Origin of the sequence: Mesorhizobium sp. WSM4312 (assembly GCF_002294875.1) — a bacterium.
Taxonomy (GTDB): domain Bacteria; phylum Pseudomonadota; class Alphaproteobacteria; order Rhizobiales; family Rhizobiaceae; genus Mesorhizobium.
This window is the reverse complement of the sequence record NZ_NSFU01000021.1, coordinates 1-57,671: the sequence shown is the minus strand read 5'-3', so window position 1 is coordinate 57,671 and position 57,671 is coordinate 1. Positions and strand designations below refer to the sequence as shown.

At 60.6% G+C, this 57,671-nt stretch carries 48 protein-coding genes and 4 pseudogenes; 27 read left to right on the top strand and 25 right to left on the bottom strand.

The genetic code is table 11. The annotated features are described in order from the left end of the window. Positions 1-172 precede the first annotated feature (172 nt). Positions 173-478: pseudogene (locus CK228_RS28730) on the top strand (integrase core domain-containing protein); the annotation flags it as partial. A gap of 52 nt (positions 479-530) precedes the next feature. Here the strand turns inward: CK228_RS28730 and CK228_RS28725 are convergent. After that, entirely contained in the window at positions 531-1,361 is an 831-nt protein-coding gene (locus CK228_RS28725) for a PRC-barrel domain-containing protein (RefSeq protein ID WP_245437857.1), read from the bottom strand. 798 nt (positions 1,362-2,159) lie between these two features. Between CK228_RS28725 and CK228_RS28720 the strand changes: the two genes are divergently transcribed. The 6 genes from CK228_RS28720 (at position 2,160) to CK228_RS28695 (ending at position 9,315) form a co-directional block, all read left to right on the top strand. Further along, positions 2,160-3,947: a PAS domain S-box protein gene (locus CK228_RS28720; protein ID WP_095790035.1), complete on the top strand. Its 1,788-nt coding sequence runs from the start codon at positions 2,160-2,162 to the stop codon at positions 3,945-3,947. A gap of 688 nt (positions 3,948-4,635) precedes the next feature. Then, positions 4,636-5,838, top strand: a complete 1,203-nt coding sequence (gene repA / locus CK228_RS28715; protein WP_095774636.1) for a plasmid partitioning protein RepA — start codon at positions 4,636-4,638, stop codon at positions 5,836-5,838. A gap of 77 nt (positions 5,839-5,915) precedes the next feature. Then, the gene (gene repB / locus CK228_RS28710) at positions 5,916-6,881 is read left to right on the top strand and encodes a plasmid partitioning protein RepB (protein ID WP_095774637.1); all 966 of its coding nucleotides are present in this window, start codon (positions 5,916-5,918) and stop codon (positions 6,879-6,881) included. A gap of 153 nt (positions 6,882-7,034) precedes the next feature. Continuing rightward, positions 7,035-8,240, top strand: a complete 1,206-nt coding sequence (gene repC, locus CK228_RS28705) for a plasmid replication protein RepC (RefSeq protein ID WP_095789998.1) — start codon at positions 7,035-7,037, stop codon at positions 8,238-8,240. A gap of 170 nt (positions 8,241-8,410) precedes the next feature. Beyond that, positions 8,411-8,800, top strand: coding sequence for an MbcA/ParS/Xre antitoxin family protein (locus tag CK228_RS28700; RefSeq protein WP_095789997.1), 390 nt, complete (start codon positions 8,411-8,413; stop codon positions 8,798-8,800). After that, positions 8,797-9,315, top strand: coding sequence for an RES family NAD+ phosphorylase (locus CK228_RS28695; RefSeq protein WP_095789996.1), 519 nt, complete (start codon positions 8,797-8,799; stop codon positions 9,313-9,315). The genes CK228_RS28700 and CK228_RS28695 overlap by 4 nt, the downstream gene beginning before the upstream one ends. A 39-nt stretch (positions 9,316-9,354) precedes the next feature. Here the strand turns inward: CK228_RS28695 and CK228_RS28690 are convergent, their stop codons facing one another. Genes CK228_RS28690 through CK228_RS28680 form a run of 3 tightly spaced genes read right to left on the bottom strand, consistent with a single transcriptional unit; the run spans position 9,355 to position 11,137 of the window. Then, positions 9,355-10,500, bottom strand: coding sequence for a tyrosine-type recombinase/integrase (locus CK228_RS28690; RefSeq protein ID WP_095789995.1), 1,146 nt, complete (start codon positions 10,498-10,500; stop codon positions 9,355-9,357). After that, the gene (locus CK228_RS28685) at positions 10,497-10,883 is read right to left on the bottom strand and encodes a type II toxin-antitoxin system VapC family toxin (RefSeq protein ID WP_095789994.1); all 387 of its coding nucleotides are present in this window, start codon (positions 10,881-10,883) and stop codon (positions 10,497-10,499) included. Before CK228_RS28685 ends, CK228_RS28690 begins: the two co-directional genes overlap by 4 nt. Beyond that, positions 10,883-11,137, bottom strand: a complete 255-nt coding sequence (locus tag CK228_RS28680) for a type II toxin-antitoxin system VapB family antitoxin (RefSeq protein WP_095774643.1) — start codon at positions 11,135-11,137, stop codon at positions 10,883-10,885. The genes CK228_RS28685 and CK228_RS28680 overlap by 1 nt, the downstream gene beginning before the upstream one ends. Positions 11,138-11,410: 273 nt before the next feature. Here CK228_RS28680 and CK228_RS28675 point away from each other — a divergent pair, with 273 nt between their 5' ends. Together CK228_RS28675 and CK228_RS28670 are read left to right on the top strand one after the other, a co-directional pair. Further along, complete coding sequence (locus CK228_RS28675) at positions 11,411-12,367, top strand: DUF1403 family protein (RefSeq protein ID WP_095789993.1); 957 nt, start codon at positions 11,411-11,413, stop codon at positions 12,365-12,367. A gap of 2 nt (positions 12,368-12,369) precedes the next feature. Further along, positions 12,370-13,053, top strand: coding sequence for an SMC-Scp complex subunit ScpB (locus tag CK228_RS28670; protein WP_095789992.1), 684 nt, complete (start codon positions 12,370-12,372; stop codon positions 13,051-13,053). A 53-nt stretch (positions 13,054-13,106) separates the two neighbouring features. Here the strand turns inward: CK228_RS28670 and CK228_RS28665 are convergent, their stop codons facing one another. After that, complete coding sequence (locus CK228_RS28665; protein ID WP_095789991.1) at positions 13,107-13,631, bottom strand: RES domain-containing protein; 525 nt, start codon at positions 13,629-13,631, stop codon at positions 13,107-13,109. Further along, the gene (locus CK228_RS28660; RefSeq protein WP_095789990.1) at positions 13,628-14,014 is read right to left on the bottom strand and encodes a hypothetical protein; all 387 of its coding nucleotides are present in this window, start codon (positions 14,012-14,014) and stop codon (positions 13,628-13,630) included. Before CK228_RS28660 ends, CK228_RS28665 begins: the two co-directional genes overlap by 4 nt. A gap of 453 nt (positions 14,015-14,467) precedes the next feature. Between CK228_RS28660 and CK228_RS35485 the strand changes: the two genes are divergently transcribed. Both CK228_RS35485 and CK228_RS28650 read left to right on the top strand, forming a co-directional pair. Further along, on the top strand, positions 14,468-14,707 hold the full coding sequence (locus CK228_RS35485) for a hypothetical protein (protein ID WP_179296074.1): 240 nt from the start codon (positions 14,468-14,470) through the stop codon (positions 14,705-14,707). Continuing rightward, positions 14,605-15,141 (top strand): hypothetical protein, encoded by a 537-nt coding sequence (locus CK228_RS28650; RefSeq protein ID WP_348629240.1) that lies wholly within the window; start codon positions 14,605-14,607, stop codon positions 15,139-15,141. The genes CK228_RS35485 and CK228_RS28650 overlap by 103 nt, the downstream gene beginning before the upstream one ends. A gap of 109 nt (positions 15,142-15,250) precedes the next feature. Here CK228_RS28650 and CK228_RS28645 read toward each other — a convergent pair whose 3' ends face one another. From CK228_RS28645 to CK228_RS28625, 3 genes are all read right to left on the bottom strand, one after another. After that, positions 15,251-15,451: a hypothetical protein gene (locus tag CK228_RS28645; RefSeq protein WP_095789988.1), complete on the bottom strand. Its 201-nt coding sequence runs from the start codon at positions 15,449-15,451 to the stop codon at positions 15,251-15,253. A gap of 764 nt (positions 15,452-16,215) precedes the next feature. After that, on the bottom strand, positions 16,216-16,503 hold the full coding sequence (locus tag CK228_RS28630; protein WP_095789985.1) for a hypothetical protein: 288 nt from the start codon (positions 16,501-16,503) through the stop codon (positions 16,216-16,218). A 1,639-nt stretch (positions 16,504-18,142) separates the two neighbouring features. Continuing rightward, positions 18,143-18,640: an EF-hand domain-containing protein gene (locus CK228_RS28625; protein WP_095789984.1), complete on the bottom strand. Its 498-nt coding sequence runs from the start codon at positions 18,638-18,640 to the stop codon at positions 18,143-18,145. Positions 18,641-19,313: 673 nt separating this feature from the next. Between CK228_RS28625 and CK228_RS28615 the strand changes: the two genes are divergently transcribed. The 5 genes and pseudogenes from CK228_RS28615 (at position 19,314) to CK228_RS36060 (ending at position 26,672) form a co-directional block, all read left to right on the top strand. Continuing rightward, positions 19,314-22,817 (top strand): AAA family ATPase, encoded by a 3,504-nt coding sequence (locus CK228_RS28615; RefSeq protein ID WP_142887696.1) that lies wholly within the window; start codon positions 19,314-19,316, stop codon positions 22,815-22,817. A gap of 537 nt (positions 22,818-23,354) precedes the next feature. Beyond that, entirely contained in the window at positions 23,355-24,587 is a 1,233-nt protein-coding gene (locus CK228_RS28610; RefSeq protein WP_095789982.1) for a serine hydrolase domain-containing protein, read from the top strand. Between the two features lie 44 nt (positions 24,588-24,631). After that, a pseudogene (locus CK228_RS36485) lies at positions 24,632-24,715 on the top strand (IS21-like element helper ATPase IstB); the annotation flags it as partial. A 373-nt stretch (positions 24,716-25,088) separates the two neighbouring features. After that, positions 25,089-25,319: a hypothetical protein gene (locus tag CK228_RS28605; RefSeq protein WP_245437859.1), complete on the top strand. Its 231-nt coding sequence runs from the start codon at positions 25,089-25,091 to the stop codon at positions 25,317-25,319. Positions 25,320-25,775: 456 nt separating this feature from the next. Then, positions 25,776-26,672, top strand: a complete 897-nt coding sequence (locus tag CK228_RS36060) for a transposase (protein ID WP_245438133.1) — start codon at positions 25,776-25,778, stop codon at positions 26,670-26,672. Here the strand turns inward: CK228_RS36060 and CK228_RS28590 are convergent. The 4 genes from CK228_RS28590 to CK228_RS28575 are packed head-to-tail and all read right to left on the bottom strand — an operon-like array spanning position 26,640 to position 30,943. Next, positions 26,640-27,461 carry an ABC transporter permease gene (locus tag CK228_RS28590; RefSeq protein ID WP_095789979.1) on the bottom strand — a complete coding sequence of 274 codons (822 nt, stop codon included), beginning with the start codon at positions 27,459-27,461 and terminating at the stop codon, positions 26,640-26,642. The genes CK228_RS36060 and CK228_RS28590 overlap by 33 nt on opposite strands. A gap of 2 nt (positions 27,462-27,463) precedes the next feature. After that, complete coding sequence (locus CK228_RS28585; protein WP_095789978.1) at positions 27,464-28,744, bottom strand: ABC transporter permease; 1,281 nt, start codon at positions 28,742-28,744, stop codon at positions 27,464-27,466. A gap of 7 nt (positions 28,745-28,751) precedes the next feature. Further along, a complete protein-coding gene (locus CK228_RS28580) occupies positions 28,752-29,804 on the bottom strand; it encodes an ABC transporter substrate-binding protein (RefSeq protein ID WP_095789977.1) in 1,053 nt (350 codons plus the stop codon). Then, positions 29,801-30,943 (bottom strand): ABC transporter ATP-binding protein, encoded by a 1,143-nt coding sequence (locus CK228_RS28575; protein WP_245438136.1) that lies wholly within the window; start codon positions 30,941-30,943, stop codon positions 29,801-29,803. Before CK228_RS28575 ends, CK228_RS28580 begins: the two co-directional genes overlap by 4 nt. A 347-nt stretch (positions 30,944-31,290) precedes the next feature. Here CK228_RS28575 and CK228_RS28570 point away from each other — a divergent pair, with 347 nt between their 5' ends. Together CK228_RS28570 and CK228_RS28565 are read left to right on the top strand one after the other, a co-directional pair. Then, entirely contained in the window at positions 31,291-32,679 is a 1,389-nt protein-coding gene (locus CK228_RS28570; protein WP_095789975.1) for a PLP-dependent aminotransferase family protein, read from the top strand. A gap of 9 nt (positions 32,680-32,688) precedes the next feature. Beyond that, positions 32,689-33,939: an FAD-dependent oxidoreductase gene (locus CK228_RS28565; RefSeq protein WP_095789974.1), complete on the top strand. Its 1,251-nt coding sequence runs from the start codon at positions 32,689-32,691 to the stop codon at positions 33,937-33,939. Between the two features lie 160 nt (positions 33,940-34,099). Here CK228_RS28565 and CK228_RS28560 read toward each other — a convergent pair whose 3' ends face one another. From CK228_RS28560 to CK228_RS28525, 6 genes and pseudogenes are all read right to left on the bottom strand, one after another. Beyond that, on the bottom strand, positions 34,100-36,277 hold the full coding sequence (locus CK228_RS28560; protein ID WP_095789973.1) for a glycogen debranching N-terminal domain-containing protein: 2,178 nt from the start codon (positions 36,275-36,277) through the stop codon (positions 34,100-34,102). Positions 36,278-36,483: 206 nt separating this feature from the next. Continuing rightward, positions 36,484-38,031 carry a Do family serine endopeptidase gene (locus CK228_RS28555; protein ID WP_095789972.1) on the bottom strand — a complete coding sequence of 516 codons (1,548 nt, stop codon included), beginning with the start codon at positions 38,029-38,031 and terminating at the stop codon, positions 36,484-36,486. A gap of 1,283 nt (positions 38,032-39,314) precedes the next feature. Continuing rightward, a complete protein-coding gene (locus CK228_RS28545) occupies positions 39,315-39,680 on the bottom strand; it encodes a low affinity iron permease family protein (protein WP_095789970.1) in 366 nt (121 codons plus the stop codon). Positions 39,681-39,769: 89 nt separating this feature from the next. After that, positions 39,770-40,282, bottom strand: coding sequence for a ferritin-like domain-containing protein (locus CK228_RS28540; RefSeq protein WP_095789969.1), 513 nt, complete (start codon positions 40,280-40,282; stop codon positions 39,770-39,772). A gap of 1,645 nt (positions 40,283-41,927) precedes the next feature. After that, positions 41,928-42,899 carry an SDR family oxidoreductase gene (locus CK228_RS28535; RefSeq protein WP_095789968.1) on the bottom strand — a complete coding sequence of 324 codons (972 nt, stop codon included), beginning with the start codon at positions 42,897-42,899 and terminating at the stop codon, positions 41,928-41,930. A gap of 401 nt (positions 42,900-43,300) precedes the next feature. Continuing rightward, positions 43,301-43,615 (bottom strand): annotated as a pseudogene (locus CK228_RS28525) (integrase core domain-containing protein); the annotation flags it as partial. Positions 43,616-44,079: 464 nt separating this feature from the next. Between CK228_RS28525 and CK228_RS28520 the strand changes: the two are divergent. From CK228_RS28520 to CK228_RS36050, 4 genes and pseudogenes are all read left to right on the top strand, one after another. After that, positions 44,080-46,029, top strand: coding sequence for a PrkA family serine protein kinase (locus CK228_RS28520; RefSeq protein ID WP_095789967.1), 1,950 nt, complete (start codon positions 44,080-44,082; stop codon positions 46,027-46,029). Positions 46,030-46,048: 19 nt separating this feature from the next. Continuing rightward, on the top strand, positions 46,049-47,359 hold the full coding sequence (locus CK228_RS28515; protein ID WP_095789966.1) for a YeaH/YhbH family protein: 1,311 nt from the start codon (positions 46,049-46,051) through the stop codon (positions 47,357-47,359). Positions 47,360-47,371: 12 nt separating this feature from the next. Continuing rightward, positions 47,372-48,916, top strand: a complete 1,545-nt coding sequence (locus CK228_RS28510; RefSeq protein WP_095789965.1) for a SpoVR family protein — start codon at positions 47,372-47,374, stop codon at positions 48,914-48,916. 628 nt (positions 48,917-49,544) lie between these two features. Beyond that, a pseudogene (locus CK228_RS36050) lies at positions 49,545-50,075 on the top strand (IS5/IS1182 family transposase); the annotation flags it as partial. A 303-nt stretch (positions 50,076-50,378) separates the two neighbouring features. On the opposite strand, the gene CK228_RS28495 reads toward CK228_RS36050, so the two are convergent. Both CK228_RS28495 and CK228_RS28490 read right to left on the bottom strand, forming a co-directional pair. Next, positions 50,379-50,696 (bottom strand): hypothetical protein, encoded by a 318-nt coding sequence (locus CK228_RS28495; protein WP_095789964.1) that lies wholly within the window; start codon positions 50,694-50,696, stop codon positions 50,379-50,381. 281 nt (positions 50,697-50,977) lie between these two features. Next, complete coding sequence (locus CK228_RS28490) at positions 50,978-51,451, bottom strand: hypothetical protein (protein ID WP_142887723.1); 474 nt, start codon at positions 51,449-51,451, stop codon at positions 50,978-50,980. A 181-nt stretch (positions 51,452-51,632) separates the two neighbouring features. On the opposite strand from CK228_RS28490, the gene CK228_RS28480 reads away from it, so the two are divergent. The 5 genes from CK228_RS28480 to CK228_RS36040 all read left to right on the top strand — a co-directional run bounded on the left by CK228_RS28480 (position 51,633) and on the right by CK228_RS36040 (position 55,520). Next, on the top strand, positions 51,633-51,833 hold the full coding sequence (locus tag CK228_RS28480; protein ID WP_095789961.1) for a hypothetical protein: 201 nt from the start codon (positions 51,633-51,635) through the stop codon (positions 51,831-51,833). 314 nt (positions 51,834-52,147) lie between these two features. After that, on the top strand, positions 52,148-52,750 hold the full coding sequence (locus tag CK228_RS28475; RefSeq protein WP_095790034.1) for a diguanylate cyclase: 603 nt from the start codon (positions 52,148-52,150) through the stop codon (positions 52,748-52,750). Between the two features lie 508 nt (positions 52,751-53,258). Continuing rightward, positions 53,259-53,456, top strand: coding sequence for a hypothetical protein (locus CK228_RS36045; RefSeq protein WP_095789959.1), 198 nt, complete (start codon positions 53,259-53,261; stop codon positions 53,454-53,456). A 491-nt stretch (positions 53,457-53,947) separates the two neighbouring features. Beyond that, positions 53,948-54,274, top strand: coding sequence for a DUF768 domain-containing protein (locus tag CK228_RS28460; protein ID WP_095789958.1), 327 nt, complete (start codon positions 53,948-53,950; stop codon positions 54,272-54,274). Positions 54,275-54,806: 532 nt separating this feature from the next. Beyond that, positions 54,807-55,520: a divalent metal cation transporter gene (locus CK228_RS36040; RefSeq protein WP_245438132.1), complete on the top strand. Its 714-nt coding sequence runs from the start codon at positions 54,807-54,809 to the stop codon at positions 55,518-55,520. Here CK228_RS36040 and CK228_RS28450 read toward each other — a convergent pair. The 4 genes from CK228_RS28450 to CK228_RS28435 all read right to left on the bottom strand — a co-directional run. Next, positions 55,465-55,833 carry a hypothetical protein gene (locus tag CK228_RS28450; protein WP_095789957.1) on the bottom strand — a complete coding sequence of 123 codons (369 nt, stop codon included), beginning with the start codon at positions 55,831-55,833 and terminating at the stop codon, positions 55,465-55,467. The genes CK228_RS36040 and CK228_RS28450 overlap by 56 nt on opposite strands. Positions 55,834-56,596: 763 nt before the next feature. After that, positions 56,597-57,007 (bottom strand): hypothetical protein, encoded by a 411-nt coding sequence (locus tag CK228_RS28440; protein WP_095789956.1) that lies wholly within the window; start codon positions 57,005-57,007, stop codon positions 56,597-56,599. A 396-nt stretch (positions 57,008-57,403) separates the two neighbouring features. Beyond that, a complete protein-coding gene (locus CK228_RS36400) occupies positions 57,404-57,532 on the bottom strand; it encodes a hypothetical protein (protein ID WP_280951048.1) in 129 nt (42 codons plus the stop codon). Between the two features lie 5 nt (positions 57,533-57,537). Then, positions 57,538-57,671: SDR family oxidoreductase (locus CK228_RS28435; RefSeq protein WP_143750393.1), on the bottom strand; the 134-nt coding region annotated here is incomplete at its 5' end.

The window sequence follows — 57,671 nt, the reverse complement described above, 5'->3', positions numbered from 1 at the left end:
CGGTGGGTGTAGAATCGAAGTGGTCATGGTCGGTCTCTCCGGAATGGGTTGTGAACATTCACATTCTAGAGAAACTCTGACTGGCCATGGCCGCCTCCAGCGGTGCGCGCCTGCAGCGAAAAGCTGCGTGCACGCTGTCTCGGCCGCCGCTCCTTCATTCCGCAGGTGCTACGGCTCCTGCTACAGATCGAAGGCCTTCGCCAAGGCCTGCCGCGATCTCGGCCTCAAGCACGTCAGGACGAGGCCCTATACGCCCAAGACCAACGGCAAGGCCGAGCGCTTCATCCAGACGGCGCTGCGCGAATGGGCCTACGCCGTTGCCCACCCACATCCGATCACCGCGCCGCCGAACTGCCTGTCTGGCTGCACAGATACAATTGGCATCGCCCGCACACGGCAGCCTAAAGTCCAACCACCTATCAGTCGCCTCGCCCTAACCGAGGGACAACCTGTTGAGGCTCCGCGACCCGGTCGCTAAAACCGGGTCGCAGAAAGCGTCCGTCCATTTCAACGGACAGGCCAAGCACCTTCTAGTTCGCGATCATGCGTTGTTTGTCACGCGCGCTGGCGTAGGTGCCTTTTTCATAGGCCGGCTGCGCATTAAACTGCTCTTTTGTAAAGTTTGTATATAGGTACTTATTTCCTGACTTGTCCGTCATGAACTTGAGGTTGTCCATGCCAACGGCGACCTCCTTGGCTCCTATCCCGAGGAACCCACCGACATCGATCAGGACTGCGTCGACTTTCTTGTCCCCCGTCAGCACAACGTCGCCGATCTTTCCAACCTTGGCGTCGTTGGCGCCATAGACGGTCGTGCCGACCAGATCCTCGGCCCGGACCTTTTCGATCGGCACGGCGGTCAGAGCCGTTTTGTCAACAGCCGCGGTGGTGGTTGAGTCGGGGGCCACTGTCGTGGGCGTGGGGGCTGTATTAGAAGCCGTGGTGGGATCATAGGCCTTGGTATCGAAGTTCGGCTGAGCCTGGAGATCTTCCTTGGTGGTCTTGATCACAAGCCAGCGCTTGCCGTCCTTTTCGGCCCACTGGGCCTTGTTGAAGTCGAAAGCGACATTCTTTTCACCGATGCCGAGAAAGCCCCCGACGCCGATAATGAGAGATTGTGCCTTGCCGTCCTTCGCAAGCAGGACATCATTGACCTTGCCGATCGTCTGGGCATTAGCGTCCGTTCCGTTGTAAACGGTAGCGCCGATAATTTTGGAAACAAGGCTACCATTTGGCGCGACCGCAGCAGTTGTCGCAGCATTGTTGTCCGCCGGCGCCGTTGTCACGACGTTCGCGGCAAAGGCTCCCGAGGCAATAAGGGTTGCAAGCGCGGTGGCGGCAGCCAGACTTTTGTAGCTCATGGTGGTTATCCTTTGTGTTGTCGTCGCCCGCCCTGCCCTTTTTGCAGACAGGACGGCAACTTGATGCATCACAACGGAATGCGTTGATCGAGGTTCCCACGGCACCAGCCCGCTGAAGCCAACGGCCCAAAGTCCGCGCATACTTTCCTTGCGGGCGGCCTGGCCGAGAGGTCGAGCTTAATCACCGTGCGTTACCATTGGAAAGAAGGCCGGAAACGGACTGTAGCGCGGTAGCGCATGAGCCGCCCGGGGCGGCCGGGTCGGCAAGTCCGTCAGCACTCGAGCCAGTTGCTGGGCGCATATCGGGAACGTTCCTCGCCAGTTGTCTTTCACGACGTGAAGGTACTGTTGCCGCACGATATCTCGCGTGGTGCTTGGTCTCCGGACTCAGTTCGACCGCGCGAAACACCGGCAATCGCCAAAGATGGGTCCGTTCATCGGCCGACAGCAGGTCGACCACGCCTGGCGTCGTTCTTGCTGGCCCTGCGCAATTCGGCAGCCCAACCGCCGAGTCGCCCGATCCGTTTGTCGCCCATGGGCCTCGCCGACATTGCCGCCGAGGCGGTGGGCGATTGCCTCGGCCAAGCCCGCCGACGACCGGGGTTAACTCGCCGCGCTAAAGGCTCCGTCATGCGTAAATAGTTCAGGCTGTTTCTGGGCCAGTTCGTCAGCGTCCGCACTAGGAGCTCGGACCCCATTACCTCGGCCAACGAACCCTTCACTTCCGATATGTGGGCGGCGACTTGGAACGATTGTTTAGGCGGCGCGTTGTGGCCCGTTTACATCGGGGACCCTCGAATGACTGAACTACCGCAGGCCGACGTTGTCGCCGTCAAGAAACCGGCAATGGTCCTAGGCGGCAACTTCGACTATCAGGACTTTTTCGAAAACGGTGCCATGGCGCTCCATCTGGTGAGCGCGGATGGCCTTATCTTGCATGCCAACAAGGCAGAGCTCGATCTCCTCGGCTATCCAGCAGAGGACTATGTCGGTCACCACATTGATGAGTTTTATCCCGACCGGGACGTGATAACCGACATTTTGAGCAGGCTGTCCCGTGGTGAGAAGATTGCAAGATATCCGGCGCGTTTGCGCGCCCGTGACGGGTCCATCAAGCACGTCGAACTCACGTCGAGCAGCCATTTCCGCGACGGTAAGCTAGTCCACACCAGATGCTTTACTGTCGATGTAACTGACCTTGAGCGAAAGCGGACAGAACTCAGGCAGCAGGACCACGCCTATCACCAGATTCTCGATGGCCTTCCAGTCGCCATCTACACGACTGACCAGTATGGCATCATTACCTATTACAATCGGGCCGCTGCCGATCTGGCAGGGCGGGAGCCTCAGGTCGGCAAGGATAAATGGTGCGTCACGTTCAAGCTGTTCACCACCGACGGCAAGGAACTGCCGCACGACGAATGCCCGATGGCAGTCGCCCTCAAGGAAAACCGGCCGGTCCGCAACCAGCAGGCCATAGCGCAGCGTCCGGACGGGTCTTTTTTCCCATTCATGCCCTACCCCACACCGCTGCGCGATGAGCAGGGCGACCTCGTTGGCGCGGTGAATATGCTGCTCGACCTGACGGACCGCCAGCGTGCCGAAGAAACCAGACAGCACCTGTCGGCGATCGTGGAATCCTCATTTGACGCTATTGTCAGCAAGGATCTCAACACGATCATCAAGAGCTGGAATCGAGGCGCCGAAAAGCTCTTTGGCTACACCGCCAGCGAGGCGATCGGCAGGTCGGTAACCATGCTTATCCCCGATGACCACCCGGACGAGGAACCTCGCATCCTTGAGCGAATCCGTCGTGGGGAGCGCGTCGATACCTATGAAACGATACGTCGACGCAAGGATGGCAGTCTAGTTCCGGTTTCGCTGACGATATCGCCAGTGCGTAACGCAACAGGGCAGATCGTCGGCGCTTCGAAGATTGCGCGGGATATCACATCGGCCAGGGAAAACGAACAGCGTATCCGCATGTTGATGCGCGAGGTCAATCACCGGGTGAAAAACCAGTATTCGGTTATCCTGTCGATGATCCGGGAGACCAACAAACGATCGGAGACGCCCAAGCAGTTTGAGTCCCAGGTGCGCGAGCGCATCATGGCATTGTCGCGCTCCCAGGACCTGCTTGTTTCGGCCGACTGGCAGGGAGCTACCATCAGTGAACTTTTGGCCGCGCAGGCTCAGCCATTTCCACGCGGTGAGATGATCGAGATGTCAGGGCCGTCGTTTGTGCTTGGCCCCAATGCAGTCCAATATCTCGGGATTGCCTTCCACGAACTCGCGACCAACTCTGCGAAGTATGGCGTGCTCTCCGGCGATGACGGCCAAATTTCTGTCACATGGAACATCAGCGGTTCCGGAGCATCGCGGCTCTTCCGCCTGACCTGGGCCGAAACCGATGGGCCGCAAGTCACGACTATCGGACAGGGCGGCTTTGGAACCGTGGTCCTGAAACGGGTTGCACCTGAAGCCGTGGGCGGGCGGGGAAATCTTGAATATGGTTCGCATGGCATCAGATGGAATCTGGAGGCGCCGTTAGCCGGAGTGGGCCGTTCTGCTGCCAATCAGGATTAGAAGCAGAAAGTAGCCTTGCCGTTGCGAGGTCGGCGCATCGCCAAAGCCGATATTTAGCTGGTCAAGCAGAAACCGAGTGTCCGCCGCAATTTCTGTGTTTGGAACGACCCTAGCTCCGCAAGGTGTCGGCCGGGCGCCCAACGGCAATGCGCATCGATGATGCACACCCTCATAGGTCAGGCACTGAAAAAACAGTAGACGTACTCGGCTCCCGTACAAAGCCAGTTGGAATGGCATTCTTGCTGGTCTTTACTGGCCCCCGTCCCTACTCGGAGGTGCACGATCGACGAACGCTTGGCTCTGCAGCGCCCGCCCCTGTCACGGTCGGCCTCTTGCGACAAACGTTGACACGCAAGTCCCCTCCTTCCCGGTTTCAAACCGAGACCACGTCGATGCCTGTCACTGTCCCGCGTCAACATCGCGGTTTTTCCGACACTATCGCGACCGGCGATCTAAAAGTTGGCTTCGCCGGTTCGTTGTCTTGCGGCGCAACTCCTTGTTTTCAATATCGATCCGGGATCTTTTTACTGCGGTAAACTCCGCAGGCCGCCCGTGCGATCGGCTGCGGTCTGGCATGCGTTAACCTTTTGTTAACCCAAAACTTCTTGCCGGTAAGTCCGAATCGGAGCTTAATGGCGCTTGTTGTGGGTATTGCTTACAAAAAGCGCCAATTCAGGTTTCGACGAGAATGAATATCTCCATGCGGCTGCCTCGTTTCGAGTTCGATGACAAAATCCTCGAACAGGGCGCCGAGATTTCCCGGCGGTTGAACCAGCTTCGGATGGAGAAATTTCCGCCCAATGCAACCAAGACGCTGCGCACATTCTCCATGGCGGAGGTCGCTCACTACCTTGGGGTCTCGCAGAACAATCTGAAGCGTCTCCATCTCGAAGGCAAGGGGCCGTTGCCTGACCAAAGTCCTTCCGGCCGTCGCACCTACACGGCTACCCAGATGCTCGAGCTCAGACATTTCCTGGACCAGCACGGCAGGACCGAAGTCAAGAAGTACGTTCCGCACCGCAAGCTTGGCGATAAACTCCAGGTGGTTGCGGTGGTCAATTTCAAAGGCGGCAGCGGCAAGACGACCACGGCTGCCCACCTCGCCCAGCACCTGGCGCTGACCGGTCATCGGGTTCTTGCGATCGATCTTGATCCGCAAGCTTCGCTGTCGGCACTGCACGGCTTCCAGCCCGAACTCGATCGCAACCTCTCGCTCTATGAAGCGATCAGGTATGACGACGAACGTAGATCGATTGCGGATGTGATCATACCGACAAATTTCCCGGGCCTTGATATCATTCCCGCCAATCTCGAGCTGCAGGAATACGAGTACGACACGCCGCTTGCCATGCAGGACAAAACCTCCAATGCCGGCCGCCAGTTCTTCACGCGCATGGCCAAAGCGCTGTCGGAGGTTGACGACCGGTACGATGTCGTCGTTGTCGATTGCCCTCCCCAGCTTGGCTATCTGACTTTGACGGCAATGTCGGCGGCGACATCGGTCCTCATTACGGTCCATCCGCAGATGCTCGACCTGATGTCGATGAGCCAGTTCCTGCTGATGCTTGGCGGCATCTTGAAGACCATCAAGGCCGCCGGCGCCGCGATCGAACTCGACTGGTTTCGCTACCTGATCACGCGCTACGAACCGACCGATATTCCGCAGGCGCAAATGGTGGGCTTCATGCAGTCCATGCTTGCCGGCCAGATCCTGGAAAATCCGATGTTGAAGTCGACGGCGATTTCCGATGCAGGCCTCACCAAGCAAACGCTTTACGAGGTGGAGAAATCGGCTTTCACCCGCTCGACATATGACCGCGCTTTGGAATCGCTCGACGCGGTGAACGCCGAGATCGTCACCCTCGTCCATCGCGCCTGGGGTCGGTCATGACGACGAACTTTACGGCAGTAAAAACCGGCTATTTTGCTCGTGGAATCAGATCGCTAGCCGCGCACGGAGGCGGTTGAATGGCCCGTAAGGATATTTTCGGCAGTGTGATGGGGCCCGTCGCTGCGGTGGCCGATAACAAGGATGTATCGGGGTATGCCGTTCGTGGTGCCTCCCGTTCGATCATGCAATCCTTCGAGGAGCTCTCCAAGAGTTCGGTCGTCGATCTCGATCCTGCCATGGTTGACACCTCTTTCGTCTCGGACCGCCTGGACGAAGACGACCAGGCGTATCAGGAGTTGCTGTCGGCAATTCGCGACAGAGGCCAAGATTCGCCGGTCCTGGTCAGACCGCATCCGGAGGTTTCGGGACGCTTCCAGACTGTATTCGGCCATCGCCGCGTCAAGGTTGCCCGCCAACTGGGAAGGCCGGTCCGCGCCGTCGTCAAGAAGATGGGCGACGAGGACCATGTTATCGCCCAGGGCCAGGAGAATGCCGCCAGGGCCAATCTGTCCTTCATCGAAAGGACCCTGTTTGCCGATCGCATTCTCAAGCGCGGCCACACGTCGGACACGGTGAAGTCCGCTTTGGCACTCGATGACACGACCTTCTCGAAGATGCGCTCCGTGACCGGCAATATTCCCGAGCCAGTCATTGTGGCGGTTGGCGCGGCCAAGGCCGTCGGGCGGGACAGATGGTGGCAACTGGCCAAGCTCATGGAGCATCCGGGGAACGCGGGCAGGGCGGGTGAGTATGTGAAGAGCGCCGATTTCGCGGCGCCAAGCAGTGACGCACGTTTTGCGCTTCTTTTCGACTTCCTGAGCGCGCCGGCGAAACGTTCGCCGGCTGCGACGAAGACACGAGACACGGCCTGGGCGCCGCGGGACAAGTCGGTGCGGGCCAAGATCACCGACACTGGAAAAGTGTTCACGCTTGCCCTGAAAGCGAGGGAAGCCTCGCCATTCGGTGCTTTCATCACCGAACGGCTTGACGAGCTTTTCGAAGCTTTCCGGCAATCGGAAATGTCAAAGAAAACGGGAGACTGAAACCGCAAAAGAAAAAGGCCCCCGAACGTCGCCGTCGCGGAAGCCCTTCTCGTCTGTAGCAAGCTGAGAATCGCACTTCCCCGAATCACTGTCAAGAGTCGTGGCGCCGTTTCGGCGAGCAGGTTTCTTTTGCCTTCGTGAAAGGTGAGGGAAATGGAGAGTGGGTTTGCGACGACGCCCTTTGGGCGGCGGCCGATGACGCTTGCCTTGGTGAAGGCCAACGCCGCGTCACGGCAGATTCCGGAGGGGGCCGCCGTTGAGAAATGGCAGGTCTACCGGTGGCTATGCGAGGGCAAGTCTATCGTTGGCGTTGGTGATCGTGCGCTGGCGGTGCTGAGCGGGCTTTTGACGTTCTATCCTGACGACCAGATCAGCGAGGAAAACGGTTTGATGGTCTTCCCGTCGAATGCACAGCTATCTTTGCGGGCGCACGGCATGGCCGATTCAACGCTAAGAAGGAACCTGGCCGAGCTCGTGAGTTGCGGCCTGATCATACGCCGCGATAGTCCGAACGGCAAAAGATTCGCTCGCAAGGGGCAGGGCGGTGCTGTCCTGGAGGTCTTCGGGTTCTCGTTGGCGCCTTTGCTGACACGGGCCTCGGAGTTTCAGCGCGCCGCCGAGCAGGTCCGCGCCGAATGTCTGGCGCTGAAATTGATGCGGGAGCGGATCACGCTGCATCGCAGGGACATCCAGAAGCTGGTCGAGGCGGCGGTCGAGGAAGGGGTTTCTGGCGACTGGGGCGGCGTCTGGAGGCGGTTTCGGTCCATCGTGGATGCAATTCCGCGCCGGGCAGGGCTGCCACAGCTGGAAGCGATCGTCGGCGAGATGACCGTGCTCCATGATGAAGTGGATAGGATGCTGGAAAGCTTCGCAAATTCCACGAATCCCGGCGGCAATGAGTCCCAAAGTGAGCGGCAGCAATCTGATTCAAACACAGACTCCATTTTTGTATTTGAACCGGCTTTCGAAAAAAGCAGGGCGGCCGTCGAGCCAAGACCGGCACCGGACGAGCGGTTGAAAAGCTATCCGATTGGACTGGTGCTGAAGGCCTGCCCGGAGATTGTGGAGTATGCGGCCAACGGCATCGCCAGCTGGCGCGATTTGATGCTCACCGCGGCCCAGGTGCGCGGCTACCTTGGTGTTTCACCGTCGGCCTATGAGGAGGCTTGCCATGTGATGGGTCAGGAAGTCGCCGCGATTGTGATTGCGTGTATTCTGCAACGGGCACAGCACATCAATTCGGCCGGTGGCTATCTGCGTGTGCTGACGGAAAAGGCTCGGGCAGGGCAGTTCTCGGTCGGACCGATGCTGATGGCCGCGCTCAAGGCCAATGGTCCGGCAACCAGGATGACGGCATGAGTGAGGTACAGGGTTCGGGGCTCAGGGTTGATCGGCGCTGCTCAAGGGCACCTGAGTAGGTGACGGCGTGCAGCCACCTACGGTCGGCGGGCTCCCGGGCTTGAAAGCTGTCCATAAATGCCATACCTTTTGCACAAGAAATATGACTCCTGATATGGTGGATGAACACTATGGGGCATGCACTCAAGACAGCCGAGCAGAATAGGCCGCTCGTCTTGTCCTATATGGATCGGAACGGGAAGATTGCGATCGAGCAGGTCGCGGATGGTTTTGGGATGTCCAAGAGTCAGTTGGCCCAGACCGCCGGTCTTGCGCGTGAGACAGTCTATCGTTCAGAGCGCAGCGCTGCGACAAAGACCCAGGGGCGTCTGCGCGAAATGCTCGAGATCATCAGCCGCGTGACGGATTGGGCGGGCGGCAAGGAACAGGCAATGGCCTGGTATCGGGCTCAGCCGCTTGCGGCATTTGGCGGACGCACCGCCGAAGCGTTGGTGAAGGATGGCAAGGCCGCCGCGGTCCGTGATTATCTCGATCACATGGCCGTTGGCGGTTTTGCGTGAGGTTCGTCAGAACCTGTTACAGGGCGCACGATCCACGCTGGGCATTCAAGCCGACTTCCGGTGATGGAGCGGCGATCAGAGGCGTCCGGTTCAACCCTAAAGGCGTGCCGGCGCTTTATCTCGGGCTGACAATCATGACTGCGGTCAAGGAAGCCAACCAGGGCTTTGCGCACCGGATCGATCCCTGTGTCCTTTGCTCCTATGAGGTCGACTGCGACGACATCGTGGATCTGACAACCGAACAGGCCAGGGGAGAATTCGCCATCGCGCTCGAGGACATGGCCTGCGCCTGGGCGACGGCTCTAGGCGACGCAGAGCGCCCGGCGTCCTGGTCCATCTACGACCGGCTGCGGTCTCGCGATATTGCCGGAATTGTGGTCCCGAGCTTCGCGCCAAGTGCCCAGGACGAGGATCGTAACCTGGTCCTGTGGGAGTGGGGTCCGGACCTCCCGCATAAAGTAACTGTCTTCGATCCGAGCGGCCGGTTGCCGAAGGACCAGTTGTCTTGGTCATAGTAGGCTCATGGAAGGGCAGGGGAGGGGGCTTATACCGGCCTACAATCCGCTTGCCTTGGTGAGGTTGACACGAAAACGGTCACGCCGGCGCTGATAGCGGCGGGTCATCTCGGCGGATGCATGGCCAAGCTGCTTTTGCACGTATCTCTCGTCGACCTCGGCCGAGGAGGCCAGACCGGCGCGCAGCGAATGGCCTGAAAACTTCATTTCTCGCTCGCTTTCGGACAGATCGCCCCGCACGCCTGCGGCCATTGCCGCGCGCTTGACCAACCGCGCCACTTCCTGGGCGTTCAGCCGTTCGGCGCCGACGGCCTTGCCTTGGCCGGTGACGCGCCGAAAAACAGGCCCGTGCGCGATACGCCCCATTTTCAGCCAGGTCTTCAAAGCAACCGCGGGGCAGGTGCTGTCGGCCGACCCAAAGCCGATCTCAACTTCGCGCCAACCAGTCTTGCCACGCAAGGTCACCAGAATGCCGTTGTCCAAAATCTCGATCCAACCGGACGAATCCTCAGTTTGGTCCCTGGCCACGTCGAGGCCGACGATTTCGGAGCGGCGCAGTCCGCCGGCAAACCCGAGTAGCAGCATCGCCCTATCGCGCAGTCCGCGCAGGGTCCCGCGATCCAGTGTCTCCAGCATGGCGATCAGATCCTCCGGCAAAACCGCTTCCTTCTGCCGGGGTGGGGAAGCGTGTGTGTTGCGGATACCGGCCATGACGGTGGTGATATGGCGGTCTTTTCTGTCCAACGGCTGGCCGCGCTGCGCATAGTTCCACGTTAGGGAGGCGAGGCGCCGTTCAATCGTGGACACGGAGTTCGGCTTCTGGTCGCCCGTGACGGCACCCGACGCGCAGGCGGTGATATAAAGCCCGATGACCTGCGGATCAGGCGGAAACACCTCAATGCTTTGGCGGCGGCACCAGCTCGCAAAATGCTTCCAGTCGGTCGCATAGGCGCGCCGGGTGTTGGCCGAGCTTGCTGCCTCGACATAGTTCCGGGCGCGGTCGGCCAGGCGCTCCAGATGCGCCGAAACGCGCGGCTCCGGTCGGACGGCCGGAAGGGAAGGGGAGGGGGTGTCGGCTGCGGGATCCTCCGGCGCGCGGCCCATCTCCATGACGACGTCGACGATGTCGGGCATGTCGTCGTCGCCGAAAGCCGGTGATCCGTGACCGTTATCAGCCATCCTCATGCCGCCTTGATGTCCGTTCGGGAGAAATCATCGCCCTTGAAAAGCAGCGGTTCGCCGGTGAGTTTGGCCAGGGCATAAGAGAAGCAGTCGCCGTAATTGAGCGCCGCTGGATGCCGTCCCTTGCCAAAGCGGCGCCAGGCACGGCGAGCCTGGTCCGCGTGCTCCGCGGTCACGGCCACGATGCCGACCTCGGCTTTGTGAAGCCAAAGGTCAAAATCCGCTCCGCCTGCTTCTCCGAGGCGCGCCTCGATGACCATGGCTGCCTCAAGCACCGTCGCAGCCGAAATCAGGCGAACAGGATCGTCGGCGATTTTCTCATGGAGACCGCTGGCTTCCTGCTCATTGAACGCGATTGCGGCAATCACGGAAGCATCAATGACCATCAGGACGGAATTCCGTTCTCGTCATAGCCCATGATCTCATCGGGCGTTCGCTCGTCGAGAATCGGCAGCGCGTTCAAGCGCTTGCGAATTGCCTCCAGATCTTCCAGCAGCGCTGCCTTGCGCGCATCAGAGCCCGTCCTGCGCAGTCGCTCCTCGAGCGCTCGCTTGGTGGCAATGGTGATGGTCTCACCCGTGCGTTGGGCGAGCTTGCGGGCAAGAAGTTCCGTTTCCCGATCCTTGATGCTGAGGGCCATTTGAGGGTACCTTGGTTCCTAATTGTCTACCTTCAGCCTATATACTCTATCCGATGCGGGAATGCACGACCCCTGCGGCCCTTCTCTCTGGTCAGCAGAGCGGTGCCCAGCACGGTTTTCGGGGCTTTGCTCGACGAAAATGGCCATTTCTCTTATAAAGAACAAAACGAGTGATAATGCAAGATTATCGTTCGTTTTGTCTCCGCGACACGCTGTGCGTTTTGGTGCAAAATTCATGGCACAAAGCGCACGAGCGCTTTACCCTCCACAATCATGATTCGCCTTGATCCCGCGACCGCCAGCTCCTCTGCGCCGCCCTCCGTTCCGGCCTGGGCGATTGCAAGCGCCGGCGCGCCGCGCGACGGCGAGGCCGCCTTCCGGGCTGGCGCCGCGCTGGGTGTCCTCGATACGCTGGCCCGCGCGCAGCCTGCCTGGGCCGGCGCGTGGCGGCAGCGGCTGGCGCTCGATTGCGCCGCCTCCGGCATGCGGCTCGCCGGCCGCGCCGAGGACGCGGCCGCCTTGCGCGACGCCTGGTATCTGCGCCAGGCCGGGGCTGACCCTGGACCCGCCGGCACCATCTTTGGCGCCTGGCGGCAGTTGGCCGGGCAGCCGCCGGTCGCTACGCCTGACCGGCTCGGGAAGATAGTCGACCAGCTTGGCCTCCATTGGGATGTCGAGGCGCTGGCCGCGCTTTGTGAACACATCGACGACCTGGCGCGCTCGCGGCGGCCGGCGCCGTTCGCCGCCGCGGCGATCGCCGTCCGCGTCGTCACCATGCGCCCCGATGCCGAGCTTTTGGCTTGGTGGCTCGCCGACCTGGTGCTGGCGCAATGCCTGCGCTGGCCGCGGCCGCTGCCGCTCCTGATGGCGCAGGCCTTTGGCCCGTCTTTCCGCGCAGAGGCCGTCGGCGCCAAGCGCATCCGACCCGCGGAGAAAGATTTTGAGCCCGCGGTCTGCGTGGCGCTCGTTCAAGCGGCGGCGCAGGCCTGCCGGCTGGCTGACGAGTTGTCGCGCCGCGCCGCAAAACTCCTGGCGGTGACGCCGAAACTGCGTGCCAAGGGTGCCGGCGAGGTGATCTTCCTGCTGCTCAACGAAGACGCCGTCTCCGGATCGCTGACGACGAAGGATCTGTCGCGCTTTGCATCGCGGCGGCTGTTCGAACGGCTGCAGCAACTGGAGGCCGTGCGCGAGCTTTCCGGCCGTCCCACCTTCCGGCTGTTTGGACTCTAGCGATGAGCGAAGCCTCTGCCCGCCACAAGCCGAACGATCAGCCGGCGCTGCTTGACACCGAGCTCGATCACCTGCCGCCAGAACTGCGCTGGCGTGAATGGATGGGCCGGGTGGAGGCGGTGATTTTTTCCGCCAGCGAACCGGTGACGCGAAGTGTCCTAGCGCGCGTGGTGGGGAAGAACTGCAAACTCGAGCTGATCATCGACGACATCCGCGCCGAGCTCGAAGGCCGCCCCTACGAGCTGGTGTCGGTCGCCGGCGGCTGGCAGCACCGGACGAAAAAGGTCTTTGGCGACATCATCCACGCCGCCTTTGGCACGGCCGGGAAGGGGACAAAAGAACTGTCGCAGTCGGAGGCGCTCGTGCTAATGTGCATTGCCTATTTCCAGCCGATCACGCGTGGCGAGCTGTCTTCCTTCTTCGGCAAGGAGGTCTCGCGCGATCTGATCGGCGTGCTACGGCGACAGGAGCTGATCGCCTCGGGGCCGCGCAGCCCGCAGCCGGGGGCGCCCTACACCTATGTGACGACGAAGACTTTTCTGTCGCAGTTCGGGCTCGACACGCTGCGCCAGCTGCCGGATTTCGAGGCGCTCGAGGACGCAGGGCTGCTGTCGAAGGAGAAACTCTTGGTCGGCGGTATTCCAGCCGACTTGCCTAGCGGCGAGGACGATGTCGTTGAGGACTAGGAGGTGTCATCAGCGGGGCTTGCCGCGCTGCGACCACAAAGACAGGCGATCACTCAGGGCCAGGACGACTGGTCGTGCGGTAGCCGGTGATCAGGATCGTGAACCGCGACACGATCGCCGTCGACAAGATTGGCCGGAAAGATCACCAGATTGGTACCGCCGGCGTGACACAGCGACGGGAACAAGATACCGCGCAGCCCGGCCGTGATGACCACGTCCGCGAGCTTCCACGATGGCGGGATTTTCTTGTCGATGCGCGCGATCTGGCGCCATGCACAATCCCATTCCTTCCACGCACTATCCCAGATGTCCGGATCAAATCCTTGCGAAAGGTTGGCGACATCGGAGAGCGTTATCTTGTAGGCGGCAAGGGTGGCCGGCGGAGTGATGCTGGCGCCCTGCTTGTATTCCTCCAACGCCGTCTGAGGTGCGCGGGACAGGTAAAGGGCTTCGACGCCTGGCCGGTTGAAACGACCGCCGTCATTCGCCGCGCCTGCACCGCTGGTGGGCAGGAAAGCCCATTTGGGTGTCAGATAGCGATGGAAGATCTCGTCCGGCCCGACGCGGGTGACCTTCACCCGCGCGCCCCGTTCTCGAGATCCCGGATGAAGGCTAGGACTGCTTCAACTTGGCCGTCCGCGACGAGCTCGGCCGCCGTGCGATGGCCATAATCGGCAATCGGTTCGTTGCGATACCAGTAAATCGCTTTGTCGACGTCGCCGGTGAGTTCCGTCGCGGCCGAGATCACTTTCACCATCTCGCGCATCCGGCCCTGCAGGCGCTCCGATGCGGGATTGCGCAGCGTGTTGCGGTGGACACCAGTCAACTGGGCGAGGTTGGCCACCTTCACGCCGAGCGCCTGCGACAGGCGCTTCGGCGAGATATAAGGTGTGCGCGGCTCCTGCAGGCTGTCGACGAAGCCTGAGACCACTTTCGACGATGCCAGCTGTGCGTGAGTCATGACAAATCTCCGACCATACGCACAATATATGCACATTTGGGCGCATAGCAAGTGAACAGAGGCCTGACGCCTTCCAGCGCACTGCTTGTCCTTCCTCATCCGTAGCGGTTGTTAGCTGGCGGCGGCAATGCACCTTCGAGCCAGTCGTTCGACCTACATTACAAATGGCCCGATTGCGGACATCGGAAATTCACTTCACTGCACCGGCGCCGACCAGAACTGGCCGATCAGATCGGGTTGCAGGGATAGGCGTTTCTGATTTCAGCATTGAAGAATTGTCCGATAGAGGAGGCTTCCAACAGCCGATCGTACATGAACTGGGGGACATTGTAATATTCGAACAAGAGTTGGTGGTAGGCGATGTTCACCCTGGGGACATTCACCTCAGTCGTCCTGACGGCACAGTCGCCACTGCTAGACTGAGCGGCTTCTTAGACTGGGCGGCGCCTCTGGATGGGGCTGATCTTTTTCGAAAAGCGCGGCGGCGTGCAAAACCGCGACGTGATCGAAGGCTTCGCAGCCATGATCGAAGCGTGGGGCATGCCGCAGTCGCTCTATTTCGACAACGGCAAAGAGTTCGGCTTCGACGCCTGCGCGACCTATACCTGGTCGCCTTCGATCTCCTGTACCTCAACGGGTACGATTTGCGCGACATGCCGGTGGAAGACCGCCGCGAAATCCTCCAGGCGCTGATCCCGACCGGTGGCCGCATCCAGTTCAGCGAAGCAATGCCGGGAACGGGCGATGCCGTCTATCATCTTGTCGACCAAGCAGGCTTGGAAGGCATGGTGTCAAAGCGCAAGGGCAGCAGCTATCGCAGTGGTCCGACGATGAACTGGCGCAAGATCAAGTGCTATACCGAAAAGGAAATGGACATCATCGGCGTGCAACGGGAGGCCGGTAAGCCTGCGATGGTGCTGATGGCCGACAACGGCCGATATGCCGGCGGCGCGTTCGTGGCATTCAAAGCAGATAAGCGGCAACGGCTTTGGGATCGGGTGCAAGGCAAGATTGGCGGCCCGACACCGATAGGTCTGAAAAAGGCCAAGGCTGAGTGGCTCAAGCCTGGGCTGGTCGGAAGCGTTCGGTTCCTCAAGGGCGAGGAAAAGCTACGCACGCCACGCTGAAGGATTTCTGGGAGGGCTAGCCCTGATCTGATAGAGTTCCCCGGCGAGCGTGGACGGACGCCCCCACGGATTGCCCGGGCTGCATTGTCAAGTATTAGCGCAAGCTTAATTAGTCTCTTTCGACCGCGAACTTGAAAACTTCTCGCCGCCCCTCATCCGCGACCCGGAACCAATGAGCCTGCACAGTTCTGACGACGAACGGTCCGGTCGTAACTTTGCTTACAGCCTCCAAAGCTGTCGCGCCGTGGGCAATATGCAGGGCTACAACTTCGTCACCCTGCATTTCATCGATGTGGTACTTCGTCGTCATGGGCTCCTCGCGGATGAGCCCTAAACGTCATTGGTCAGCGCAGGTTCCTCGTGGCTCAATCTGGCCTTCCGCATACGCGAGGGCAAAGGATTCCATATCGTAGGTAAGGGTCGTTTCCTTGTCGGCCTCGACCACGCGGACATGCCATTCGCCCCATGCTTCGACCACTTCAACGCAAGGGTGGACCTTGCCGTTTTCGTCTCACTATGAAGGTCGCGACATCGCACACGTCAAGCAGTTAGGGCGTTGCTTGATGCTTGGCGAGTCCCTGCCAGACGGCGATCACCACCGCCTATCCTTTCGGGCGCGATGATGGGGTAACTTGGTGTTGCATGTGGCAGTTTGACGTCGAGGCAGACATTCGCTCAACCGGTTCATGCCCGACAGCCATATGTAGGAAGCACCGATCTGGGAGAGGAGTCTAAGCCGCCTCCTTTCGAGCCTATATATGCTTTCTGGCACAATTCCTAAATGTCCGCATGGCTGAACACGTTATCCTTGCGAACCTCGACCGACACGACTCCAACGTCGCCTTTCCGGGTCTGGCACATGGCCATCGCGTGATCTTTGGCTGCCCTCTCAGCGTCGAAGGTCACTTTGTCAATGATGCCCAGTCTTCCGTACCAGACTACCGTATACCCATTGCTGCCTTCATCCGAGGCAAGCATAGGCGCTCTGCCTTACTCCTTCAAACAGCTCGTAAAGAATGCGCGCGGGTCGGGACTGGAAGGGGCGTTTTCTCGCCGTCCTTCCTTACTCGCAGTTCAGCCGCCCATCATCTTGGCCATCGCGCAGAAGTCGGCATGCGACTTATTGATCGTCGTATCGCCGCAATCCTTCAGAACCGCCTTCTGTTCATCGGGTTTCATGGCCTTCCAGGCGGTCTTGAAGTCTGCCTCAGACCTCAATGTTTTCATCCCCGCATCGGTGAAGAACGGCGACATCTTTGCCGGATCGTCGAGCGCGGAGGTACCTCCGCTGGACGCGGCCAGCGCAGCTCCAGTTACCATCGAGAGCGCCATCGCGCCCATGGCGAGAATTTTGAAGTTCATTTTTATCTCCTCACACTACGTCGATCGTATGCAACGATCATTCCTTCGCAACGTCGTCGGGGAGGTAAAGTTGCCTGCTTGTACCGATAAGCAGGGATTCTATTCCGGCGAATGCATTTTTGGCGCAATGGCGCGGCACCGCCAGTCGAACCGACCTTCACGCACGAACATGGGCTTCCTTCGCCGCTGCCGTAAAGGCGGGCGACGCTAACCGTCTTGCGCTGATGCATCACATCCATAATAGCCTTGACTGCGGACTTGTAACGCGGGCCATTCTTTCGGGGCTAATTTTCGGCCAGCAGCGACGCGGCCTTGGCCGTACGTGTAACGACGAGGTGACGGGCCTGTTTCGGAAGGTGCGATCGTCACTGGGATATCGAAAAATTCGTCGCGCACTGCACTCGACTCCATGTGGCGAGTCGCCCTCGAGACAAGCGTAGAACCAGCTTCCGACGGTTTTGGATTCTTGATCGTCGGTAGGCAAGAGTGCAACTCGTAAGTCCCTCATTTAAGGGAGACCCAGATCGAACATGCTCGAGTGTAATCCAAAATGCCCGTGGGGGTATCGAGCGGGATCATTGTGCATGAAAACACTTCGACTATAACTCCATGAAACTATCCCGCATTTCAGATACGCGATAGTTTCAGGCAGCGGCATTGCCAAGCATCCCCACTTAATTCGTAAGTCACTGATTCTTGGACGAATTCCATCTTCGATTCCCATAATTCCAAGCAGAAGGGAGAACACGCGCTCCAGCAAATGCCCGGACTAACCAGCTAGCCTTGTCACCGCCGGCAGTTCCGAATGGCTCTCGCCGCTGGCACAAGGCGCCCGTCTAGTGGCCGAGGCGGCGGAGGACAATTTCCGGATCGAGCTTGGGACCGGAAGGTAAAAAAATCTCGAAACAATACGCAGCCACGCGCTGATTGAGAGGTTGACATGACGGCTTGAACATTCAGTGCTGCCCAAGCGCGGAAAGAAAGAGGCGCACCGCGGCAAAACCTTGCCGAAAGGCGAGGATTCGCCGCGTTCAGACCCGCAATAGGCAGGCACCTCGACTAGATGCAGCCCGCCAGGCTTTGGCAGGTGCCTTGTGGGCGTTCTTCGGGGTGACTTGAATGAGCAGTCGTCGTCGCGGCCACCGCACGAGCAGCCCGTTTGGGTTTTTCTGCCGCAGCGGGTGTAGGCGCAGCCGCCTTGCGCCCGAGCCCTATTGATCTCCCCAGGGCCGATGCAAGGCGCGCGATGCGTTCACCATCGCGGCCAAGGGCAAATTGCTGAGCCAAGTTGCGATAACCCAGGCAAAAGTCCGGACGGACTGGAGAGACGATCGTTCATTGTGGGCCTCCTGTTCGACGATAGTTGGTCCCACCCATTTCCGGCTTGATCCGGCAGAAAGCGTATCAGACGCTTGAGCAATTACAGATCCACCGCGTCAGGCGATGTCGTGCAGCGAACGTCTCGAGAGTTGGGCGGAACTCCCTCGAACGGGATCCAACCGGCGCCTCCCGACGCTGCTCCAGACCGAGTATCCGCTGTTAGAGCACGCGCGGTTAACCGCGGCGACAGCTCGCCGATCACAGTCGCTTTCGAGGATCTCTGTCCTCCGTGCCGCCGGTCCGGGACACCGGCAATGGATTATTCGGGTGGCTGATCAGACCCTCCATGGAAGAAAGTTTGAATTTCTTCCATGTCGATATTGCCATCGCCGTTATTGTCGACGGCGTTAAATATCCGCCCAACCAAATCTTGAACCTCGTTCTGCGACAGCGCGCCATCGCCGTTGGCGTCCATTATCGCAAACATCATGCGCATCGCTGCGCCATGCATCATCCGGGCTCCCATACCATGGCGGCCCTCCCTCATGCTGCGTCCTTCAGGCGGACCTTCTCGGAAGTCGCGGTGCCATCGGCCGCCGCCGTCCTCTTGCATTCTTTCCTGCATCATTTCACGCATCATCTGACGCATCATTTCGCGCATGGAGCCCTGGGTCTGGGCGTTTCCCGGAGATTGTTCGGCTCCCTGCTGCTGTGCCGGTGCTGCTGGTGTGGGTGTCCCGCCCATCTGCGCCAGCGCAGGCGAGGCCAACAGTGTCATCATCACGGTAGCGGCCATAGTTGCGGTTGCTGGTCTCATTATGTCCTCCTTGGACGATGGACGCCGAACGTGTCGGCATCAAACCAAAACCCGCTGCTCTTCTCATAGTTCCTCTCAGGTCAGCCGATGACTGTTGCGAACAAGAACAAGTATCTGCAGTTAGGCGCGCCGCCGCGAAGCCGGGCGCGGAACGGACCATTTCCTGTGAGCGATTTCGGCTGGCCCGCCATTGGGCGGGAAGCCGCGACACGCTGATGATGCGGAGCCGCCGCTGATATCGAGTAGCGTAGCCGTGCTGTTGCGAATATTGAAGCTGGAGTGCGATCTTTGTTTTTGGCGGAGCGAGGGCTCTCAGGAGAGAGTCACTGTCTTGGGCTATCGGATGACGGGATCAAGCCCGCGCTAGCCAAAAACGTGCGAACCGCCGTGCGAACCTCCTGCATCTGTCCAACCAAAAAATGTCCGCCACTGTTGTAGATGACCAGCTTGGCACCGGGAATATTGCCTGCTGCGAACTCAGCTGCCGGCAGCGTGTTAACCGCTGATCTTACACAATAGGAGACGGTCGTTTTCCGGCCCCATTAACGGCCTTGCCGCGCCTCGATGATCGCGCGCCGTTTAATCAGCCATATGTCAGCATGGATCGCCCGCCGGCAATGGGTCCCGTTTGACGCGGATCCGTTCAGTTTTGCGCGCGGAAGGAACGGCGGCTTTGCTGCCAAAAGCTATCACTGCCCCGGCAACCAATGCCGGGCTCGAAGCCCCCCAAATTCTTCCAGAGGGAACTCCAGCTTCGAAAGAAATCCGTGTCTACAGCATTTCCCTGGCATCTGAGCTAATATTGCGGCTGAGGGACCGAATTCAGCCTTGGGAGAGCTGTGTGGACGTTGCCGCGTGGTTGCGAGGCCTCGGCCTCCAGCAATACGAGCAGGCATTTCGCGACAACGCGATCGACGCGGAAGTCCTGCCGGAGCTGACCGATGCCGACCTCGAGAAGCTCGGCATGCTCCTCGGTCACCGCAAGCGATTCCGCAGGGCGGTAGTGGGGCTTGTGCCGGCGTCAAGCCATCCCGACCCGAGCACCGATGACATCGTGGCTCAGAACCGCCAGGAGCTAAGCACGGAGCGTCGACAGCTGACCGTCATGTTTGTGGATCTCGTCGGCTCGACGGCGCTGGCGACGCGTCTGGATCCCGAGGACCTGCGTGAGATCATCGGAGCGTATCACCGGTGTGTTGCCGATACGGTCGCCCACTTCGGCGGCTTTGTCGCCAAATATATGGGCGACGGAGTTTTGGTGTATTTCGGCTACCCGCAGGCGCACGAGAACGCCGCCGAGCAGGCGGTGCGCGCTGGTCTTGCTCTCGTCGATGCCGTCAGGCGAATTGCAGAGCCCGAGCCGTTGCGGGCTCGCATAGGTATCGGCACCGGGCAGGTCGTCGTTGGCGATCTGATCACCGCCGGCGAAGGGCAAGAGCGCGGCGTCGTGGGCGAGACGCCGAACCTCGCCGCCCGCCTGCAAGCTCTTGCCGAACGCGACGCGGTCGTGATCGGGCCGCAAACGCGGCAGCTGGTCGGCGATCTTTTCGAATATCGCGATCTTGGCGCCCTCGAGGTGAAAGGCTTTCCGGAGCCGATTCATCCCTATCAAGTGGTTCGTGAGAGCGCTGTCGAAAGCCGGTTCGAGGCAATGCATGGGACGACGCCGACGCCGCTGGTCGGGCGTGAGGAGGAGGTCGACCTGCTGCAGCGCCACTGGCAGCGCGCGAAAAGTGGTGAAGGTCGTGTGGTGCTGCTCTCAGGGGAGCCGGGCATCGGAAAGTCGCGCCTCACCCTCACCTTGCAGGAGCGGATCCAGAATGAGCCACACACCCGCTTGCGCTATTTCTGTTCGCCGCACCGTCAAGACAGCGCGCTCCACCCGACCATTGCGCAGCTAGAACGCGCCGCCGGGTTGGAGCGCGACGACCCGCCTGAGAGAAAGCTGGATAAGCTTGGCGCCCTGCTTGCCCCGGCCTCGTCGGAGGACGGTGCGCTGCTGGCTGAGCTGCTGTCGTTGCCGACCGACGGCCGTTTCCCGCCTCTCCAACTGGCGCCGCAGCGTAAGAAAGAGAAAACCTTCGATGCGCTGCTCAGGCAGCTCGAAGATCTGGCGCGACAAGGTCCGGTGCTGATGCTCTTCGAGGATGTGCACTGGATCGACCCCAGCTCGCGCGAGCTGCTCGACCTAGTCATCGATCGGGTGCCGCGCCTGCCGGTTCTGCTTCTCCTCACCTACCGCCCCGAGTTTCAACCACCGTGGATCGGGCAGTCGCACGTCACGGTTATGGTCCTCAATCGGCTCGATCGTCGTGAAGGTGCCGCGCTGGTCCAGCGGGTCGTCGGCACCGAAGAGCTGCCGAGGGACGTGATCGCGGAGATCATCGAGCGCACGGATGGGGTGCCACTGTTCGTCGAGGAGCTGACCAAGGCGGTGTTGGAGAGCGGCAACGCCAGGACAGCGCTCTCACGAGCTGCCGCGATGACATTGAACGTTCCCGCCACGCTGCATGCCTCGTTGATGGCGCGCCTCGATCGCCTCGGCTCAGCCGTTAAGGAGGTCGCGCAGGTCGGCGCGGTTCTCGGTCGGGAGTTCTCCTACGAATTGCTGGCAGCAGTCACACAGCGAAATGCCGCTGAGCTAAATGATGCACTGGATCAACTCGTCGGCGCCGGTCTGGTGTTCTGCCGCGGGACGCGGCCACTGGCCACTTACCTCTTCAAGCATGCGCTCGTTCAGGACGCAGCGTATGGCACGCTGCTGCGCGCTAAGCGCCAGGAGCTACATAAGCGTGTCGCAAACGTATTGGAGGAAAAGTGGCCCGACATCACTGAAGCGCAACCCGAGCTCCTCGCACACCATCTGCAGGAAGCCGGGGATTGGTCGGGCGCGCTCGATCACTGGCAAAAGGCGGGAGTGGCCGCTCTGGTCAGAGCGGCTACCCGGGAAGCCGTGTCGCACTTTGCCAGTGCCATTGACTGCAGCAGGAGAGTTGGCGATGTGTCCGGCGGCGCTGAACGGATGACACGTCTCCACCTTGCGATGGCCAATGCCTTGATGCAGGCTGAAGGGTATCGGTCTGAGCGCCTTGAGAAGGCCCTTGAGGATGCACGTCTTGTCGCCGCGAACGCTGCATCGGTCGAATTGCAATGTGACGTTGCGCTTTCACTCGCTCCATTCTTTTATGCCACTGGGCGCAATCACGACTACCTGATCCTGGCCGAAGAGCAGCTCGCAAACTGTGCCGATTTCCTTCCAGCGGCCCATCTGGGTAGTCTTTGGGCAACAAAGGGGATGGCTCATTCCAATCGGGGAGAGCAGCCGCAGGCAGCGGAAGCTTTGCGCAAGGCCTTGGATTTGCTTGATCGTGTTGACCCAAGTCCTGGCATCTTGTTCGCCGGTGCGGATCAACCCCGTGTCTCTGCCCAGGAATATTTCAGCGAAACGCTGATCACATTGGGTTTATTTGATGCTGCAGTCGAAGAGAAAGAGCGCCTAATTCGAAATTTTAACCAGGTCGATAAGCCTTTCGACCTCGCGTGGTGTCTTCTCGCCCAGTGCGAATTGTGTGCGCTACTTGGGCAATACAAGGAACTCCTTGAGAATGCTACGAAGATCGTCAAGATTTGCGAACTACACGGCTACACGGCGCGTCGAAGCAGCGGCATCAGGTGGCGCGGCCATGCCCGTTCGCATCTAGGTGAACTGGATGCCGGCATCGATGACGTCCGGGAGAGTTTGGTTACCTGGCGTGCGCAAGACGTCGTATTTCATACCCCTGAGAAAGCATGCGAACTTTGTGATCTTCTCCTGCGCGCCGGTCGCATCGACGACGCGTCGCAAATGCTTGATGATGTCGATACCCTCGTTTTCGAAACGGACGAGGCGAGCTACCTAGCAGAATGTATTCGCCTTCGTGGCCAAATCGCCGCGGGCCGAGGTGACCTGGCGGGTGCCGCGCACCTATTCGAAACAGCAATTGCCACTGCCCGTCGGCAGCAAGCGAGACTCTTCGAGCTTCGCGCCGCAACGCAACTGGCACCAGTTCTGGCACGGCAAGGGCGTGTGCATGAGGCGGCGACGCGTCTGCAAGCGGTGGTCCACACATTTAACACTAGGTATCCGATCGTCGACCTCATCGCGGCACAAAGGGCGCTGGACGCCCTGAGCCGTTGAGGTCGGCGTCGGTTCCGACAACTAGTTTGCATTGATGCAAGCTTGGCTCATGCGCAACCGAGACGCGCGTTCGTTCGTTTGGACTGGAATGTAGCGGAAGTTGAGATGAGACGTTCACGCTTGTCCCCGCGTAAGCGCGAACATGGCGCGAGCGCGACTTCAGCATGGTCGGCTGCGATATCTGCTTTCGGGCGGAGGCAAAATCGGCCTCTGCGGCCGAAATAGGGCGCGTTACCGTCGTTCGCGAGAGGCGGCGGAGGGGCTTCATTAAATCCTTGGGCCATGAACATGTGACCATAGAGAAACGTTAGACCGATGTGGATTCCGGCGCTAGTGGCATCCAAGGACCTTATCCAAGTTGCGGGCTGTGGCCAGCCAGTCCACCGCGGTCGACTTGCCGTTTGCTAAATTTGGGCTTCCTGAGAGCAGACGTCGTCGGCAGCTTCACTGAAGTTCAAGCAGGCAACTATTGGCAATAATGCGGGGAGAGCGCAGGATTGTCCAAAGGGCCTCCGCCTGCGACAGGACATTTGCGCGATGGGTCAATTTGGTAGCGAACCAGTTCGTGATCCTGCGAACCTCGGCTTCGACAAGGCGCGGCTGGCGCGACTGAAACGGTGGATGCAGCGCTATGTGGACACCGGGCGCTGGCCTGGTGGTGCGGTGCTCATCGCGCGCCATGGAAAGCTCGCCTTCTTCGACTGCGCCGGGCATGCCGACGTCGGAGCCAAGCGGCCTTGGCAGCGCGACCTCATCGCCCGCATCTACTCGATGACCAAGCCTGTCACGGCCGTCGCACTATTGATGCTGTACGAGGAGGCGCGCGTGCATCTCGACGATCCGGTCGAGGCATACCTGCCGGAATTCAAAGACGTGCAGCTTCTGATACCGGGCGCAACGTCGCTCGACCAAACCGTGCCCGTCAAGGCGAAGATGACGATCCACCATCTGCTCACCCACACATCTGGCCTGAGCCTTTTTACGAACCCCCGCCTGCTCGGCGAGGCTTATGCCAAAGAAACACTCGGCCTCGCCTTGGCCTACGGTGGGCTCGACAAGATGGTCCGCAGGATCGCCGAGCTGCCATTGGAATGGGAGCCGGGCACGAGGTGGCAATATAGCGTCGGGTCCGATGTCATCGGCCGCATCGTGGAAGTCGTCTCCGGAATGACGCTCGACAAGTACTTTACGACGCGAATCTTCGAGCCCCTCGGAATGACCGACACGGGCTTCTCTGTGCCGGACTCCGGGATCAGCCGTTTTCCCCCGCTCTATGAGGCTACGGCTGGTGGGATGGCGTTGCACGAGGCGCCGGAGGTTTCGGCATGGCGGCAAGGCAAGGTTGATACGTTCTGCGGTGGAGGCGGGCTCGTCGGAACCATCGACGATTATTGGCGGTTCGCCGAAATGCTGCGCGCTGGGGGTGAAGTCAGCGGCGAACGCATCCTCAGTCCCCGCACCTTGAGATTGGCGGCGTGCAATCACCTATCGGGAGATCTTGCCTCGATGGCAACCGAAGTTTGGGCCGAAACCCAGTTTGACGGCGTCGGGTTCGGCCTGCTGGGCTCCGTCGTCCTCGATCCGGCCAAGGCACAAATTTCGGCGCAAGTCGGCGACTACGGCTGGGGCGGGGCGGCAGGCACCTTCTTCTGGGTAAGCCCGGTTGACGACATGGTTGTCATTCTCTTCACGCAACTGCTGCCTTCAAGCGCCATTCCGGTGCGCAAAGAGCTGCGCGCGCTCGTCCACGGTGCGTTGACAGGGGCCTGAGACTCGTCAACAGAAACTGCGCGGAGCAACTTGCGCTTAGCAAGTTGGGCCGCCTCGGATTCGTCGTGCTCGATGATGAGCTCTTCGCCCAAGCCGGCGGGCAGTTGCTCTTCCATCTCATCAGCCGGATTACGAGCGGAACTCGCTTCCGGCATCGGTCTTCTCACAACGATGCCCGCGCAACCTGAATGTCCGCCCTTGAGGAACTGCAGCCTGAAGCTGCCACACATGGCCCCAAAGGCGGTCGAGGAGCTGTCGGTGGGAATGCCTTTGTGCGGGCAGACATTAGACGATCCTAAAATAAGAGCGATGTTCCCTACCAGAAACAATCTACCCGCCACACGTCACGAGTGCACACAGGGCGCGCCTGACAGCAGGCTCGATCACGCCAAAAGCAATTGCGGAATTCACGCGCCTGTCGCACTATCCGGGTTTCGTAGCTTTCGAGGAGGAAAGGCTATGTTGTACCCCGGTCAGTGCTTGGACCCCTGCGAGATCGATATGCTCTCTCGCGTGTGCCGCATAGTCTGCAACGAGAACGGCATTCCCCCTGAATCGCAGCAGGCCCTGCGCATCGCGTCCCACCTGCTTAAGCTGTTTATGAACGGCCTGATAACCGAGGAGGAACTGCTGGACGCCGAGAGGAACCGGGCCGGACGGCTAAAGCAGCCGCTCCAGCATCAGCTTCCGCCCCAGAACGTTGTGGCCGACAGCCAGCTGCACGTCGGCTAGGAAGTTGCCCAGTCCCCCAACGGTGCCTTGGCGGGCACCGCGGCACCATCGCGCCGCCTTCTGAATGGCCCACATGGGAGGGCTGGCAGACGTCCATCCAGACCTTGAGTTTTGAGCGCTACCTGGCTCCTGCTCGACCGGGTGCGGAACTCGTGCTCCGACATCGCCACCTCAATCGCCTCCTTCAGGAGCAGGGCGTGTGCGTTGGCTGGCTTCAACGCCTGCTCCAGCATTCACAACTCTGCCTCAATTGCTTCGCTTCCGTCTGTGAAAGGGCAGGCGTCGGTACGGCCGGGGCTGATCCGAAGGCGGAGATCGGTGGCCCGCCTTTTCGTGCGATTAAAAGACGAGGGTTGCTCGGATGGGCCGAGTCGATCCTCACGCACGGAGGACGAGCCATGGGAGAGTATAGCGAGCATTTGTTGCGTTTGATGTAGCCAAGAAGAAGCACGCGGTGTGGCGATCGCGGAGGGCGGCCGCACTGGCGAGGTCCGGTTCGTCGGCGAGGTCGAGAATAGTCCGGCGGCGATAGAGCGGACCATCAAGAAGCTGGGAAAAAAGTATGATCGACTGCAAGTCTGCTTCGAGGCTGGACCGACGGGTTATGGCTTGTGCCGGCAGGTCCGCGATCTTGGTCACGACTGCATGGTGGTTGCGCCGGCCCTGATTCCGAAGCGACCGGGCGAGCGCGTGAAGACCAACCGGCGGGACGCCGTCACGCTAGCGCGACTGCATCGGGCGGGCGAGCTGATCGGGGTGTGGGTGCCGGACGTGGTCCACGAGGCTGTCCGCGATCTGGTGCGAGCCCGCGAAGCCGCAGCCGACGATCTGCGCCGCAAACGCCAGCAGCTACTTTCCTTCCTCCTGCGCCACGGGCGGATTTACGAGAACGGCGGTCATTGGACGTTGGCGCGCCGACGCTGTCTTGCCCGCCAGAGCTTCGAGCATACTGCGCAGCAGATCGTATTCCAGGAGAAGATCGACGCGATCGAGGACGCGGCTCAGCGACTACACCGCCTGGACGATCAGTTGCGCGCTGGGGGTGGGGCCACGACGGGATTTCGAGCTGCAGCTCGCGTCGGCGATGGCGCGATCGTCATAGGGAAGCGCCAGGATGGATGCGGACAGGCGGCTTCGTTGCACCTCTGTGCGGTATTGCCGACCCGGAACGGGATTGGGTGCGGCCCTGTCGACATCGATAGTCCCCATGGACCCGCGTGGGTCGGGTCATGGAGGCAGACATGGTCCAGGACGCGTCCGGAGGCCGTAGTTCCCAATGGCGGAAGCTGTTGCCGGCGAAGTCCCTGCAGCGGATACCTTTCAGCGGTTCGGAACTCTCCGCCCTCGGCGTGAGAGGATGTTTGCCACTACCAGGAGCACGATCGACAGCGCCATCATCAGCGTTGCGGCGGCGGTGATTGCGGGGCTTAGCTTTTCGCGCAGGCCGATAAACATTTCGAGCGGCATGGTGCGCTGGCTGGCGCTGGCAAGGAACTGCACGACGACGACCTCGTCGAAAGAAGTGACGAAGGCGAAGGCAGCGCCCGATAGCACGCCAGGCAGGATCAGCGGCAGCATCACCTTGAAGAATGCAGTCAGCGGCCTGGCGCCCGAGATTGCGGCAGCGCGCATCAGATTGCGGTCGAAGCCGGTCAGGCTGGCGCCCACCGTCACGACGACAAAGGGGCTGGCTAAAGCAGTGTGCGCCAGGATGATGCCGGCATAGGTGCTGGCAAGCCCGACCCGCGCATAGAACAGATATGAGCCGACCGCAGTGATCACCACCGGCACGATCAGAGGCGAGAGCAGCAGCGGCATGACGATGCGGCGGCCTGGGAATTTCTCGTCCGATAAGGCGATAGCCGTCAGCGTGCCGAGCGTCGTTGCGATCAGCGTCGTGCCGAGGGCAATGACCAGGCTGTTGCCGATCGCTGACTGCCAGCGCTGGGTGCCGAGCACGACCTCGTACCAGCGCGTCGAGAGGCCTTCGAGCGGGAAGATGAAGAAGGCGCCGCTATTGAAGGAGAGCGGCACCGGAATGAGGATCGGCACCAAAAGGAAGAGGATCACCAGCCCGCACCACAGCCAGAGCAAGGTGATACGGATGCGTTCGCCGGTGGTGGCGTAGGGGGACAACAGCATGGCTACACCAGCTTCAGGCGGTCGAGGCCGAGAATGCGCGCGAAGATGCCGAACAGCGCCAGCGTGAAGACAAGCAGGATGAAGGACAGCGCCGCCGCCATCTCCCAGTTCAACTCGACATTGACATAGTTGGCGATGAAATTGCTGATCAGCTGGTCGCTGGCGCCGCCGATCAGCGCCGGGGTTATGTAATAGCCGAGGCACAGGATGAAGGTGAGCAGGCAGCCCGCCATCACGCCCGGAAACACCTGCGGAATATAGATGCGCCGGAAGGCGGTGAACGGCCGCGCGCCAAGCGAATAGGCGGCCTTCATCTGCGAGGGCGGAATGGTGCGCATGACGCTGTAGATCGGCAGCAGCGTGAACGGCAGCTGGATATGCGTCATGGCAATGATCAGGCCGATACGGCTGTACATCAGGTCGAGCCGGTCGCTGGTGACGCCGATAAGAAGCAGGAAATCATTAACCAGGCCGAACTTCTGCAAAAGCACGGTCCAGGCCGCGGTGCGCACCAGGATCGAGGTCCAGAACGGCAGCAGCACCGCGACGATCAGGATGGCGGCCAACCCCTTCGGCACGTTGGCGATGAGATAGGCGAGCGGAAAGCCGAGGATCAGCGTTGCCAGTGTCACCGACGCCGCGACGAAGAAGGTGCGCAGGAACACCTGGATGAAGATCGCCTGCTCGGGCGGCACCCGCTCAATGCCGCCATCGGCGTCCCAGCGCAGGTCGAGGGCGCTGAGCAAATAGAACGAGGTGAAGCTCTTGGTGCCGCTCTGGATCGCTGTCCAGGTCGGTGGCGCCGACCAGAACGGCGCCGATTTTAGCGCATCCAGCGCTGCCTGTCCGTCGGCTTTTTCGAGCCTGCGCACCGTCTTCAATATCTGGCTGCGCGCGCCGGGCAGGCGGGCGTTCAGGCTCTTGGCCAATTCATAGGCCGTGCCTTTGACCTGGTTGTCCTTCAGGTCCGCCGCAAGCGCCGCGAAGGCGTCGTCACCGGGCAGGCCCTGGCCGCTCCAGCCGCTCAACGCCGCGGCGGTCTTGGGCAAGGCGTCGGCGATCGTCGGGTCGTAGGCGGCGCGCGACAGCAGGAGCACGATCGGGATGCCGAAGCTCAGCGCCAGCAGCACGAGCAGGGGTGTTGCCAACAGCAGCGAGCGCAGCCGGTCGCCGAATTCGGCACGGCGCAGCGCCGCCGACACGGATATAAGTTCCGCATCGGCGGCTGACCGGTCGCGGGCCAGCGTCGGCCGGTCGAGTTCGCTGGGCTGCAACGCCGACATCGATCGCCTACTGGGCTAGCCAGGCGTTGAAGCGCTTGACGAGATCCTCGCCATAGTCGCCCCAGAATTCGGTGTCGGCGACGAGGTAGGCGCCGGCCAGATGGTCGGGCGCGTTGGGCAGTTTCGGCAAGGCGTCGGCCGCCACGAAGGAGGCCGCGTCGGTGCGCACCGGCCCATAGGTGATGTAGCTGGCGAGCTTGGCATTGTTTTCCGGCTTGGAGATATAGGCCAGGTATTTGTAGGCGAGATCCGGGTTCTTGGCGCCCTTCGGAATGGCGATCATGTCATATTCGAGGATCTGGTTGTTCCAGACGATCTTGAAGGGCTTCTTGTCGGTGTCGATGGCGTTCTGGATGCGGCCGTTCCAGGCGGTGGTCATCACCACTTCCTTGGAGGCGAGCAACTGCGACGGCTGCGCGCCGGCATCCCACCAGACGATGTCCTTCTTGATGGTGTCGAGCTTCTTGAAGGCGCGGTCGACGCCTTCGGGCGTCGCCAGCACCTTGTAGACGTCGGCGGGCGCCACGCCGTCGGCCATCAATGCCCATTCCAGGTTCTGCGCCGGGAATTTGCGCATGGCGCGTTTTCCCGGAAACTTCTTGGTGTCGAAGAGGTCGAGCACCGAGGTCGGCGCCTCCTTCAGCACGATCGGGTCATAGGCGAGGATGTCGCCGTAAGCATCGAGGCCGACACCACAATCCAGCGCCGAGCCTTGGATGAATTTGTCGCGCGGCCCGATCTTGGAATAGTCGAGACGCTCCAGAATGCCTGCGTCGCAACCCTGCAGAACGGTTGCGGTCTCGACCGTCACCAGGTCGATCGGCACGTTGCCGGTTTCGACCATAGCTTTGACCTTGCCGAGATCGCCAAGATATTCCTGCTCCAAGACCTTCGCGCCGGTCTCCTTGGCGAACGGTTCAAACCAGGCCTTGCGCTGCGCATCCTGCCAAGCGCCGCCGCTTGCCATGATAGACAACTCGTCGGCGAAGGCGGCTCCGGCGATGGCCATGCAGGCCGTGGCGGCGGCGAGCGCGAGCAGGCGTGTTCTTATCTGCGTCATTGCATTTTCCCCTGTTTTGGAATGGCGCCGCTCGTTCCGGCATCGGCCGGAAAGGCGCGGCAATCGTTGGGCGCGCACGAGATCGTCACCGTCTCGCCGTTTGCCATCGTCGCTTCGGGACCGACCTTGACGGTCAGCACCTGGTCGTTGGCGAGCCTAGCCACTAGGCGCAGGTGATCGCCGAGATAAATTCGCCCGTCGACCGTGGCGGGTAAGGCATTGCCGCCGGCGGACGCCGGCGTCAGGCTGAGCCGCTCGGGCCGGATGGCGACGTCGCAGGGAGCGCCCTGCGCCACGCCGATGGCCAAAGCGGTGAGCTCGCCGCCGCCATTCAGCCTTACGCGACATTGTTTGCCGGAGACGCGGTCGACGACGCCCTCTAGCGTGTTGTTTTCGCCGATGAAGCTCGCCACGAACGAGCTTTGCGGCGTATTGTAGAGATCGTCCGGTGAGCCGAGCTGGGCGATGGCGCCATTATTGAAGACGGCGACGCGGTCCGACATGGTCAGCGCCTCGCTCTGGTCGTGCGTGACATAGACGATGGTGACGCCGAGCATGGTGTGGATCTGCTTGATCTCGAACTGCATGTGCTCGCGCAGCTTCTTGTCGAGCGCGCCGAGCGGCTCGTCCATCAACACCAGTTGCGGCTCGAACACCAAGGCGCGCGCCAGCGCCACGCGCTGCTGTTGGCCGCCGGAAAGCTGCGCCGGCCGGCGCTCGCCGAACTGCCTGAGCCGCACCATATCCAGCGCGCGGCCCACGCGAGTTGCGATGTCGGCCTTGCTGACCTGGCGAACGGAAAGGGGGAAGCCGACATTCTCCTCAACGGTCATGTGCGGAAACAGTGCGTAGTTCTGGAAAACCATGCCGATATTGCGTTGGTAGGGCGGCAGCCGGTCGACCGGCTGCCCTTCCAACGCGATCGTGCCATGCGTCGGCCGCTCGAAGCCGGCCAGCATATTGAGCGTCGTCGTTTTGCCGGAGCCGGAGGGGCCAAGCAACGTCAGGAATTCGCCGCGCGCCACGCTAAGGTTCATCCGCGTTACCGCGAAGGTCCGGCCGTCATAGGACTTCTCGACATCGGCGAATTCCACCAATCCCCGGCCGGCAGCGCCGGCTTGGGGGGCGGATGCCTCCATCGCGGGGGCGGCCGCCAGTGCCACCCGGCGGGCGCTCATTGCTCGCCGCTCCCGGCATTGCTGCCGATGCGGCCAATCGATTCGACATACGGCTTGTGATCCATGTCTCTGCCTCCCCGGAACGGCCTGCCTCCGGGCAGGTCGCTCGAACTTGTATGGTCACACAATTAACTCGAAATGGACCATAGATGTAGACAACTTTGTCCGTCAAGCCGATTTCTGTGGGGTTGTGTGATAACCTTTACAAGGTATCTTGCGGTCGCACACCAGACAAGCTCTATTGTACGGAGCATTGTCTTATGCTAGATGCGCCAGCAGTGAGACCTCAGCCGTAGTCGAATTCCCGCATGCTCCAAGATCTCCGCCTCGCCGAGGATGAAAGTCCGGTCTACCGCCGTCTTGCCGACGCGATCGCGGAACGCATTGCCGCCGGCACGCTGGCGGTCGGTGACCGTCTGCCGCCGCAGCGCGAGATCGCCCGGGCACTCGGCATCAACGTCACCACCGTGACACGAGCGCTGTCGACGTTGCAGGAGCAGGGTCTACTCGAAGCGCGGCCGGGGCGTGGCACCACCGTCGCCACCCGCGACGCCGCCGAAAGGCCCGGCTTCGTGTCGGCGCCGAGCGACCAGAGCGGCATCATCGACCTTTCTGTCAACCGGCCGGCCACGTCCGCCTATCTCGATGCTGTGGCGACACTGCTGCCGCGCCTGTCCAAGGACCGGCACTACGCCGCACTGCAGGATTACCACCCGCCGGAAGGCCCGCTGTGGGCGCGTGCTGCGATTGCCGACTGGCTGAAATCCGTCGCCGGCGATGGCGAACCCGGCCGCGTTGTGCTGGCCGCCGGCGCGCAGCATGGCCTCGACTGCGTGCTCGGCGCAGTCGCCAGGCAAGGCGAGGTGGTGCTGGCCGACGAGGTGACCTATCAGGGCATTAATGCGCTGTGCCGCGTGCACGGGCTGGATCTGCGAGGCGTCGCCATGGACCGCGGCGGGATGCGGCCCGAGGCCTTCGACGCTGCCTGCGCGCAATTGCGTCCGCGCGCGGTCTTCCTCGTGCCGACGCTGCAAAACCCGACGACCATTACGCTGAGCGATGAGCGCCGGCACGAGCTCGCCGCAGTCGCCCGCCGCCACAATGTGCTGATCATCGAGGACGACGTCTACCGGCAGCTGGCCGACGATCCTCCGCCATCTTTCGCCAGTCTCGAGCCGGAGCTGACGATCCATCTCGGCGCGCTGTCAAAATGCCTGGCGCCTGGCCTGCGTCTCGGCTTCGTCATCGCTCCGCGTCCCATTGCTGGCCAGGTCGCGGCGGCGCTGCGTATCAATTGCTGGAGCATCAGCCCGCTGACGGCGCTGATCGGCGCCAGATTGATCGAGGAAGGCGCGGCAGCGCGCATCATCGAAATCCAGAAGCAGGAATTGCGCCAGCGCCAGGCCGTCTTAAGCGAAATCCTCGGGGGCTTCGACATCCAGAGCCATCCGACCTCGACCCATGCCTGGCTGCGTCTGCCTGAGCCCTGGCGTGGGGCCGGTTTCGCCCGCACCTGTCTCGAGCGGGGCGTGGCCGTTCTACCCGGCGACGCCTTCGCGGTCGGGCGCGAACCGGTGCAGCACGGCGTGCGCATCAATGTCGGCGCGGCGCGATCGCAGGACGATTTGCGCACGGCGCTTACCACGATGGCCGAATTGCTGGCCGCTGGCCATCTGCAACTGCCCGGCTTCGTCTAGGAATATCAGGTGGCGACAACCAGCAGCGTTGAAATCGCCGTTGTCGGCGCCGGCGTCGTCGGCCTGGCGACGGCGTTGCGGCTCGCCGGCGAAGGCCACGAAGTCGTGCTCATCGATCCCAACGAGCCAGGTTCCGGCGCTTCGTTCGGCAATGCCGGAACGATCGCCGAATATGCCTGCATGCCGGTCGGCAACCCGGGCGTGCTGCGCGCGCTGCCGAAGCTGCTTCTTGATCCCGACAGTCCATTCGCATGGCGCTGGGCAGCACTTTTCCAGCTTGCGCCTTGGCTGGTCCGTTTTGTCAGGCAGTCGTTCCCCGAGCCCACCCGCGCCAACGCGCTGGCGCTCGCCGGGCTGCTGGCAGAAGCCTTGCCGGCTTGGGAGGAAATGGTGCAGGAGGCTGGCCTGCAGGACCTGATGCGCCGCAATGGCTGCCTGTACATCTATCGGCATGAGAGCGATTTTGCCGGCGCGGCCGCCGGACGATCCTTGCGTGCGGAACTTGGCGTCCACCAGGAGGTCTTGACTGCCGAACAGGTGGCGGGCCTGGAGCCGCGGCTGGCGGACATCGAGGCCCGCGGTCTGTATTTCCCGGATTCGATCAATGTCAGCGATCCGAAAGCCATGCTGGCGCGGCTAGCCGCCGCCGCGACTGCCCGCGGCGTCCAATTGCTGCGAGCGAACGTGGCGAGCCTCTCGGCGGAGGCCAGCGGGGTTCGGCTGAGCGGCCCAGGGCTTGGCATCACCGCGCGGACGGTCGTGATCGCGGCTGGTGCCCGCTCGCGGGCACTTGCCACGCAGGCCGGCGATCGGATCCCGCTGGAAACCGAGCGCGGCTATCACCTGGAATTTCCCACCGACACGCCGCTCCTCAACCGACCCGTGTGTCCGATCGATCTGGGATTCTACATGACGCCGATGGACGGCAGGCTGCGCATTGCTGGTACGGTCGAGCTCGGGGGGCTAGTGGCGCCGCCAAATCCGCGCCGGCTGGCGCTGCTGGATCGCGGTGTGCGGCAATTCTTTCCCGAGCTTGGCCGGCCATCCTCCGAATGGCTGGGCTTCCGGCCGTCGCTGCCGGACTCGCGTCCGGTCATCGGCCGGTCCCGCCGTAGCCCAGGCGTCGTCCATGCGTTCGGCCACGGCCATCTAGGGCTGACGTTGGCGCCGATCACGGCGCGCCTTGTCGCCGACCTGATCGCCGGGCGAGGCGATCCCGTGTATTATCAAGCTTTTGCGCCAGACCGATTCAGCGTATGAAGTGAGGTTTACGCGCCCCCGTCTGCTCTTTGGCCTCGTGATCGCCCCGGCGCGGCACACTTAGGAAGCCGATCAACCCTATCGGGCTGATGCTTTTACTTGGGGTCAGTGGTTTTAGGAATCTTTTTCCAAAACCACTGCGCACTTTGAAGGATATGCATTAGGTCGCATGGCAGATGCCTGACAGGCTCGGGCCTGTCGCGGAACTGCGCGTTGCCACCAGCGAAGCATCACCATCGCATACTTCCCAACGCGTGTGAGCGCCAGCGCGCCAAAACCGAAGGTGGAGAAGGTTCTTCCCCAGCCGCAGATCCCTTAAGGTCATCTCGGGCATCCAGTCGGGCAGTTTCGGGTCGATGTACAACCTTCCGTTCGCAGCGTCCGGTTGGATCCCGCCGATCGCCTGTAGAAAGGAGAAGCATGAGCCTGCAGCCCATGCCTGCGGAACGTTCGCCCTCTTGTACTGGACTGGAAACGTCGTAGGCGTCCGCGTCGCCCCGGCGTAAAGTTCGGGCATGCGATGCTGCATGAAGTAGCTCGCTGCACCGCTCACGTCTCCGGCGATACGAGCAGCTTCTTTGAAAAATCCATAGCGCCGAAAACCGAGCGCGATCAGCCCGTTGTCATGGGGCCAGACGGAGCCTCTTTGATAAGAATGCGGATTATAGGCTCGATGTTCGGCCGAAAGCGTCCGGATGCCCCAGCCGCTCCACATGTCGGGCATCATCAATCTCTGCACCACCCTGGCGGCCCGCTCGGGTGCGACAATACCGGACCAAAGACAATGACCGGGATTGGAGGTGACGCTCAGAACCGGTTTCTTCTTCCCATCCAACGCGAAGGCATAGAAACCCGACGCCTGATCCCAGAACACGTCGTTGAACCGTTCGAACAACGTTTTGGCCTTGGCCCTAAGCTGCCTGGCGCGATCACGGTCGCCTTTGGCATCGTAGATTTCAGCCATGCGCTGCCAGGCATCGTAGACATAGCCCTGCAACTCGCAAAGAGCCTTCGGTCCCTTGACCGGAGTGCCGTCGGGATAGACGACGGCATCGTCGGCGTCCTTCCAGCTTTGGTTCTCGTAGCCTGCGTTTGAGCGCGTTCCATATTCCTGGAACCCATCGCCGTCGCGATCGCCATAGCGATCGATCCAATCCAGGCACCTCTCGGCGGTTTCGATGTGCCGCTCTATCAAACTGTCATCCCCCGTACAGCGCCAAGCGTTGTGAAGCACAATCAGATAGAGGGGCGTTGCGTCGGCAGTGCCATAATAGGGTGTATGTGGAATGAGATTGAAATGTGCGAGTTCGCCGGTACGAAGCTCATGCATGATCTTGCCCGGCTCCGCATCCCGATAGTCGTCCAGTGAGGTGGCCTGGAAGCGAGCTAGAACATCCAGGGCACCTCGCGCGAAATCAGGATAAACAATGGCATTCTGAAGCGAGACGATCAGACTGTCGCGACCAAACAGCCCGATGAACCAAGGCAAACCGGCGGCCGGAACATACTCGAGCTGGTCCGTGCCTTCGATCGGCAGTCGAAGTGCCGCCATGTCTTCGATCGCCTGATTGTAGAGCTGCTGGAATTCGCCATTCGGGGTGCTCAGCTTGCATACCATGCTGCGCCAGGCGGAGACCCGTTTTGCGGCTTTCGAACCCAAGCAGTTGTCGACGCAAGCGCGTGGAGCACGAGACCTCTTCCTGCCTTGCCCAAAGTCGTAGAGCAGGCAAGCATGCCAGGTCGCGCCAGGGTCGAGCTTGACGTCGAAAGATACCCTCCCGTTGGCATAGACAGGCTTCGTTGGAGTTCTGTGTACCGTGATGGTGATAGCCCGTCTGAAATCCTGGTTAATGTAGGACGTGCGAAGGCGCGCGCTTCCGGGCGTCCATTTCGTGGCGATCCGACCACGGCGAACAACTGAGTCGGCCTCGACTTCGAAGAGATCGGCGAAGTCACAACGTATGCCGACCTCCAGATTGAATTGCACCGAATCTGCCCCGTGATTCACCAGGTCAAAGTCTTCATGCAACCCACCGTGACCCAGAGCCCGACCGAGGGTCAGCCCCAGATCACCGGCCTCTACTGGACCGGTTTCGGTCTTGAAGGGCCGATTTACGAGATAGATCTTGGCGGCGAAGTGGGTGATGTTCCCGGAGTTGAGCAGATCCCAAGGCTCTCCGTTGGCATAGAGCTGCCAACTGGAAACCAGGCGGGTATCCGAGGCATACAGACCTTGGTGTGTGGGCCAGGTGATCTGGCCATCCTGATCGGTGACCAAGAAGCCAAAGCCGTCGTTGAGTGCCAACCGCGGCGGTCCGATCGCAATTTCCAGGCTCATGTTCGAGGTGCCTCTTTCTCGGCCAGAACAGCGGTACTGGCAGGGTAGGTGGGGCCAGGCAAAAAGCACTCCGCACTCAACGGTGAGGGTTGCTCACGGCCCTCCGCCCTCCAAGAACCCACCCTTCCGGTGCGCCGGCTCGGAGGAACCGGCGCACCGGAAGGTCAAACTGTCTCCAAAACTGATCCCCAGTTGTGGAGCCAGGGTCAGCCCTTGGCAACAGGCAGGGCGACAAAGCGGTTGCTATCGTTGCGGGTGATCTGCATCAGCACTGCCTTGCGCCCGGACTTCATCGCATCGGCCATCGCCTTGGTGACGTCGTCGGTGCTGTTCACCGCGGCCGAATTGATCGTGGTGATGACATCGCCGGGCTGGACGCCGCGGTCGGCAGCGGCCCCGTCGGGATCGACATCGGTGACCACCAAGCCCTTGCCATCATCCGACTTGGTGACGGTGAGGCCCAGATCGGTCAACGTCTCAGCCTTGGCGGCGGGGGCCACCTGCTTGCTGTTGTCGTCCGAGGCCTGCTTGTTGCTCGAAGGCAGCGTGCCGAGATCGACCTTGACCGTCTCGTTCTTGCCGTTGCGCCAGACGGTGACGTCGACCGACTTGCCGGGCGCATAGGCGCCGATCATGCGGGCGAGTTCCTTCGGCGACGCGACGTCCTTGCCGTCGACCTGGGTGATCACGTCGCCAGCCGTGATGCCGGCCTTCTTGCCAGGACCGGCGTCCTGGGCGCTGGATACCAGCGCACCCTTGCCAGATTTCAGACCGAGCGACTCGCCGATGTCCTTGGTGACCGGCTGGATCTCGACGCCGAGCCAGCCACGCTGGACGGAGCCGTTCTTCATCAGGTCCTGGACGACTTGCTTGGCGGTCGAGGCCGGGATGTCGAAGGCGATGCCGACACTGCCGCCCGAGGGCGAGAAGATGGCGGTGTTGATGCCGACCACCTGGCCGTTGAGGTCGAAGGTCGGGCCGCCCGAATTTCCGCGGTTGACCGGGGCGTCTATCTGGATGAAGTCGTCATAGGGACCGGCCCCAATGTCGCGGCCGCGAGCCGAGACGATGCCTGCGGTGACGGTGCCGCCTAGGCCGAACGGATTGCCTACGGCGACCACCCAGTCGCCGATGCGGATTTTGGAGTCGTCGGCGAAGTCGACATAGGTGAACTTGTTGCCGCCGCCGTCGACCTTCAGTACGGCCAGATCGGTGCGCGGGTCTGCGCCGATGAGCTTGGCGTCCAATTCTTTGCCATCGTCGGTGACTACGCTGAAGTCAGAGCCTTCCGACACGACGTGGTTGTTGGTGACCAGATAGCCATCCTCGGAGATGAAGAAGCCGGACCCCTGAGCGATCGGGCGCGGCTCGCCATGGTCGCGATGGTCGAAAGGCCGCATGCCGAATTGCTGGCCTCCCTGGCCGCCAAAGCCGCGGAACTCCTTGAAGAAGCGTCGCAGTTGCGGATTGTCGGGAAGATTGTCCATTCCCTCGGAACCCCAGTCGGAGCCATTGTCGGCCGTCGGCTGAATCTTGGCCTTGACCCTGACACTAACCACGGCAGGCGAAACGCGTTCCACGAGATCGGCGAAGCCGGGGACCTGCGCGGTCTGGACGTGTACGGCATCGGCCAGAACGGGTGCTGTACCCGTGGCAAGGGCGCCTAAGCCGATCGCCCCGGTAATAGCCAGGGAAGCAGCGGTAGCCATCAAGCGTTTGCGGGTGCTGGAAGATACACTGGAGAAGGTTTTCATGATTTCGCATCCTCTATCAATAACCTCGCCCTGAAAGGGCGTCGTGCTGAAAAGAATAGAGAGGCGCACATTACGACGTCATTGCCATTGCATGAATATTTCGTAACGTTGGCTGAATAATCTATCCAGGCGTTCCCTTGAGATGATCGCATGCTGACGACTGCCGCGACGGTCGGAATCTTCCATTGCTGAGTTGCTTCCCGTGCTCGAATGTGAATAGCAACAGAAGTGCTGCGATCATGCCGTGGCCGCGTTTGCCGCGTGGCTGCGTCGGACTCCAGCCCGGTGTGCTGTCGACGAGCGCTACATCCTGGCAGCGACCCTCCTGTTGAAACCAGCCAGGATCTGCTCGGCCAAACGGGCATAATTGCCATCAAAGTGATAGTCGCCGCTTGTCTTGATCACCTCGACACCTCTCGAGGAGAGCGCGTCGCAGAATGATGCCAGCGGCCAAGCTCTCCTCTTCGAGAATATCGGCGACATCACCGACCCTGACCCCCGAGTTGGTGTGAGCCCTCGCCAGTTCCCGTGCCTTGGATCGCGTCTGCGATCTCGCCCGGGTGAGTGCCGGCAGAGAATTTCTCCCGAATACCGCAGCCTTTACCCCAAATTTGGCAGACATTCGGCCTACCTGTTATCTCGCAGCTTTGGCAGGTTCTAATTTGAAGCTCGCCCGTCATCAGCGCCAGCTGGTGAATCGTTTGCTGGCCGCTTCTGCTCAATCCAATCGCGCCAGTGGGTCGGGTGAATATCGACTGGAACCCCGATGATGGCATTCCTCCATCCCATTTCGGTTCGCTCACACGGAAACACAAGCGAGTGCGCGCCTTCTTCGTCCAGAACTGCCAGTTCCAGAATCCGTGAAAATGGTGCGGTGACGATTGGCTGCCACATGTTCGCAGAATGTGCCGAATTCTTGCGCCGGCTTTGATTCCGATCAATCGCGACAGACGTTCCGCGGGACATGGGCGATCTGCGGAACGCTTCCCTCACGGGTGAGTGCCGTCGTTGAGGCCTCGATTGGATGCCCTACCCGATGTCACCCTTAACGAGTCGGCCCAAGCCTTCCGGCAGTTGATCATTTCGGAAGACTACCGTCGAACCTTGCGCAAGCGGCTATCGGACCGTGGCCGATCCGTGGTCCGATTGGCGGTGTCGTCACACCGCATGCTTAAGCAATTCCGGGAAAAGTGTGAACCGGTCCTCCGTCCGGAATTGGGTCAAGACAAAGATAGAGCGGTTCGGCGATTCCGTGAGTTTCCGTGAAACGCCGAAAACCGCTCTTAGGCCCTGGCCACACGCTTTCTCTTTGCTTCGGCGCAGCGGGCCCGGAACTCGTCGACCTCGGCCTCCGTGAGGTGCTCGATACCGATAAAGTCGTTCTTGGCTCTGCCCGAACGGATCAGCTCGTCGAGCTTGGCCTGAATGGCCGCCCCGTCGCGGTTCTGGGTGTTCTGGATCAGGAACACCATCAGGAACGTGATGATCGTGGTGCCGGTGTTGATGACGAGCTGCCAGGTTTCGGAATAATGAAAAACCGGCCCGGTTGCTGCCCAGATCAGAACCGAGACCAGGCAAAGGGCGAAAGCCCAAGGCCTGCCGGTGGCGTGCGCGACGGCCTCCGCCATACGGTTGAATGCTTTTTCCATACCATGATCTCGATTGCAGGCGTGAGCTCCAAGGATGTGAATGTCGGGGCTCGGGGACGACAGAGTTGAGGGGAGACTCCGCCTCCGCCCTAGGCCGCTTCGGCGGCGACGTTGACGGCGGATTCGGCAAGCTCGGTGAGCACGGCGTCCGTCTCTTTCTCCTCGCCCAGCGTCTTGTCGAGAAGATTGACTGCCTCGGTAAGACCGAGCTCGGAGGCCCAGGTTCTGAGCGTGCCATAGCGCGAGATTTCATAGTGCTCGACCGCTTGCGCCGCCGCCAGCAAGCCGGCATCGAGCGACGGCGAGCCCTTGTATTCTTCCATGATCTCGGCGCCTTCCTCTGCAATGCCCACAATGGCGGCGCACGTCTTGCCGACCGGCTTCTTCTCGATCACCTCGAACACCTCCTCGAGGCGTGCGACATGCTCCTCGGTCTGGCCGCGATGCTTTTCGAAGGCAGCCTTTAGGTCATTGCTTTGCGCCGCCTTGGCCATCTTGGGAAGCATCGCCAGAATCTTCTTCTCAGCGAAATAGATGTCCTTCAACGTGTCGTGAAAAAGTTCATTCAGGCCCTTCTTCGAGGCCGTTTTCGTGGTCGCCATGTCTCGAATCTCCTGGTGGGTTGGTCAGCCTCAACTCGATGCGAGACGACTTGTTCCTAAAAGAATTCAGCCATGGGAAAGGCCGAAAACCATCATTTGTTATTGACTACGATCGACCGTCATTTCGGCTGAGGTCTGGCGCGGGGGAAGGAATACTGCTGGCGTTTGTCGAAGTATTCATCCGGTTCCGAAAGCCGATTCATCTGAGGTGCGACGTCATTTTCCGACGGGCGACGCTCTCGGTCAGGGGCGGCGTTTGGGCGGATGCTTTTTCGTCCCCCCCGGTCTCAATATCTGGCATGCCTTAATAGGCTAGCGCCTTCGCGAGCGCGGCCTCGATGCGCACGGCGATGGCACCATCGGGAAGTCCCATTGGCGAGAAAATTTGACAGTGCCTATGTCGATTTCCCGCTGTCTTGATGCTTTGGATCATACCGTTCAACGAGTTACAGCGATGCTTGGACCAGGCTTACTGTTCCCGTCGGCATCGGGAGGAATATTGACGAGAGATAGGTGGCCGGTAAGGCAATCCTTTTGCCCGTTTGCCGCGCAGATCGACAGTTGAGGAGATGATTTGACAGAAGGTGACGAAATCCAGGTCCCATACGCGACTGCGACGACGGCTCTTGGATACTGACCTCGTAGGCAAGCCACTCGGCTTATGCTTACGAAAGCCAGATCAACAGACGGTTACCCACTTGGGCAGGCAGAGTGGTGAATTGGTCGAACACCAGCCATTGATCAGTCGGATCTTAATGACGACGAACCTCATTCCCGTGCATCCTTATGTTAGTGAGTTCCTAACTTACGCCTGGGTCCGGAAGTTCCTGCAATCAAATTATTCGGAGGAGTGGCCCTAGGTGTGCTCGCTGTGCGGGAAAAGAGGTGCGCCTAGAGCAAAATCGGCAACCGACGGCTGCGGGCGGGGGGCACGGGGTGTGCCGTCGGTCACCAGGGAAAGGGGCCATCGAATCAATGAAATGCTTAGGCCCTGTCTTCCATTAGCATGAAACCTGCCGGCTCTAAATCTCAATTGATTATCGGGAACTGGCCCCCGCAACCAAGGTCGAGTGTTTCAACGGGTTCAAAAACGATCCAGACAAGCCAGTTCTCATTCCAAATATCTACCGATTTCTCAGCTGCCGGAAATCAGCCAAGCCTGGCTGAGCCGAACTTACCAATTGGCCAGGACACTTGTGGCATCAGACGGACCGCGAGGCCGAGATGGCTGTTTTCGTGGATCTCATATTGCCGGGTGACTAGAAAGGCTCATCGAAGCAGCAGCGTTCTCACGGGTGTCACTTGTCACTCCTAAATCCCTGATCCGCGTGGACAGCCATTGCGGCCACGTGATCGAACATCTTTTTTCAGATGCTTGCTCATGAGCACTGTGTGGTCTTCGGAGCCTCCCTGGAATCGTAGACGAAGCCTTCGATGGCTCCCCGGAACTGCTTCACGGCGGCGCTTGGGGTAGTTCCAGCGAGATGGACATAGTTGCTAGCCAAGAACAGGCCAGCGCGTGAAAGGCGTGCTCAAGAGCCATCCGTCGCCAAGGCTATGAAGTACATATCACCGACTTTTCGCCGGGTCGCTGCCTGCCACATCGACCGACCACTGCCGATCAGTCGAGGCAATCGCCTCTCTGTCAATATCCGCCGACGACCGGCAGTATCTCGCCGGTGATGTAGCTCGAGCAATGTGGCGAGGCGAGAAACACATAGGCCGGTGCGAGTTCTTCCGGCTGCGCCGGCCGCTTCATCGGTGTGTCCGCGCCGAACTTTGAAACGTCACCGGCCTCCTTGTCCGAAGGGTTGAGCGGGGTCCATACCGGACCCGGTGCAACCGCGTTCACCCGGATGCCCTTGCCGAGGAGATTGCCGGAGAGGGCGCGGGTGAAGGCATGGATGCCGCCCTTGGTCATGGAGTAGTCGACCAGCGCCTTCGACCCGTCGATGCCGGTGACCGAACCGGTGTTGATGATGGCCGAGCCCGGCTTCATATGCGGGACGGCTTCCTGTGCCATATGGAAATAGCCGTAGAGGTTGGTCTTCAGCGTCGTGTCGAAATGCTCTTCGGTCAGTTCTGCGAACTCGCTTGAATGAATCTGGAATGCCGCATTGTTGACCAGCACGTCGATGCGGCCGAATGCCTTGACCGTTTGCGCCACCGCGTTGCGGCATTCGTCGCGTTCGCTGACGTCGGCCTTCACCAGGATACAGCGCCGTCCCTCCGCCTCGACGGCGGACTTTGTCGCCTTGGCATCCCTGTCCTCGGCCAGATAGACGATCGCAATGTCGGCGCCCTCGCGGGCGAACAGAACCGACACCGAACGGCCGATGCCGGAATCGCCGCCGGTGATCAGGGCCACTTTGCCGTCGAGCTTTTTTGATCCGAGATAGTAAGGCGCGTCGTAAAGCGGGGCCGGCTCGATCGCCCACTCTTTCCCAGGCTTTGGCTGGTGCTGCTCCGGGAAGGGCGGCTCCGGATATTGTCTGGCACCCGCTTGCATGGCGCCTTGTTGTTTGGCTTTGGATTTCGATTTGTCCTTGGCATCGATGTTGCGCTGGATGTGACGCTGCTTGGCCGCCTTGCCGGCGATTTCCGATTTCATCTGCATGACTGTCTCCTGATCTGGAGAACGAACAACGCCCATCATACAAAAAGGTTTAAATCGTTTACGTTATTCCTTTGGAGTTCGCCGGGTCGTCAGCGCCCTGTTCCTATTACGAACAACAAGCAGTCGCGGGTCAGTTTCCCGGAGCGCTGCCTGGATTCGGGAACCCGACGGCGGGGCACAAGCGACCTTGTTTCCGCATTTTTCGGACCCAAGCGCGCCATTGCTCTCACATAGCTTCTGGCACCAACAGGACGCCTCGAAGCGTTTCTCCCGGGCAGCCGGTCGGGCTGTGCCGGAGGAATACATCATGGGTTTGGCCACGATCCTCATCATTATCTTGATCCTCGATGCCGGGCGCTCTCAGTGGTCTGGGAGGCGGTCCGTTCTACGGGACCGGCTAACTAGGTGTTTAGTCCCGGCATTTGCTGGAGCGGATTAAGCCTGAAGCGTTCGGGCTGTGTGGCCCACGCTTTGCAGATGAACTCGTAGGATGTGAGACCATTGAGGGTCTTGAGCCTACGAGCAAAGTTGTAGGCCGAGACGAAGTCGGCGAGGTGCTGACGGAGCTGATCGTGGCCCTCCTAGTAGAAGCGCTTGACGGTAGCGTCCTTGATGGTCCGGTTCATTCTCTCGACCTGGCCGTTGGTCCACGGGTGCTTGGCCTTGGTGGTGCGATGCTCGATGTCGTTCCTGGCGCAGGCGAGCTCGAAGGCATGGGCACGGAAGAGCTCGCCGTTTGCGATCGCCTCCTTGATCAGCGGGACAGGCTTCCGACCCCTTCGCACTGACCACACGCGGCCAGTACACAGACGTTACAGCCGGCAAAGGGTGGCGAGGTCCTCATCGCGACACAGTGGGATGGCCAATCGAAGGTCGCGGACAATTGTCGAAGGGCGCGCGTTTGCAGCTCTGCCTGGCACAACGCCTCTTGGCGCGCATCTATCGGCCCACCCGTTCGATCATGACTTCGGCGCGGGTTGCGTGCTGGCACTGGCGCAGAAGCGATGGTCTCGCCACGCTGACAGGTGTTGGTAGCACCAGAGCATTTTTCGACGCAGTCGGCGTCTGCCGCGGTGGTGCCGGATTGCATGCACTCTCCTTCCCGTGAAGGGAACCACAATGCATTCCGGTAGTTAAATAGGCGGATGAGCCGATTGGCAGCCTGTCGAGGCAAGGCATCATGCGCGAGAATCAATCAGACGTCTTCGATCTGTTTTCGGAGATTTATTCCAACGCGGCCCAGGAAGAGATCAGCCTCCAGCAATATCTGTTAGCCTGCCGCGAGGACAAATCCATGTATGCCTCGGCCCCGGAACGCATGGTCGAGGCAATCGGCGAGCCAAACCTGGTTGATACCAGCAAGGACGAGCGGCTCGGCCGCATTTTCTCCAACCGCACCGTCAAAGTGTATCCCTCCTTTTCCGATTTCTACGGAATGGAAGACACGATCGAGCGCATAGCCGGATATTTCCGCTACGCCTCGCAAGGCCTCGAGGAGCGCAAGCAAATCCTCTATCTCCTAGGCCCGGTCGGCGGCGGCAAATCCTCGCTCGCCGAACGGCTGAAGAAGCTGATGGAGCAGCGCCCGATCTACACGCTCAAGGTCGGCAACCAGATCAGCCCGGTCTTCGAATCGCCGCTCGGCCTTTTCCATCCCGACCGCATGGGCGATCTGCTGGAAGACAAATACGGCATAGCTCGCCGCCGCCTGAACGGACTGATCTCGCCCTGGGCGGCCAAGCGCCTGGACGAACTGTCCGGTGACATCTCGAAATTCAGCGTCGTCAAGCTGTTGCCGTCACGGCTCCGCCAAATTTCCATAGCCAAGACGGAGCCCGGCGATGAGAACAATCAGGACGTCTCGGCCCTGGTCGGCAAGGTCGACATCAGGCAGCTGGAGAACTTCAGCCAGTCCGATCCGGATGCCTATTCCTACAGCGGCGGCCTGAACCGGACGACGCAGGGCCTGCTCGAATTCGTCGAGATGTTCAAGGCGCCCATCAAGGTGCTGCACCCGCTGCTGACGGCGACCCAGGAAGGCAGCTACAACGGCACCGAGAATTTCGGCTCCTTCCCCTACCAAGGCATCGTCGTTGCCCATTCCAACGAATCGGAATGGCAGCAATTCAAGAACAACAAGAACAATGAGGCCTTCCTCGACCGCATTCTCGTGGTCAAGGTTCCCTATTGCCTTCGCGTCACCGAAGAAAGGCAGATCTACGAGAAGCTGCTGCGCGAAAGCGCACTGGCAAACAGCCCCTGCGCGCCCGAGGTGCTGGACATTCTCAGCCGCTTCACCGTCTCGACCCGGCTTGCCGAGCACGACAATTCGCCGCTCTACACCAAGATGCGCGCCTATGACGGCGAGAACCTCAAGGAGATCGACCCGAAGGCCAAGTCGGTCCAGGAATATCGTGATGCCGCGGGCGTCGACGAAGGCATGACCGGTGTCAGCACGCGCTTCGCCTTCAAGATCCTGTCGCAGACCTTCAACTACGACACCAAGGAGGTCGCCGCCGACCCCGTGCACCTGATGTACATCCTCGAGGAGGCGATCAAGCGCGAGCAATTCCCGAAGGACACGGAAACTGCCTATCTCGAGTTCATCAAGTCGGAACTCGCGACGCGCTATGCCGAGTTCATTGGTCATGAGATCCAGAAAGCCTATCTGGAATCCTATAGCGAATATGGTCAGAACCTTTTTGACCGCTACATCGCCTACGCCGATGCCTGGATCGAGGATCAGGACTACAAGGATCCCGATACGGGGCAGATCCTCAATCGCGAGGTCCTGGACAAGGAATTGTCGCAGGTCGAGAAACCCGCCGGCATCGCCAATCCCAAGGATTTCCGCAACGAAGTTGTCAAATTCACCTTGCGCGCCCGCGCGCGCAACGAAGGCCGCAACCCGTCCTGGACGAGTTATGAAAAGCTTCGCGAGGTCATCGAAAAGCGCATGTTCGGCCAAGTCGAGGACCTTCTGCCGGTGATCAGCTTCGGCTCCAAGCAGGACAGCGTCACGGAGAAGCGGCACAACGAATTCGTGCAGCGGATGGTGGAGCGCGGCTATACCCAGCGGCAGGTCCGCCGGCTGGTCGACTGGTACATGCGCGTGAACAAGGCGGGTTGAGCGACGCCCGAACGGTGCCATGCCGATCTTCATCGACCGCCGCCTGAATCCGAAGGACAAGAGCCTTGGCAATCGCCAGCGCTTTCTCAGACGCGCGCGCGAAGAGCTCAAGCGCAGCATCCGCGACAAGGTCCGCACCGGCGGCATCGCCGAACTGGGCCGCGAGCATGCGGTGCCGATCCCTCGCAAAGGCACCGGCGAACCGACCTTCGGCGACGACAAGGAAAGCGGCCGGCGTCAGCACATCCTGCCCGGCAACCGGACATTCAGCTCTGGTGATCTTATCGCCAGGCCGGGCGGCGGCGGCGGCTACGGATCGGCGCCGGGTACCGCCGAATCCGAAGACGACTTTCGTTTCGTGCTGTCGCGCGAGGAAGTGCTCGACCTTTTCTTCGAGGATCTCGAGCTTCCGGATCTGGTCAAGCTCAACCTCAAGCAGGTACTGAGCTTCAGGCCGAGACGGGCAGGTTTCACGGCAAGCGGGGCGCCGACCAACATAAATGTCGGACGCACAATGCGAAACAGCCACGGGCGGCGCATCGCGCTCAGACGCCCCAAACAGGCGGAGCTCGACGCGATCGTCCACCACATTGCCGAGCTGGAAGCCAAGCCGGCAAGCGCCCTGGTGCGCGAACGCATCGCCGCCCTGCGCGAGGCACTAGATCGGCTCGAGCGCCGGCGCAAGCGAATTGCCTATGTCGATCCGGTCGACATCCGTTTCAATCGCTTCGATCCCCAGCCTGTGCCCAATGCGAACGCGGTCATGTTCTGCCTGATGGACGTCTCGGGATCGATGGGAGAGCGCGAGAAGGATCTGGCCAAACGCTTCTTTGTGCTACTGCACCTTTTCCTGACCCGGCGCTATGAACGCACCGACATTGTCTTCATTCGCCACACCCACGAGGCCCAGGAGGTGGACGAACATACCTTCTTCTACCACACTGAAAGCGGCGGGACCGTCGTCTCCACCGCCCTTGAGGAAATGCACCGCATCATCGAGCAGCGATATCCGGTCGCCGAATGGAACATCTATGCCGCCCAGGCCTCCGACGGCGACAACTTCGCCGCCGATTCCGAGCGCTGCATAGAGCTGCTCGACCGCAAGCTCATGCGGCTTTGCCAATATTTCGCCTATGTGGAAATCATCGACGAGCGGGAAAGCCACATTTTCGGCGCGACCGAGAACGGGACATCGCTCTGGCGCGCCTATAACGCCGTCGACGGCAAATGGCCGAACTTCCAGATGAGGCGCATTGCCTCCCCGGCCGACATTTATCCGGTTTTCCGCCAACTCTTCGCCAAGCAGCCTGATCTACGCAAGAGCGCGTGAGGGACTTCGGCAATGGTCAGTCAGGCGCGTAAGTCCGAACTACTGTTTTCCGGGTCGGACTGGAATTTTGCGAAACTGGCGCGAGTCTACGACGAGATCGAGGCGCTCGGCCTCGAAGAGCTTGGACTCGACATCTATCCGGTACAGATGGAGGTCATCTCTTCCGAGCAGATGCTCGACGCCTATTCATCCGTCGGCATGCCGCTGATGTATCGGCATTGGTCGTTCGGCAAACGTTTCCTCCACGACGAACTTCTCTACCGCAAGGGCGCGCGCGGCTTGGCCTACGAACTGGTTATCAATTCTAATCCCTGCATCGTCTACCTGATGGAAGAGAACACCATGGCCCTGCAGGCCCTGGTGACCGCGCACGCAGCCCTGGGCCACAACCATTTCTTCAAGAACAATCATCTCTTCCGCCAATGGACGGATGCCGGTGGCATCCTGAGCTATCTCGATTTTGCCAAGAGCTACATAGCCCGATGTGAGGAACGGCATGGCCTGACCGCAGTGGAGGCCATCCTGGATTCCGCCCACGCGCTGATGGAGCAAGGCGTCTTCCGTTACCGGCGGCCGCCGAAGCTGTCATCGGAACAGCAGCGCGAAGGGCTGCGCGAGCGCCTCGAATATGAGGAGCGTTCCTTCAACGATCTCTGGCGAACACTGCCGCCCTCGCCGGGAAAGAGTAAGCCAGAAGCCACCGACGAAATCCTTGCAGAGCGGAAGAAATCACTCAAACTTCCGGAGGAAAACCTGCTCTATTTCCTGGAGAAGAACAGCCTCGTCCTTGAGCCTTGGCAGCGCGAGATCATCCGGATCGTGCGCATCATTGCGCAGTATTTTTATCCGCAGCGGCAAACCCAGGTGATGAACGAAGGCTGCGCCACCTTCGTGCATTACACGCTCATGAACACGCTTTTCGACCGTTGCCGCATCAGCGAAGGCGCCATGCTCGAGATCTTGCGCAATCACTCGAACGTCGTCTTCCAGCCGGCCTATGACGACCCTCGCTATTCCGGCATCAATCCCTATGCGCTGGGTCTGGACATGATGCAGGATATCCAGCGCATCTCCACCGCGCCGACTGCGGAGGACCGCGACTGGTTCCCCGACATCGCCGGCCGCGGCGACTGGCGTGACATCTTGCTCGATGCCTGGGCCAACCACCGCGACGAATCCTTCGTCCGCCAATATCTGAGCCCGACGCTGATCCGGAAATGGCGGCTATTCATGCTGGCCGACAGCGCCGACGAGCCGCACTACGAAGTCGCCTCGATCCACAACGAGCGTGGCTATGCCAAGATACGCTCAGCGCTCGCTCAAACCTACGACGTGGGCGCGAGCCGGCCCGACATCCAGGTGATTGACGTCGATCTGCTGGGCGACCGGCGCCTGAGGCTTCAGCACACGGTGAAGAATGGCATCATGCTCGAGGGCGGAAGCCGCGACGCGACCTTGCGCCATATCCGAAACCTTTGGGGCTACGAGGTCAGCATGGTGGCACTGGATGCTGAAACCGGTGCGACGCTCAGCGAACGCTCGACAAAGGAAATTTGAGTTCGGGGGCCGCCACCCTCGCCGTGTTTGGCGTCGGCATAGGCGACGCAGCGTTGTCTTAGTGCGCTTGCCTTCTTCCGGCTTGGTCAGCATGTCTTTTAGCCAATGCAGAGCCTGGACGGCTAAGCATTCCTTGTCGGCTCCTTGGGGACATGCAATCAGACTCGTCGAGGGCACAAAGAGCGGCGAGCAACGGCTTTGCTATGCCCGGCAAGCTGTCGAACACAGCTGAAGCCGGAACGTCCTGGTCCACCAAATTGAAAGTGAGCTGTTTGGTCGGAAAGGTAAGACGCTCACCAACTTCACGCTCACGCTTTCCGCCCTCAGTCCGATCTCGTGGCTATTTGACCAGCTACGTCTGCCCGATCTGCCATCAGGTGGTCGATATCGAAGACATCCGGCAGATCATATGGCACCAGCAACCTAAACATGAACTGTTGCAGATGGACGAAAAGCCGTCCGACCGGTTGGCGACCAGGAGCTTCGCCCTATAGTTGTTGTCGCTGAGGTTCTCGATAGGCCGCTGCGCAGGAACTCCTCCCCTCTTGCGGACTGCGGCCTGTCGTTTCAGCGCGGGGCTGGTGGGATGACATAGTTCGTCCGCCAGCCCCATTTCTATCTGCTTGCAAAGCGCCGTTACTATCGCTGGATCGAGGCTGGCGTGTTCGACCGGTTGGTCGAAGCGATCAGCAGTGATCCAAATCTGGAATGGCTGATGAATTGACGCGACTCTTGTTCGCCCGGGCTGCGGGGGCCCGGCGTAAAGGAGAATTTGCAGCCCAGGCTCTCGGCCGCTCGCGAAGCGGATTCGGCACCGTCGTAGGCGCACTCGGCTTGCCGGTCACTTCGAGATCGGGCCCGGCAATCAAAACGACATGGCACCTGCCTGTGGACTGGCCGAGGGGTTTGCTGCAGGCCAAATGATCGCCGACCGCTTATGATTCCGATCGACTGCATGATGTGATCCTCGAAGGTGGTGAACCGGTCATCCAGCCGCGGCGCCGTGGCAAGCACCAACACATCTACGACAAGATCGCCTACAAAAACTGCTGGGGCATCGAGGCGTTCTTCGCCAAAGTCAAGACGGCGCATCGCAACGGGCTACGGCAAAATCGCTGCCAACGTCCTCCGCTTCCAGCGTAGGTCCGCCGGGAAATGAGAAATAAACGTCGAAATAGGGGATCTGCCGGTGGGCAAAATAGTCGCAATCGTCCTCGGCTACCCGCGCCAACGTCAGGGGCGTTTCAATGTCGTAGAAGCAGAACTGTCCCGTGCTCAGCGAAGCAAGATCGTCGAAGATTGCTCAGCCTTAGCATCCGCACAATGGCGTTCCAATGGGAGGGGTGCGTCGTAGGCTGTGCTTTCCAACGCCACAGATGGCCAAACAAACTTCTCAAGCTTGGCATCGCAACAACCTTCTGCGTTATCAAGCCTGAAACGGAGAATGATGTTCCTTCCATTCCTAGCGGAGGGCTGCGGCGAACAGGAAGGCGAGCGCGGGCAGGACAACCAGCCCCAAGATGACCAGGACCGGCCCGTTCCTGCGCGGCTTGAGGTGGGGCGCGTTCTCCGGCGGTCGCATCGCGTTGGCAAAGCTCGCCTGGTTGGTGAAGTTCGGGTTGCGGGTCGCAGCCGGTGCAGCAGAGGTCGAGACACCGCCCGCCTCGGCGTCCGCTTCCTGCGGCACTGCCGCCGGATCGAACCCCGGGGTCTTGTCTTGCGTCCTGCCGGCCTGGATTTCGCCACGGGCCTCGGCGGGTGTACGTTCGTCAGGTGACATTCGGCGCCTCCTTTGCTACCTAAACCCGCATCCGGCCCCGCCGTTCCAACCGCCCTCCTTGAAACCCGGAGGGAACTTTCGGGACTAGGGCAGCTTCCATCCTCGACACCAAGAGAAGGAGGCGGGAATGCAAGTTCTCGACACAGCGATACATGCCAGCCCCGCAACTGTGAGGGTCGAATTTGTCGGCGAGGACGGTGAAAGGTCTCTGTCACGATGGCCGTGTCCGACCGGTTGCTTGACCACGGCGCCCTTGTTGATCGTGCCAAAGAGTTGATGGTTCAGTGCGCCGCGTTTGGCGGCCCGCCTGCACAAGACTTGCGGCGCGGAAACAGGATGGCGGCCGGCCCGGCATCGAGCCGCCAAGCGATACGGGCCAGGATCTCTATACATTCGAATATCGCGAGGGTGGCAGTTTGAGGCGTCTCGAAGGCGTGGAATTGCGCAACCTGGAAGCTGTTCATGATGAAGCGTTGCGGTCGGCGATCGACCTGCTCGACGATGCGGCTGCCGAACCTCTCCAGGACGGCTGGGCAGTTCGGGTTCGTGGCAGCGACGGCGAGATCGTGCTGTCCGTCGGTTTCGATGAGGCAAGGCGAGAAAAGGCAGGAGCCGCCGCAATGGATGGAGCCTAAGGCCATGGACCACCCGACGATGAATCCCTTTATGTCGCTGCACGCGATGTCCGCCGCAAAGGGCGACGGCCAGAGGCCCGAGTTCCTCATCTGCTTGATGCTCGGGCGGCTTTGTTCCACCTGTAATCGAACTTCACCAGGAGACGGGTTTGACCCAGGCCGGTCCAAATCCTGTTAGGGACTTGAAACAGCTCCGAAGCAAAGTGTGGTGCGTTTCCGTGCCGGCGGAGTACGATCAGCCGTGCGACGGAAGAGATGCGCCCGTCAGGGGTCGCCATGGCAGCGCCCTTGGCAATGATCATTGAAGACGTATCTGATTGCGTCGGACGTGGCGAACGGTCTGAAGGAGCGAGGCGATGTCGTCGTGTCCGCCGAGGAACACGAAGGGCACATCGCGCAGCATCAGATCGTCCGCAACGGGGAAAATTTTGCGGCCGTGCAGGTCGATGCTTTGGCATACCCTCGGGCCTGCTCCAGCGTGCCACCGGTCGTCCCAAGATGATCGCGCCCAAGTCGGCGAAGACCGTCGCCAGATTGCTGGCGAGCAGCCACTCGTCCTGCGCGCTCAAAGCTGAAGTCCCCTCAGCGTCTCACACCCGAGCCCTTCAGTTCGCATTCCGACATGGCGAAGCCGTAGCCATAACGCGCCAAAACCGAGGCGCATGACGATGAGGTCATAGGGAAGCACATGCTAGAACGCAGCGACCGGTGAACCGTTCCGGCCGTTCGCTGCATGCACTTCCATCTGGTCGCGGAGGCATGGAACCATTTCGCCGGCGTGCGGTTCGATGGATGGAGGCAAATAGGAGCCGCGTCGTGCTTACCGATCCGATGGTTCTCATCCTGATGTATTTCGTCTTGCCGGTCTGGCTGATCGCTGGCTTTGCCGATTGGCTCTGCCACCGTGCGACCCACATTGAATCCACGACTGGTGCGAAGGAATCGCTCATCCATCTGCTGATGTTCGCCGAGGTCGGGATCCCGCTGCTTGCCGCAATGTTCCTCGAGGTGAACGCCTTCGTGATCGCCGTGATGATCGTCTCCTTCTTCATCCATGAAGGGACGGCGATATGGGACGTGCGTTACGCGACCACCGCGCGCACGGTGAGCCCGATCGAGCAGCATGTGCACAGCTTCCTGGAGATGATCCCGCTGATGGGGCTGGTCAGCGTGGTGGCGCTTCATTGGGGCCAGTTCCTGGCGCTGTTTGGCGCCGGAACGGAAAAAGCTCGCTTCGACCTGATTTGGAAACATCAGCAACTGCCGGTGACATATATTGCCGCCGTGATGATCATTATCGTGCTGTTCGAACTGCTGCCCTATTTGGAGGAGTTCTTCAGAGGCCTGCGCGCCAACTCGGGCGGATTGGTTCCAGCCAAGGCAAAGCGGCACAAGGCCGGCGACACGGCCGCGCGATGAAGCGTCTGATCCTCTCAGCCATTCTGGTCGATAGCGTGCGGCGAAGGCTGCTGGGAACCGCCAGCCGGACGCCCGCTATTCTGGCCAGCCCAAATCCAGAGGGCGATCAGAACGACCACCAGAATGCCGAGCGCAATTGTGATAAGACGCATGAGCGGCTTCCGCCGCCTGGCCTGTTGGCGGCCGAGTCCGAGCCGACGCCAACCGCCGGATCGGGCGCCACTGGACCGCGCTCGGCTTCCGGACTTTCCGGCTCGATCTCCTGGACAGCCGGTCCCAGTGTTTCTGCTGGCGTCGCCCGGGGCGGCCTTCGCGTTCCTATATCTCGTGGGCGCGTTGCCTGATGCGTTCTTCCCTGTCCATGCCCGGCTCCTCTCGCGGCTGAGCTCTACTGTCCGCGCCTAATCGGGTACGGGGGGTGTTCCACGGAGAACTTAATTCGGGCTGCCCGATATGTGGGAACTCCGCCCTCGCGCCGGTGTTTTCCTCCATCACCCGGAGATCAGCCATGAACAACATCCAAAACCGTCGCGAGACAGGTGCCAGGAAATATCCGGCGAACACCGATCCCGATCCCAGCGACGAATTTTCCCAGGACGCCGCCGGCAGCGGAAGACCTCACGTCGATCCAGTCCTTAGCCGCAAACGGCGCGAGGTCGAGGATAAGACTCACCATTCGGAGGGTCGCAATCCGCGCGGCGGCTGACGCCGAGCCCGGCGACCGAAAAAAGCTCAGGCGCTGGTCCCGCGGTCGCGGAGCATTCCAAGGATGCCAAGGCGCCCAGGAGTGGCCGTCAGCCCGGCGCCTATGTAAAGGAATGAACAGCACCTGCCGGAACATAGCGTCGACTTCTAAGTTCCAAACCGATCGTCCAGGCGATCCTCATATCCTCGGGACGGTCTGTCAGGCCCGTGTTGCGGGCCTGCCGCAACACGGCGGACCGACCATGCAAAGCCTCAAGCAGACGTATCCAGAGAGCGCTGGGCGCGGTGACGCGCGCCATGCGGCGCGCGCCGTCAAGAAGCTGACCATCTCATCATCGGTCAGGCCGTTGATGGGGATGTTGGGCTGGAAAAGGAGCTTGTCCTAGCCCGGGGCGGAACCGTCCCCACGTTGGCCCCTTGTTCCTTGCGATTTCGGAATTCAAGGGAACTTTGGCGTCATCGTCCGGTTATCTCGCGTCGAGGAGGTGATCGATGAACGCGACGAAGGAATTCCTGCGCAGCTGGCTGGAGGAGAATGTCGGCAACTTGCCTGCCGAAACCGAGGTCAGTGTTTCGATGCTGGCGCAGCAATTTGAGCAAGACGCCGATGCCGCCGGCTACGGTCGCGAGGTGCGAGAGCAGGAGGTCGGCAACATTGAAGACGCCATTCAACGTGCGCTGGACAAAATCGGCGAAGATAACAGAGGAGCGGAATCCGGTCCCGAGAAAGAGAATTCATTGGCGCCTGTCGTTGATGCCTTGGAAGCTGTCGATCCCGAACAGGATAATGTCGAGGGCTCGGGGAAGCCGGCTGGCTAGCGGGTCTCCTTGCTCTGCGTCGAGACCACCGCGTCAATAGGTGTCTCCTTCGCGCAAGGCTTCGGACAAAGAGACCACCAACCTCTCCCAGCGTTCCGCCATGATCCTTCGACAGTTTCGAAACTGCCTGGGTGAGCGCTTCGAACTCCAAAAGGCTGAGTGGAGAGTTGCTTCATAGTTCCTTTGTCGCGAGGCGGACGCAACAGGCAATCGGACGCTTCCCACGCTCTTCTGTTCGGTGAGCGCGATAGTCCAGCTTCTGGCGCGCTCAAGTCTTGGCAAGGTCGCGGCTCATGATTGTCCCGATGAGTTGAAAACATTTGCGAAGCTAGGTCGGGCATGGAAACCGGCCCGCCTCGATTGCGCAAATCCCGAGCGCGGAGGCACTTTCCCACGGCTGCGGCTTTCTTCGTGATTTCAACGAGGGGAAGATGTTGCGCACCGTTGCCCGGCCGAGCCGGGCCTTCCTGCCCTCTGCTGGTGATACCGTCGACCATCATTCGAAACTTGCAACCTCGACGGCGAGGCGGCGGTGCTGCTGAGTGATGCCTGGCTGTCCGGCGCCGCTCCGTCCCGCTACGCATCCTCTGTCTTGAAATTTTTTGCCAAGACACTCGCCGACCCCGGCCGGCAAGTGGAATCAGCATTTCAGTCCGACCGGGCAAAGCGCGATGGGCTGGCAGAGGCTCTCACCCGGTGTCGAACGCGGCAAAGCGGGCCAAGGACGGGGTCGAGGCCGAACAGCACGCCGAGGCCGGACAGCCGCAACAGGAGCTTCGCGCCGCGCAAGGCGACTTGGCTACTGCCTATCGACAATATTCCTCGCCGAGCCGATGAAGAAGCTGCTCGAGATCTCGCTCGGTGTCGTCACCAGCGTCGGCGGCTTCTGGACGTCGGGTCGATGGCGGCGGCGGCACAGGCCGGCGCGCTGTTCGGCTTCCAGCTCATCTGGGCGGTCGTGCTCGGCACGATCTGTATGATCTTCCTGGTCGAGATGGCCGGCCGCTTCGCCGCGATCATTCATCACACCATCGCTGACGGCATCCGTGAACGGTTCGGCTTCAATGCGTTTATCTGGCCGCTGATTGCAACCTTGCTGGTTAACTTCCTCGTGCTTTCCGCAGAAATCGGCGGTGTTGCATTGCTGTCGAGCTGGGTAGTGCATCAGTTTGAAATTCTGAAGCGCGGGTCTACTTCCGCACAATCCAGTCCAGCACGCCGGACTGAACGCGTTCGCACCCGGTAAAATCGTAAACCAGGGTCTGGGCGAGATCGCGCCATTGACACTCCGGTGTCTTCATTTCCAAGACCAACTTCTGAAAGACGTTGCGGAGAATGTCGGCATCGAACGCGGACACCGGGTGCTGCTCAACGTTTCTGGTCGCCTCGTCTATCTTGCGCTGGCGCAGCCGCTTTAGAAGGTCGCGTGATGCAGCGACTGCCCGCCGGGACTGGTCCAGATCGCGACGAATTTCGGCGATGTCACTTATAGAGCGATGGCGCGAGACAAAGGTGGCGTCGATCATCGCCCGCGCGATGTCTGTACGGCTTTCGATCATAGCTACCTCCCAATAGCTAGGATTTTAAGTACCTCTATTTAAAGCGGGTCTCCAAGGGATTCAACGTCGGTTTGATACCAAGTAGGCCGGGAGAAGGCGACATTGCTCCAGCAATTTGTCCGTCAAAGCCGGAACCGGATGGTAACGAACGTCGCCGATTTGCAGCAAGGCATCCAGGTCGGGAGCTTCTTCATCCAGGCGCCGTTGCATCATCCTCGTGGCAGGTCGCTGCTCTCGTGTGATCAGCGAACGCCTCTCGATAGATCTGAGCTATGAAGTCGATAATATCACTGGGGCTGGCGCTTGCCGGCGGCAGCATTCGGGCAAGGTCATCGCCTGGATCGGCACCGCGATGTTCACCGCGCTGGCCCTCGGCGCGCCCGACGGATCAGCGCTGTGTACCGCCGGAGGCTTCGCCGCGATTGCTTTTCGCCACCATCGTTCTGCCACTTGCAACGTCTCGCCACGCTTCCGATGCGCGGTATCAGGCCGGCCGGCGCGATGAAAGCGGGGCATCAGAAGTGGGATTTGAACGGCCTCGTAGGCGAGTCGGGTTCACTTTCGGTTTTTGGAGTTGATCAGAATCGCAGCCTCGGGCCGACTAAGCCCGATAGGGGAGCGAGGATAATTTGGCTGAGGAGCAGGTGTCGTGAGCGGGCGTTGTTGCGTTGTGACCACAGAAACAGGCGGGAGCCGGTCAGCCTCGGCTTCCGGCTCCAGCGGCTCATGCCGCCCCTCTATACTACTGCCGAGCACCGTCGATTTAGCGTGTTGCGGTCGATAACCCAGACACCACGCGCTCGCTTGCGCTTGAGAAAACAACAAAGGCGAATACCAGCACGGCGGCAGCCACGATCAGTGAACCTACGGCGACGACGGGTTCAATCGCCGTATAGCCTTGGTGCAGCATCAGATACAGAGCTGGCAGCATTACCACCAATCCGACGTTGTAAAGGCCGTAGTGGACCATTGCGGTTCTCCGCGCTGCCTTTACCGGATTAAGAGCGTAGTAGCCGCCAAAGATAGCGCTTGTGACCCACCCGAGCAGATTGATGTGTGCATGTGCAGGAAATGCACCGTGGTCGCCCGAGATCGCCATCTGCAAGCCGGCGCCGATCCCCAGAATAAGCCATACGATAGCTGTTTTAAAGAAAAGGTCTGAAACCCTAGGCATGACACTTCCTCCCCAGAATGCCGATTTTAACAGGCTGATATTAGAGGTTGCTGAAAAAGCAATGCAATCAAAATCCAAGGACCGTTCCACAAAACCACAAAGGACGGAAACTGGCATAAGTTGCATCCGAGATTGTCGAATTTTACCTGAGCGACCGAGTCTCAACGGCGACGCAGTCTTTCGGGTGACCTATAGGTCACCGGGCGTTGCCGGCACGTAATAAAGCAGAACCAACCTACGGGGTCTTCGTGGCCGGGTCGATTTAGACCGCCGTACCGCGGATTTAGTCCTACGCGGGTCCGACCGGACTGGCCAGGAGACCGCCAGCAAACTCGTTATAAAGCGCCAGGACGACCTCGTGCTGTTTCCAGATCATCAGCGCGCCGCTTACGGCCATCAGCGCCACGACGGCCGCGCGGAATTGGCGGCACAACTCATCCGCTCGAGCCATGGACTTGCCGCAAGCGTCGAGAGTGCCGCGCCAAGGCCGGTCGCCAGGCCGAAGAGACCAAGGCCGATCTTCATGGACACTACCTCACGCCAATGCCGGCGGTCAGGCCGCCGTCGATCCTGTAATCGGCGCCGGTGCAGAAGCCGGCTTTTGACGAGCACAGGAAAGCGATGAGCTCCGCCACTTCCTCCGGCTCGCCGATGCGGCCAAGCG

Excerpts from the sequence above, each read along its gene's own strand:
- CK228_RS28440 (WP_095789956.1), bottom strand. The coding sequence starts at position 57,007 with ATGCCTAGGGTTTCAGACCTTTTCTTTAAAACAGCTATCGTATGGCTT.
- repA (WP_095774636.1), top strand. The coding sequence starts at position 4,636 with ATGAATATCTCCATGCGGCTGCCTCGTTTCGAGTTCGATGACAAAATC.
- CK228_RS28725 (WP_245437857.1), bottom strand. The coding sequence starts at position 1,361 with ATGAGCTACAAAAGTCTGGCTGCCGCCACCGCGCTTGCAACCCTTATT.
- repB (WP_095774637.1), top strand. The coding sequence starts at position 5,916 with ATGGCCCGTAAGGATATTTTCGGCAGTGTGATGGGGCCCGTCGCTGCG.
- CK228_RS36400 (WP_280951048.1), bottom strand. The coding sequence starts at position 57,532 with ATGAAGATCGGCCTTGGTCTCTTCGGCCTGGCGACCGGCCTTGGCGCG.
- CK228_RS28545 (WP_095789970.1), bottom strand. The coding sequence starts at position 39,680 with ATGGAAAAAGCATTCAACCGTATGGCGGAGGCCGTCGCGCACGCCACC.
- CK228_RS28720 (WP_095790035.1), top strand. The coding sequence starts at position 2,160 with ATGACTGAACTACCGCAGGCCGACGTTGTCGCCGTCAAGAAACCGGCA.
- CK228_RS28610 (WP_095789982.1), top strand. The coding sequence starts at position 23,355 with ATGGGTCAATTTGGTAGCGAACCAGTTCGTGATCCTGCGAACCTCGGC.
- CK228_RS28460 (WP_095789958.1), top strand. The coding sequence starts at position 53,948 with ATGAACGCGACGAAGGAATTCCTGCGCAGCTGGCTGGAGGAGAATGTC.
- CK228_RS28680 (WP_095774643.1), bottom strand. The coding sequence starts at position 11,137 with ATGGCCCTCAGCATCAAGGATCGGGAAACGGAACTTCTTGCCCGCAAG.
- repC (WP_095789998.1), top strand. The coding sequence starts at position 7,035 with ATGGAGAGTGGGTTTGCGACGACGCCCTTTGGGCGGCGGCCGATGACG.
- CK228_RS28700 (WP_095789997.1), top strand. The coding sequence starts at position 8,411 with ATGGGGCATGCACTCAAGACAGCCGAGCAGAATAGGCCGCTCGTCTTG.
- CK228_RS28585 (WP_095789978.1), bottom strand. The coding sequence starts at position 28,744 with ATGTCGGCGTTGCAGCCCAGCGAACTCGACCGGCCGACGCTGGCCCGC.
- CK228_RS28555 (WP_095789972.1), bottom strand. The coding sequence starts at position 38,031 with ATGAAAACCTTCTCCAGTGTATCTTCCAGCACCCGCAAACGCTTGATG.
- CK228_RS28535 (WP_095789968.1), bottom strand. The coding sequence starts at position 42,899 with ATGCAGATGAAATCGGAAATCGCCGGCAAGGCGGCCAAGCAGCGTCAC.
- CK228_RS28510 (WP_095789965.1), top strand. The coding sequence starts at position 47,372 with ATGGTCAGTCAGGCGCGTAAGTCCGAACTACTGTTTTCCGGGTCGGAC.
- CK228_RS28450 (WP_095789957.1), bottom strand. The coding sequence starts at position 55,833 with ATGATCGAAAGCCGTACAGACATCGCGCGGGCGATGATCGACGCCACC.
- CK228_RS28685 (WP_095789994.1), bottom strand. The coding sequence starts at position 10,883 with ATGGTCATTGATGCTTCCGTGATTGCCGCAATCGCGTTCAATGAGCAG.
- CK228_RS28580 (WP_095789977.1), bottom strand. The coding sequence starts at position 29,804 with ATGACGCAGATAAGAACACGCCTGCTCGCGCTCGCCGCCGCCACGGCC.
- CK228_RS28520 (WP_095789967.1), top strand. The coding sequence starts at position 44,080 with ATGCGCGAGAATCAATCAGACGTCTTCGATCTGTTTTCGGAGATTTAT.
- CK228_RS28670 (WP_095789992.1), top strand. The coding sequence starts at position 12,370 with ATGAGCGAAGCCTCTGCCCGCCACAAGCCGAACGATCAGCCGGCGCTG.
- CK228_RS28605 (WP_245437859.1), top strand. The coding sequence starts at position 25,089 with ATGCTCTCTCGCGTGTGCCGCATAGTCTGCAACGAGAACGGCATTCCC.
- CK228_RS28660 (WP_095789990.1), bottom strand. The coding sequence starts at position 14,014 with ATGACTCACGCACAGCTGGCATCGTCGAAAGTGGTCTCAGGCTTCGTC.
- CK228_RS28540 (WP_095789969.1), bottom strand. The coding sequence starts at position 40,282 with ATGGCGACCACGAAAACGGCCTCGAAGAAGGGCCTGAATGAACTTTTT.
- CK228_RS28570 (WP_095789975.1), top strand. The coding sequence starts at position 31,291 with ATGCTCCAAGATCTCCGCCTCGCCGAGGATGAAAGTCCGGTCTACCGC.
- CK228_RS28690 (WP_095789995.1), bottom strand. The coding sequence starts at position 10,500 with ATGAGGATGGCTGATAACGGTCACGGATCACCGGCTTTCGGCGACGAC.
- CK228_RS28590 (WP_095789979.1), bottom strand. The coding sequence starts at position 27,461 with ATGCTGTTGTCCCCCTACGCCACCACCGGCGAACGCATCCGTATCACC.
- CK228_RS28625 (WP_095789984.1), bottom strand. The coding sequence starts at position 18,640 with ATGAGACCAGCAACCGCAACTATGGCCGCTACCGTGATGATGACACTG.
- CK228_RS28675 (WP_095789993.1), top strand. The coding sequence starts at position 11,411 with ATGATTCGCCTTGATCCCGCGACCGCCAGCTCCTCTGCGCCGCCCTCC.
- CK228_RS28645 (WP_095789988.1), bottom strand. The coding sequence starts at position 15,451 with ATGACGACGAAGTACCACATCGATGAAATGCAGGGTGACGAAGTTGTA.
- CK228_RS28575 (WP_245438136.1), bottom strand. The coding sequence starts at position 30,943 with ATGGAGGCATCCGCCCCCCAAGCCGGCGCTGCCGGCCGGGGATTGGTG.
- CK228_RS28495 (WP_095789964.1), bottom strand. The coding sequence starts at position 50,696 with ATGTCACCTGACGAACGTACACCCGCCGAGGCCCGTGGCGAAATCCAG.
- CK228_RS36045 (WP_095789959.1), top strand. The coding sequence starts at position 53,259 with ATGAACAACATCCAAAACCGTCGCGAGACAGGTGCCAGGAAATATCCG.
- CK228_RS28630 (WP_095789985.1), bottom strand. The coding sequence starts at position 16,503 with ATGAACTTCAAAATTCTCGCCATGGGCGCGATGGCGCTCTCGATGGTA.
- CK228_RS35485 (WP_179296074.1), top strand. The coding sequence starts at position 14,468 with ATGGGGCTGATCTTTTTCGAAAAGCGCGGCGGCGTGCAAAACCGCGAC.
- CK228_RS28515 (WP_095789966.1), top strand. The coding sequence starts at position 46,049 with ATGCCGATCTTCATCGACCGCCGCCTGAATCCGAAGGACAAGAGCCTT.
- CK228_RS28560 (WP_095789973.1), bottom strand. The coding sequence starts at position 36,277 with ATGAGCCTGGAAATTGCGATCGGACCGCCGCGGTTGGCACTCAACGAC.